This window comes from Streptomyces globisporus C-1027 (assembly GCF_000261345.2).
In the GTDB taxonomy this organism is placed as follows: Bacteria; Actinomycetota; Actinomycetes; order Streptomycetales; family Streptomycetaceae; genus Streptomyces; species Streptomyces pakalii.
The window spans coordinates 3,597,226-3,651,838 of sequence record NZ_CP013738.1; the positions used below are offsets into that span (position 1 = coordinate 3,597,226).

Annotated in this window: 61 protein-coding genes (1 of these 61 cut by a window edge); 22 read left to right on the plus strand and 39 right to left on the minus strand. The window is 71.9% G+C overall.

All coding sequences use genetic code 11. The features are described 5' to 3' along the window. The 4 genes from WQO_RS15515 to WQO_RS15530 form a co-directional block, all read left to right on the plus strand. On the plus strand, nt 1-874 hold the 3' portion of the coding sequence (locus WQO_RS15515; RefSeq protein ID WP_010063541.1) for an RNA-guided endonuclease InsQ/TnpB family protein. 533 nt of this gene lie to the left of the window's left edge; the window shows 874 of its 1,407 coding nt (coding positions 534-1,407); its start codon lies beyond the left edge, outside the window; it ends in the stop codon at nt 872-874. Nucleotides 875-1,208: 334 nt separating this feature from the next. Continuing rightward, nucleotides 1,209-2,345, plus strand: coding sequence for an ABC transporter ATP-binding protein (locus WQO_RS15520; RefSeq protein WP_010063542.1), 1,137 nt, complete (start codon nt 1,209-1,211; stop codon nt 2,343-2,345). Nucleotides 2,346-2,578: 233 nt separating this feature from the next. Further along, the gene (locus tag WQO_RS15525) at nt 2,579-2,992 is read left to right on the plus strand and encodes a hypothetical protein (RefSeq protein ID WP_010063544.1); all 414 of its coding nucleotides are present in this window, start codon (nt 2,579-2,581) and stop codon (nt 2,990-2,992) included. A 152-nt stretch (nt 2,993-3,144) separates the two neighbouring features. Beyond that, nucleotides 3,145-3,861, plus strand: a complete 717-nt coding sequence (locus WQO_RS15530) for a nucleotidyltransferase family protein (protein ID WP_010063545.1) — start codon at nt 3,145-3,147, stop codon at nt 3,859-3,861. 81 nt (nt 3,862-3,942) lie between these two features. On the opposite strand, the gene WQO_RS15535 is transcribed toward WQO_RS15530, so the two are convergent. The 7 genes from WQO_RS15535 to WQO_RS15565 all read right to left on the minus strand — a co-directional run bounded on the left by WQO_RS15535 (nt 3,943) and on the right by WQO_RS15565 (nt 11,059). Continuing rightward, the gene (locus tag WQO_RS15535; RefSeq protein WP_079055559.1) at nt 3,943-5,583 is read right to left on the minus strand and encodes a DoxX family membrane protein; all 1,641 of its coding nucleotides are present in this window, start codon (nt 5,581-5,583) and stop codon (nt 3,943-3,945) included. 161 nt (nt 5,584-5,744) lie between these two features. Next, entirely contained in the window at nt 5,745-6,701 is a 957-nt protein-coding gene (gene rlmB / locus WQO_RS15540) for a 23S rRNA (guanosine(2251)-2'-O)-methyltransferase RlmB (protein ID WP_010063548.1), read from the minus strand. Nucleotides 6,702-6,814: 113 nt separating this feature from the next. Further along, entirely contained in the window at nt 6,815-8,215 is a 1,401-nt protein-coding gene (gene cysS / locus WQO_RS15545) for a cysteine--tRNA ligase (RefSeq protein WP_010063549.1), read from the minus strand. A 137-nt stretch (nt 8,216-8,352) separates the two neighbouring features. Further along, nucleotides 8,353-8,757: a PPOX class F420-dependent oxidoreductase gene (locus WQO_RS15550; RefSeq protein WP_010063550.1), complete on the minus strand. Its 405-nt coding sequence runs from the start codon at nt 8,755-8,757 to the stop codon at nt 8,353-8,355. 184 nt (nt 8,758-8,941) lie between these two features. Next, nucleotides 8,942-9,457, minus strand: coding sequence for a 2-C-methyl-D-erythritol 2,4-cyclodiphosphate synthase (gene ispF, locus WQO_RS15555; protein ID WP_010063551.1), 516 nt, complete (start codon nt 9,455-9,457; stop codon nt 8,942-8,944). Continuing rightward, nucleotides 9,447-10,214, minus strand: coding sequence for a 2-C-methyl-D-erythritol 4-phosphate cytidylyltransferase (gene ispD, locus WQO_RS15560; RefSeq protein WP_032749163.1), 768 nt, complete (start codon nt 10,212-10,214; stop codon nt 9,447-9,449). Before ispD ends, ispF begins: the two co-directional genes overlap by 11 nt. 362 nt (nt 10,215-10,576) lie before the next feature. Beyond that, nucleotides 10,577-11,059 carry a CarD family transcriptional regulator gene (locus WQO_RS15565; protein WP_003953493.1) on the minus strand — a complete coding sequence of 161 codons (483 nt, stop codon included), beginning with the start codon at nt 11,057-11,059 and terminating at the stop codon, nt 10,577-10,579. Between the two features lie 687 nt (nt 11,060-11,746). Here WQO_RS15565 and WQO_RS15570 point away from each other — a divergent pair. After that, nucleotides 11,747-12,475, plus strand: a complete 729-nt coding sequence (locus tag WQO_RS15570; RefSeq protein ID WP_010063553.1) for a hypothetical protein — start codon at nt 11,747-11,749, stop codon at nt 12,473-12,475. Nucleotides 12,476-12,595: 120 nt separating this feature from the next. Here the strand turns inward: WQO_RS15570 and phoP are convergent, their stop codons facing one another. Next, nucleotides 12,596-13,267, minus strand: a complete 672-nt coding sequence (gene phoP, locus WQO_RS15575) for a two-component system response regulator PhoP (RefSeq protein ID WP_007446453.1) — start codon at nt 13,265-13,267, stop codon at nt 12,596-12,598. 5 nt (nt 13,268-13,272) lie between these two features. After that, nucleotides 13,273-14,535 carry a two-component system sensor histidine kinase PhoR gene (phoR, locus tag WQO_RS15580; RefSeq protein ID WP_010063555.1) on the minus strand — a complete coding sequence of 421 codons (1,263 nt, stop codon included), beginning with the start codon at nt 14,533-14,535 and terminating at the stop codon, nt 13,273-13,275. A gap of 198 nt (nt 14,536-14,733) precedes the next feature. On the opposite strand from phoR, the gene phoU reads away from it, so the two are divergent. Further along, a complete protein-coding gene (gene phoU / locus WQO_RS15585) occupies nt 14,734-15,411 on the plus strand; it encodes a phosphate signaling complex protein PhoU (protein ID WP_006125649.1) in 678 nt (225 codons plus the stop codon). A 530-nt stretch (nt 15,412-15,941) separates the two neighbouring features. On the opposite strand, the gene WQO_RS15590 is transcribed toward phoU, so the two are convergent. Further along, a complete protein-coding gene (locus WQO_RS15590) occupies nt 15,942-17,270 on the minus strand; it encodes an MDR family MFS transporter (protein WP_010063557.1) in 1,329 nt (442 codons plus the stop codon). A gap of 211 nt (nt 17,271-17,481) precedes the next feature. On the opposite strand from WQO_RS15590, the gene WQO_RS15595 reads away from it, so the two are divergent. After that, nucleotides 17,482-18,243, plus strand: coding sequence for a phosphoglyceromutase (locus WQO_RS15595; protein ID WP_010063558.1), 762 nt, complete (start codon nt 17,482-17,484; stop codon nt 18,241-18,243). A 165-nt stretch (nt 18,244-18,408) separates the two neighbouring features. On the opposite strand, the gene WQO_RS15600 is transcribed toward WQO_RS15595, so the two are convergent. Continuing rightward, nucleotides 18,409-18,906: a hypothetical protein gene (locus tag WQO_RS15600; RefSeq protein WP_029182618.1), complete on the minus strand. Its 498-nt coding sequence runs from the start codon at nt 18,904-18,906 to the stop codon at nt 18,409-18,411. A gap of 221 nt (nt 18,907-19,127) precedes the next feature. On the opposite strand from WQO_RS15600, the gene WQO_RS36790 reads away from it, so the two are divergent. Both WQO_RS36790 and WQO_RS36795 read left to right on the plus strand, forming a co-directional pair. Next, nucleotides 19,128-19,385 carry a hypothetical protein gene (locus WQO_RS36790; RefSeq protein ID WP_237274130.1) on the plus strand — a complete coding sequence of 86 codons (258 nt, stop codon included), beginning with the start codon at nt 19,128-19,130 and terminating at the stop codon, nt 19,383-19,385. Further along, a complete protein-coding gene (locus WQO_RS36795; protein ID WP_237274131.1) occupies nt 19,385-19,549 on the plus strand; it encodes a hypothetical protein in 165 nt (54 codons plus the stop codon). Before WQO_RS36790 ends, WQO_RS36795 begins: the two co-directional genes overlap by 1 nt. 21 nt (nt 19,550-19,570) lie before the next feature. On the opposite strand, the gene WQO_RS15610 is transcribed toward WQO_RS36795, so the two are convergent. Further along, nucleotides 19,571-20,314: a class I SAM-dependent DNA methyltransferase gene (locus WQO_RS15610; RefSeq protein WP_010063560.1), complete on the minus strand. Its 744-nt coding sequence runs from the start codon at nt 20,312-20,314 to the stop codon at nt 19,571-19,573. Nucleotides 20,315-20,412: 98 nt separating this feature from the next. Here WQO_RS15610 and WQO_RS15615 point away from each other — a divergent pair, with 98 nt between their 5' ends. From WQO_RS15615 to WQO_RS15625, 3 genes are all read left to right on the plus strand, one after another. Continuing rightward, nucleotides 20,413-20,799, plus strand: coding sequence for a YunG family protein (locus WQO_RS15615; RefSeq protein WP_010063562.1), 387 nt, complete (start codon nt 20,413-20,415; stop codon nt 20,797-20,799). A gap of 150 nt (nt 20,800-20,949) precedes the next feature. After that, nucleotides 20,950-21,198, plus strand: coding sequence for a hypothetical protein (locus tag WQO_RS15620; protein ID WP_010063563.1), 249 nt, complete (start codon nt 20,950-20,952; stop codon nt 21,196-21,198). After that, entirely contained in the window at nt 21,195-21,437 is a 243-nt protein-coding gene (locus WQO_RS15625) for a hypothetical protein (RefSeq protein ID WP_010063564.1), read from the plus strand. Before WQO_RS15620 ends, WQO_RS15625 begins: the two co-directional genes overlap by 4 nt. Before the next feature lie 63 nt (nt 21,438-21,500). Here the strand turns inward: WQO_RS15625 and WQO_RS15630 are convergent, their stop codons facing one another. After that, nucleotides 21,501-22,301, minus strand: coding sequence for a hypothetical protein (locus WQO_RS15630; RefSeq protein ID WP_010063565.1), 801 nt, complete (start codon nt 22,299-22,301; stop codon nt 21,501-21,503). A 218-nt stretch (nt 22,302-22,519) separates the two neighbouring features. On the opposite strand from WQO_RS15630, the gene WQO_RS15635 reads away from it, so the two are divergent. After that, nucleotides 22,520-23,533 (plus strand): phosphotransferase family protein, encoded by a 1,014-nt coding sequence (locus tag WQO_RS15635; protein WP_058953999.1) that lies wholly within the window; start codon nt 22,520-22,522, stop codon nt 23,531-23,533. Between the two features lie 16 nt (nt 23,534-23,549). On the opposite strand, the gene WQO_RS15640 is transcribed toward WQO_RS15635, so the two are convergent. From WQO_RS15640 to mshA, 3 genes are all read right to left on the minus strand, one after another. Next, nucleotides 23,550-25,301, minus strand: coding sequence for a glycosyl hydrolase family 28-related protein (locus tag WQO_RS15640; protein WP_010063568.1), 1,752 nt, complete (start codon nt 25,299-25,301; stop codon nt 23,550-23,552). Nucleotides 25,302-25,431: 130 nt separating this feature from the next. Then, entirely contained in the window at nt 25,432-25,944 is a 513-nt protein-coding gene (locus WQO_RS15645) for a type III secretion system chaperone family protein (RefSeq protein WP_010063570.1), read from the minus strand. 46 nt (nt 25,945-25,990) lie between these two features. Next, nucleotides 25,991-27,343, minus strand: coding sequence for a D-inositol-3-phosphate glycosyltransferase (gene mshA, locus WQO_RS15650; protein WP_010063571.1), 1,353 nt, complete (start codon nt 27,341-27,343; stop codon nt 25,991-25,993). 202 nt (nt 27,344-27,545) lie between these two features. Here mshA and WQO_RS15655 point away from each other — a divergent pair, with 202 nt between their 5' ends. From WQO_RS15655 to WQO_RS15665, 3 genes are all read left to right on the plus strand, one after another. Continuing rightward, a complete protein-coding gene (locus WQO_RS15655; protein WP_010063572.1) occupies nt 27,546-28,331 on the plus strand; it encodes a hypothetical protein in 786 nt (261 codons plus the stop codon). 217 nt (nt 28,332-28,548) lie between these two features. Then, nucleotides 28,549-29,634: a C40 family peptidase gene (locus tag WQO_RS15660; protein ID WP_029182619.1), complete on the plus strand. Its 1,086-nt coding sequence runs from the start codon at nt 28,549-28,551 to the stop codon at nt 29,632-29,634. A 320-nt stretch (nt 29,635-29,954) separates the two neighbouring features. Beyond that, nucleotides 29,955-31,304: a PP2C family protein-serine/threonine phosphatase gene (locus tag WQO_RS15665; RefSeq protein ID WP_010063574.1), complete on the plus strand. Its 1,350-nt coding sequence runs from the start codon at nt 29,955-29,957 to the stop codon at nt 31,302-31,304. On the opposite strand, the gene WQO_RS15670 is transcribed toward WQO_RS15665, so the two are convergent. The 4 genes from WQO_RS15670 to WQO_RS15685 form a co-directional block, all read right to left on the minus strand. Beyond that, nucleotides 31,286-31,621, minus strand: coding sequence for a DUF2516 family protein (locus tag WQO_RS15670; RefSeq protein WP_010063575.1), 336 nt, complete (start codon nt 31,619-31,621; stop codon nt 31,286-31,288). The two genes, WQO_RS15665 and WQO_RS15670, sit on opposite strands and share 19 nt — an antisense overlap. Nucleotides 31,622-31,760: 139 nt before the next feature. Then, nucleotides 31,761-32,462 carry a hypothetical protein gene (locus WQO_RS15675; RefSeq protein ID WP_010063576.1) on the minus strand — a complete coding sequence of 234 codons (702 nt, stop codon included), beginning with the start codon at nt 32,460-32,462 and terminating at the stop codon, nt 31,761-31,763. 35 nt (nt 32,463-32,497) lie between these two features. Then, the gene (locus WQO_RS15680) at nt 32,498-32,983 is read right to left on the minus strand and encodes a helix-turn-helix domain-containing protein (protein ID WP_010063578.1); all 486 of its coding nucleotides are present in this window, start codon (nt 32,981-32,983) and stop codon (nt 32,498-32,500) included. Between the two features lie 129 nt (nt 32,984-33,112). Next, complete coding sequence (locus tag WQO_RS15685; RefSeq protein WP_010063579.1) at nt 33,113-34,291, minus strand: alpha/beta fold hydrolase; 1,179 nt, start codon at nt 34,289-34,291, stop codon at nt 33,113-33,115. Between the two features lie 110 nt (nt 34,292-34,401). Between WQO_RS15685 and WQO_RS15690 the strand changes: the two genes are divergently transcribed. After that, nucleotides 34,402-35,256 (plus strand): alpha/beta hydrolase, encoded by an 855-nt coding sequence (locus WQO_RS15690; RefSeq protein ID WP_010063580.1) that lies wholly within the window; start codon nt 34,402-34,404, stop codon nt 35,254-35,256. Continuing rightward, nucleotides 35,253-35,930 (plus strand): HAD-IA family hydrolase, encoded by a 678-nt coding sequence (locus WQO_RS15695; RefSeq protein ID WP_010063581.1) that lies wholly within the window; start codon nt 35,253-35,255, stop codon nt 35,928-35,930. Before WQO_RS15690 ends, WQO_RS15695 begins: the two co-directional genes overlap by 4 nt. A 171-nt stretch (nt 35,931-36,101) precedes the next feature. Here the strand turns inward: WQO_RS15695 and WQO_RS15700 are convergent, their stop codons facing one another. Next, a complete protein-coding gene (locus WQO_RS15700; protein ID WP_010063582.1) occupies nt 36,102-36,845 on the minus strand; it encodes a TetR/AcrR family transcriptional regulator in 744 nt (247 codons plus the stop codon). Between the two features lie 19 nt (nt 36,846-36,864). After that, entirely contained in the window at nt 36,865-37,647 is a 783-nt protein-coding gene (locus WQO_RS15705) for a TetR/AcrR family transcriptional regulator (protein WP_010063583.1), read from the minus strand. 131 nt (nt 37,648-37,778) lie between these two features. Between WQO_RS15705 and WQO_RS15710 the strand changes: the two genes are divergently transcribed. Together WQO_RS15710 and WQO_RS15715 are read left to right on the plus strand one after the other, a co-directional pair. Then, nucleotides 37,779-38,810: an ATP-binding cassette domain-containing protein gene (locus tag WQO_RS15710; RefSeq protein WP_010063584.1), complete on the plus strand. Its 1,032-nt coding sequence runs from the start codon at nt 37,779-37,781 to the stop codon at nt 38,808-38,810. Further along, nucleotides 38,803-39,636 (plus strand): ABC transporter permease, encoded by an 834-nt coding sequence (locus WQO_RS15715; protein WP_010063585.1) that lies wholly within the window; start codon nt 38,803-38,805, stop codon nt 39,634-39,636. Before WQO_RS15710 ends, WQO_RS15715 begins: the two co-directional genes overlap by 8 nt. Before the next feature lie 31 nt (nt 39,637-39,667). On the opposite strand, the gene WQO_RS15720 is transcribed toward WQO_RS15715, so the two are convergent. The 3 genes from WQO_RS15720 to WQO_RS15730 are packed head-to-tail and all read right to left on the minus strand — an operon-like array spanning nt 39,668 to nt 42,640. Continuing rightward, entirely contained in the window at nt 39,668-40,924 is a 1,257-nt protein-coding gene (locus WQO_RS15720) for a GNAT family N-acetyltransferase (protein ID WP_010063587.1), read from the minus strand. Between the two features lie 24 nt (nt 40,925-40,948). Beyond that, nucleotides 40,949-41,935 (minus strand): asparaginase, encoded by a 987-nt coding sequence (locus WQO_RS15725; protein WP_058954000.1) that lies wholly within the window; start codon nt 41,933-41,935, stop codon nt 40,949-40,951. A 51-nt stretch (nt 41,936-41,986) separates the two neighbouring features. Continuing rightward, entirely contained in the window at nt 41,987-42,640 is a 654-nt protein-coding gene (locus WQO_RS15730) for an RsiG family protein (protein ID WP_237274133.1), read from the minus strand. A gap of 115 nt (nt 42,641-42,755) precedes the next feature. Between WQO_RS15730 and dtd the strand changes: the two genes are divergently transcribed. Beyond that, complete coding sequence (dtd, locus tag WQO_RS15735) at nt 42,756-43,205, plus strand: D-aminoacyl-tRNA deacylase (protein ID WP_032749166.1); 450 nt, start codon at nt 42,756-42,758, stop codon at nt 43,203-43,205. 12 nt (nt 43,206-43,217) lie between these two features. On the opposite strand, the gene ygfZ is transcribed toward dtd, so the two are convergent. The 6 genes from ygfZ to WQO_RS15765 all read right to left on the minus strand — a co-directional run bounded on the left by ygfZ (nt 43,218) and on the right by WQO_RS15765 (nt 48,104). Beyond that, nucleotides 43,218-44,183, minus strand: coding sequence for a CAF17-like 4Fe-4S cluster assembly/insertion protein YgfZ (gene ygfZ / locus WQO_RS15740; RefSeq protein ID WP_010063592.1), 966 nt, complete (start codon nt 44,181-44,183; stop codon nt 43,218-43,220). Between the two features lie 9 nt (nt 44,184-44,192). Beyond that, entirely contained in the window at nt 44,193-44,687 is a 495-nt protein-coding gene (locus tag WQO_RS15745) for a Fur family transcriptional regulator (protein WP_029182620.1), read from the minus strand. 56 nt (nt 44,688-44,743) lie between these two features. Beyond that, entirely contained in the window at nt 44,744-45,316 is a 573-nt protein-coding gene (locus WQO_RS15750) for a heme-binding beta-barrel domain-containing protein (RefSeq protein ID WP_010063594.1), read from the minus strand. A 279-nt stretch (nt 45,317-45,595) separates the two neighbouring features. After that, a complete protein-coding gene (locus tag WQO_RS15755) occupies nt 45,596-46,534 on the minus strand; it encodes a hypothetical protein (RefSeq protein ID WP_010063595.1) in 939 nt (312 codons plus the stop codon). Then, a complete protein-coding gene (locus WQO_RS15760) occupies nt 46,531-47,310 on the minus strand; it encodes a hypothetical protein (RefSeq protein ID WP_010063597.1) in 780 nt (259 codons plus the stop codon). Before WQO_RS15760 ends, WQO_RS15755 begins: the two co-directional genes overlap by 4 nt. Next, nucleotides 47,307-48,104, minus strand: coding sequence for a hypothetical protein (locus WQO_RS15765; RefSeq protein WP_107115885.1), 798 nt, complete (start codon nt 48,102-48,104; stop codon nt 47,307-47,309). Before WQO_RS15765 ends, WQO_RS15760 begins: the two co-directional genes overlap by 4 nt. A gap of 150 nt (nt 48,105-48,254) precedes the next feature. On the opposite strand from WQO_RS15765, the gene WQO_RS15770 reads away from it, so the two are divergent. Continuing rightward, nucleotides 48,255-48,617, plus strand: coding sequence for a DsrE family protein (locus tag WQO_RS15770; RefSeq protein ID WP_010063599.1), 363 nt, complete (start codon nt 48,255-48,257; stop codon nt 48,615-48,617). Nucleotides 48,618-48,636: 19 nt separating this feature from the next. On the opposite strand, the gene WQO_RS15775 is transcribed toward WQO_RS15770, so the two are convergent. The 8 genes from WQO_RS15775 to WQO_RS15805 all read right to left on the minus strand — a co-directional run bounded on the left by WQO_RS15775 (nt 48,637) and on the right by WQO_RS15805 (nt 54,352). After that, a complete protein-coding gene (locus WQO_RS15775; protein WP_029182621.1) occupies nt 48,637-48,894 on the minus strand; it encodes a DUF3099 domain-containing protein in 258 nt (85 codons plus the stop codon). A gap of 139 nt (nt 48,895-49,033) precedes the next feature. Continuing rightward, entirely contained in the window at nt 49,034-49,321 is a 288-nt protein-coding gene (locus tag WQO_RS15780; RefSeq protein ID WP_003968135.1) for a DUF1416 domain-containing protein, read from the minus strand. A gap of 39 nt (nt 49,322-49,360) precedes the next feature. Continuing rightward, nucleotides 49,361-50,200, minus strand: coding sequence for a sulfurtransferase (locus tag WQO_RS15785; RefSeq protein WP_010063601.1), 840 nt, complete (start codon nt 50,198-50,200; stop codon nt 49,361-49,363). A 184-nt stretch (nt 50,201-50,384) separates the two neighbouring features. Next, nucleotides 50,385-50,465, minus strand: coding sequence for a putative leader peptide (locus WQO_RS37405; protein WP_350310325.1), 81 nt, complete (start codon nt 50,463-50,465; stop codon nt 50,385-50,387). A 186-nt stretch (nt 50,466-50,651) separates the two neighbouring features. After that, nucleotides 50,652-51,341, minus strand: coding sequence for an LmeA family phospholipid-binding protein (locus WQO_RS15790; RefSeq protein WP_010063602.1), 690 nt, complete (start codon nt 51,339-51,341; stop codon nt 50,652-50,654). A 149-nt stretch (nt 51,342-51,490) separates the two neighbouring features. Next, complete coding sequence (locus WQO_RS15795; protein ID WP_058954001.1) at nt 51,491-53,074, minus strand: hypothetical protein; 1,584 nt, start codon at nt 53,072-53,074, stop codon at nt 51,491-51,493. Nucleotides 53,075-53,084: 10 nt separating this feature from the next. Beyond that, nucleotides 53,085-53,339 carry a MoaD/ThiS family protein gene (locus WQO_RS15800; RefSeq protein ID WP_010063605.1) on the minus strand — a complete coding sequence of 85 codons (255 nt, stop codon included), beginning with the start codon at nt 53,337-53,339 and terminating at the stop codon, nt 53,085-53,087. A gap of 62 nt (nt 53,340-53,401) precedes the next feature. Continuing rightward, a complete protein-coding gene (locus WQO_RS15805) occupies nt 53,402-54,352 on the minus strand; it encodes an alpha/beta hydrolase (protein ID WP_237274134.1) in 951 nt (316 codons plus the stop codon). Nucleotides 54,353-54,613 lie beyond the last annotated feature (261 nt).

Below are 54,613 nucleotides of genomic sequence, written 5' to 3' on the forward strand. Positions count from 1 at the left end.
GGGTACGGGGCTGATCGCGCTGGCCAAGCAGTCGGGGCCGCTGCGGATCCGGTGGTCCCGACCGCTGCCGGCAGGTGTGCGGCCGGTGAAGCTGACGGTGACCCGGGACCGGGCGGGCCGCTTCTTCCTCTCCGTGCTCGTGGAGGAGCGGATCGAGCCGTTGACGCCCGTGTTTCTGCGGGACGGCGGTGCGCCGAAGGCGGTCGGTCTGGACCTCGGGCTGGCGGCGCTGGTCGCGTTGGACGACGGAGAGAAGGTGGACCATCCCCGGTTACTCAAGAAATACGGGGCGAAGCTCGCGGATCTCCAGCGAAGCCTGCACCGCAAGAAGAGAGGATCGAGGAACAGGGATAAAGCGCGACAGGAGATCGCCCGGCTGTACGCCCTGATCAGTGACGTCCGTCGAGACGCGTTGGACCAGCTCACCACCCGCCTCGTGCGCGAGAACCAAGTGCTCGTGGTGGAAGACCTGTCCATCGCCTCTCTCGTACGGTCGCCGAAGGGCAAGGGGCATCGACGGAAGGCGGGGCTGAACCGGGCGATCCTGGATGCCTCGTGGGGCGAGTTGTTCCGGCAGTTGCAGTACAAGTGCGCGTGGTACGGGCGGACGCTGGTTGTCGTGGACCGGTTCTTTCCGTCGACGCGGCGGTGCTCGGCCTGCGGGGTGATCGGGCCGAAGCTGGATCTGGCCGTGCGTGGCTGGTCGTGCGGTGGGTGCGGCGCTGAGCACGACCGGGATGTGAACGCGGCGCGGAACCTGCGGGACGAGGGGATGCGCCTGTACGAGCTGGTGGCGTCGGCGCTGCCGCCTGGCCGGGCCATGCCCTCGATGATCAGGGCGTCAGAGATGCCTGATGTGGTGCTGACTGCGTAGCCGGCTCAGAGACGCTTGAGAACGTACGTACCGGACCGACGGGCCGTCGGCCGTGATGCCTGTGGAGTCCGTGTGAGACCGGCGGGGTGTCGCCCTCAGGGCGGTGTCCGGTCGGCGGTGGACGTTGAAGCAGGAAGCCCTTGCAGTCCAGCAAGGGCGGGTCAAAAGGCGGCTGCTCTGGCTTCTCAGGTCACCAAGAGACTTTCGTGCCCCAAGAGGTACTGACAGGACACATGAACGCCAGGTAACGTCACCGCAGGTTCACGCAGTGGACCAGACCACTCCCTACTCGGATCGTCCGGCACGTTCCTGCCGGTTGAGGAGAAGATCCATCATGGCCAGTGTCACGTTCGACAAGGCGTCCCGCGTCTACCCCGGCTCCACGAAGCCGGCTGTGGACCAGCTCGAGATCGACATCGCGGACGGTGAGTTCCTCGTCCTCGTCGGTCCCTCCGGTTGTGGCAAGTCGACCTCCCTGCGCATGCTCGCCGGTCTCGAGGACGTCAACGGCGGCGCGATCCGCATCGGTGACCGCGACGTCACGCACCTGCCGCCGAAGGACCGGGACATCGCCATGGTGTTCCAGAACTACGCGCTCTACCCGCACATGTCCGTCGCGGACAACATGGGCTTCGCGCTCAAGATCGCCGGTGTGAACAAGACCGAGATCCGGGCGAAGGTCGAAGAGGCCGCCAAGATGCTGGACCTCACCGAGTACCTCGACCGCAAGCCGAAGGCGCTCTCCGGTGGTCAGCGTCAGCGTGTGGCGATGGGCCGGGCCATCGTGCGGGAACCGCAGGTCTTCCTCATGGACGAGCCGCTGTCGAACCTCGACGCCAAGCTCCGTGTCTCCACCCGTACGCAGATCGCCTCGCTGCAGCGCCGCCTCGGCATCACCACCGTGTACGTCACCCACGACCAGGTCGAGGCTCTCACCATGGGTGACCGGGTCGCGGTGCTGAAGGACGGGCTGCTCCAGCAGGTCGACTCGCCGCGCAACATGTACGACCGCCCGGCCAACCTCTTCGTCGCCGGCTTCATCGGTTCGCCCGCGATGAACCTCGTCGAGGTCCCGATCACCGACGGTGGCGTGAAGTTCGGCAACAGCGTGGTGCCGGTGTCGCGTGAGGCGCTCTCCGCCGCCGCGGACCGCGGTGACACCACCGTCACGGTCGGCATCCGGCCCGAGCACTTCGACATCGTCGAGCACGGTGGCGCCGCCGCGAAGTCGCTGACCAAGGACGCCTCGGACGAGCCGGCCGGTCTCGCCGTCTCCGTCAACGTCGTCGAGGAGCTCGGCGCCGACGGGTTCGTCTACGGCTCCACGCAGGTCGGCGGCGAGCACAAGGACCTGGTCGTCCGTGTCGGCGGCCGTGCCGTCCCGGAGAAGGGCACCGAGCTGCACGTCGTCCCGCGCCCGGACGAGCTGCACGTCTTCGCGACCTCCACCGGCGAGCGGCTCACCAACTGACCCGCCTCCTGCCGTACGCACGGCCCCGCGTCCCCCGGCAACGCCCGGCGGCGCGGGGCCGTTTGCGTGGTCCCGGCGGGTTTGGGTTTCGGCGCGGGGTGGCGTCAAATACCCCGGCACACTGGGCATTTCACCCCGGGTCGTCAACCTCGCATTCGAAAGGACGCGTCGAACCATCCCCCGCAAGGGTGACGAATTGTCGCCAAGTCATCACCGGCCGCTACGCTCGCTGCGTGACCCACACCGCGCGCCGCATCGGCCGATCCCTCGCTCTCGTCCTGCCCGTCGTCATGGTTCTGTCCGGGACCCTCGCGGTCACCAGCGTTCCGTGGGCGGCGTCGGACAAGGACTCCCAGCTGCTGGCCGCCTCCTCGGAGACCGTGTCCAAGCCTGCGAAGCCGCACGCCCCGCAGGACGTCCTGCGCGAGAAGCTGCTCGTGGAACTCCAGGAGAAGGACCCGGGCACCGCGCTCACGGGCCTCCAGCGGGCCGTCGAGCAGCGTCCGTCGCTCGCCCGCCACTGCATGTCGATCGCCAGGGCCCTCGGCAAGGCGGCCGTCGAGCAGTACGGCCCGACCCGGGCGCACCGCTTCTCCCGGCCGGTCTGCGACACCTCGTTCGCCTCCGGCGTCGCCCAGTTCAGCTGAGTCGTTCAGCTGGTTCCCTCGGAGGCTGAGTCCCGGAGGCCGAGCCCTGGAGGCTCAGTCCCTCGGAGGCTCAGTCCCGGAGGCTGAGTCCGGCAGGCGGTCGCGTCGAGCGCGCCGCCTGCCGTCGGCGGGCACCGCATATCGTGCCTGCCATGCATACGTATCCGACGCAGGCCGTGATCCTTGCCGGGGGCCAGGGGTCGCGGCTGCGGCCGTACACCGACGACCGCCCCAAGCCGATGGTCGAGATCCCCGGGACCGGGACTCCGATCATCGGCCATCAGCTGTCCTGGCTGGCCGCCGAAGGGGTCACCGACGCCGTGGTCTCCTGCGGGCACCTGGCCGAGGTGCTCCAGGAGTGGCTGGAGGAGGCCGTCCTGCCGCTCCGGGTCACCACCGTCGTGGAGACCGAGCCGCTGGGGCGCGGCGGCGGGCTGCGGTACGCGGCCGAGCGGCTGCCCGACGCCGATCAGCCGTGGTACGCCACGAACGGTGACATCTGGACCCGTTTCTCCCTGCGGGAGATGGCGGCCTTCCACGCGGAGCGCGACGCCACCGCCACCCTGGCCCTCGCCCGGCCGCGTATCCCGTGGGGTGCGGTGGAGACGGACGCGTTCGGGCACATCACCGACTTCATCGAGTCGCCGCCGTCGCCGTATCTGATCAACGCCGGGGTGTACGTGTTCTCGCCCGCGTTCACGAAGCTGCTGCCGGACCGCGGTGACCATGAGCGGACCACGTTCCCCCGGCTCGCGCGCGAGCGCCGGCTGGCCGGGTATCCGCTGCCGAACGGGGCGTACTGGCGGGCCATCGACACCGCGAAGGATCTGACCGAGGCGGCCCGTGAGCTGGGGTCCCACGGCGTCTGACCGTCGCCTGTACGCACGAGGGGGCGGCGCCCACCCGGCAGGAGAGCCGGGTGGGCGCCGCCCTTGTCGCTGTCGTACGGGTCAGCCGAGGAGGCCGCCGATCGGGTTCCGGCCGCCGCCACCGCCCGAGGTGGATCCCTCGCCTCCGGAGGAGGTGGAGCCGCCGGTGGGGTCCGGTTCGCCGCCGCCGCCCGTGGAGGCGTCGCCGGTGGTGGAGCCGGACGAGGTGGGTCCGGCGCTGGTGGCGGCCGGGGGCTGCTGCGGGGTGGTCTGCTGCGGGGGTGCCTGGTTGGTGCCCTGGGTCTGGCTGGGCTGGGTGCCCTGGCCGGTGCTCTGGCCGCCGCCGGAGTCGCGGGTGGCGCCGGGGCTGGCCTGGCCGGTGGCGGGGGTGCCGGCCGCGCCGGAGGGGCTGGGGTCCGGCTGTCGCTGCTGCTCCGGGGTGCGGGAGGCCTCGCGTTCGCCGGTGGACTCCTGGGGCAGCGGCATGCCGGGGAGGCGGTTGGTGGGGTTGTCGTTGCGGCCGGGGACGGTGACGACCTCGGTGGAGCGGACCGCGCCGCCGAGGATGGAGCCGATGAGGAGGGTGAGGCCGACGACGACGGTCGCGACGACGGTGCCCCGGCGCAGGACCCGGCGGCGCAGGTCCCAGAGTTCCGAGCGGGGGCCGAGCTTGCGCCAGGCTTCCCCGGCGAGCCGGCCGTCGACGGAGTAGACGGGGGCGCCGGCGATGATCAGCGGGCTCCAGGCGGCCAGCAGGATGATGTCGGGGGCGTCGTACACGGGGACCGTGCGCCAGCTGACCGTGACCAGGAGCGCGGCGGAGAGCAGGGCGCCGAACGCGGCGGCGACCCGCTGCCAGAGGCCGAGGACGGTGAGGACGCCGACGACGACCTGGAGGAAGGCGACGGTGAGTCCGGCGCCGACCGGGTGGGAGAGCGCGAAGTCGCGCAGGGGTTCGGCGACCGCCCATGGGTGCAGGGAGGTCAGCCACTTGACCATCGAGCCGCGTTCGCCGCCGTCGAAGTAGACGGGGTCGCACAGCTTGCCCATGCCGGCGTAGATGGAGATGAAGCCGAGGAGGACCCGCATGGGGAGCAGGACGACGCCCAGGTTCATCCGGTGGCCCGGGTAGTAGGCGTGCCGTAGGGGGTCGCCCGTGCCGCGCCGGGCGCGGGAGTCGGCTTCGCCGGATTCCGGGGAGTCGGCGTCGTCGTAGTCGTCGCCGGGTCCTCCGGGGCCGTCGAGCGGGTCGTCGTACGCGCCGACGGCCTGCCGCATGGGCGGCAGCAGGGGGCTGGTGCGTCCCGGCTGGTGGGGGGCGGTCAGTACGGGGTTGGGCTGCGTCTCCTCCAGGAGCGGGATGACCTGGGTCGCGCCCGCTTCGTGGCCGTGCCCGCCGGGGGCCGCGCCGAGTCCGGCGTCGAGGTGTCCGGCGGTGGAGTTGCGCACGGCCTGGAGGAGGCCCGTCGCGCCGGGGTCGCCGGGGGCGGACTTGCCGCTCCAGACGACGGGTGCCCGTCTGCGGCCTCCGCCGGCGCCGCTCATGGCGGGGATGCGGGCCGTATCCGCGGGGGCACCGCGCAGCCGTGCGCGCTGGCCCGGGGCGAGCTGCACCCGGAAGCTGGCGTGGTTGACGATGACCTGCGCGGGGTCGCTGTCCACCTTGGTCATGCTCAGGGCGGGTTGCTCGTCGAACCGAGGCGTTCTGGTGTCCACACTCATCTAACCGAGTGATGTGTGTTTAGGACACTGCCTTGACCGCACCGGATGTGTCCGAGACCCGTCAAGATCAGGCCAAACTCGGGCATCCTGGATGGATGTTCGGCGTTCACCCGTCGGCTCGCCCGGCGAGCGGGCCTGTCGACGGGCGAACGCCTGACGTTCTAGGCCCTGCGGCGCGCCACCTCGTACAGCACGATGCCCGCGGCGACACCGGCGTTGAGCGACTCGGCGCCGCCCGGCATGGAGATTCGCACCCGGTAGTCGCAGGTCTCGCCGACGAGCCGGCCGAGGCCCTTGCCCTCGCTGCCGATGACGATGACGACCGGGCCGTCCAGCTCTTCCAGGTCCTCCACCGTGTGCTCGCCGTCGGCGGCCAGGCCGACGACCGTGAGGCCCGCCTTCTGGTAGCCCTCCAGGGCCCGGGTGAGGTTGGTGACCCGGGAGACGGGGGTGCGGGCCGCCGTGCCGGCGGAGGACTTCCAGGCTCCGGCGGTCATGCCGGCCGCGCGGCGCTCGGGGACGACGACGCCGTGGCCGCCGAACGCGGAGACGGAGCGGACGATGGCGCCGAGGTTGCGCGGGTCGGTCACGCCGTCCAGCGCGACGATCAGCGGGTCCTCGTGGTTGTCGGCGGCGGCGGCGAGCAGGTCCTCCGGGTGCGCGTACTCGTACGGCGGGACCTGGAGGACGAGGCCCTGGTGGTTCAGGCCGTTCGTCATCCGGTCCAGCTCGGGGCGGGGGGCCTCCATCAGGTTGATGGTGCCGCGGTCGCCGGCGAGCTTGAGGACGTCGCGGACGCGCTCGTCGTTGTCGATGTACTGCTGGACGTAGAGCGTCACGGCGGGGACGCCGTCGCGCAGGGCCTCGTAGACCGGGTTGCGGCCGACGACCATCTCCGAGGTGCCCTTGACGCCGCCGCGCCGGGGCGCGGGGCGGCGGGCCGCGGCCTGCTTGGCCTGGGCGTTGGCGACCCGGTTCTTCTTGTGTCCCTTGCGGGCGGACGCGGGCGGGGTCGGACCCTTGCCCTCCAGGCCACGGCGTCGCTTGCCACCGCTGCCGACCTGCGCGCCCTTCTTGTTGGACGTGCGGCGGTTCCTGCGCTGGCTGTTCCCGGCCATGACCTACCTGTTCCTGTAAATCCTCGATCCACACGCGGGGGTGGATCGTGTACGTCTCATCAGTGTGCCGCCCGGATCGCCGGGCGGCACCATTGCCCTGCTCAGAGGTTCGCTCAGCGCGGTCCCAGCGTCCACCGGGGGCCGGTGGGGCTGTCCTCAATGACGAGGCCGGACTGGTTGAGCTGGTCGCGGATGGCGTCGGCGGCGGCCCAGTCCTTGCGGGCGCGGGCCGACTGCCGCTGGTCGAGGACAAGGCGCACGAGGGTGTCGACGACGCCGTGCAGGTCCTCGCCGCGGTCGCCCTCGCCCGCCCACTGCGGGTCGAGGGGGTCCAGGCCGAGGACGCCGAGCATGGCCCGGACCTCGGCGAGGCGGGCCGCGGCGGCTTCCTTGTCGTCGGCGGCCAGTGCGCTGTTGCCCTGGCGGACGGTGGTGTGGATGATCGCCAGCGCCTGCGGGACGCCCAGGTCCTCGTCCATCGCCTCGGCGAAGGCGGGCGGCACCTCGGCGGCGGGGGCGACGGTCTCCCCCACCTTCTCGGTGACGCGCTGGACGAAGCCCTCGATGCGGGCGAACGCGGACTCCGCCTCGCGCAGGGCCTCCTCGCTGTACTCGATCATCGACCGGTAGTGCGGGGTGCCGAGGTAGTAGCGCAGGACGATGGGGCGCCAGTGCTTGACCATCTCGCTGACGAGGACGGAGTTGCCCAGCGACTTCGACATCTTCTCGCCGGCCAGGGTGACCCAGCCGTTGTGCACCCAGTAGTTGGCGAACGTGTCGCCGTAGGCCTTGGCCTGGGCGATCTCGTTCTCGTGGTGCGGGAAGATCAGGTCGATGCCGCCGCCGTGGATGTCGAAGGCGGAGCCCAGGTACTTGTGGGCCATCGCCGAGCACTCCAGGTGCCAGCCGGGCCGGCCGCGGCCCCACGGGGTCTCCCAGCTGGGCTCGCCCGGCTTGACGGCCTTCCACATGGCGAAGTCGCGCGGGTCGCGCTTGCCGGTCTCGCCCTCGCCGGAGGGCTGGCGCAGATCGTCCAGCTCCTGGTTGGAGAGCTCCAGGTAGCCGGGGAGCGAGCGCACGTCGAAGTAGACGTTGCCGTCGGCCTCGTAGGCGTGGCCGCGCTCGATCAGGCCGCGCATCATCTCGATCATCTCGGGGATGTGGCCGGTGGCGCGGGGCTCGTAGGTGGGCGGCAGGCAGCCGAGCACGTCGTAGCCGTCGTTGAACGCGCGCTCGTTCTCGTAGCCGATCGACCACCACGGGCGGCCTTGTTCGGCGGACTTCGCGATGATCTTGTCGTCGATGTCGGTGACGTTCCGGATGAACGTGACGTCGTAGCCGCGGTAGGTGAACCAGCGGCGCATGATGTCGAAGTTCAGACCCGAGCGGATGTGGCCGATGTGCGGTGCTGCCTGGACGGTGGCGCCACAGAGGTAGATCGAGACACAGCCCGCGGTGAGCGGGACGAAGTCACGGATCTGCCGGGCGCTGGTGTCGTGCAGGCGAATAGTCACGCCTCAAGGGTAGTAGGCCGACACCAGTGCCCCGCGACCCTTGGGGATCGCGGGGACAACTTTCTGGTACCGGGATGGTTCCGGACACCCCGGAGAGCGTTTTCCAGCCGTACGAGTAGGCGGGAGAGCCCCGGGTCTCAGATGCTGCCGACGACCTTGCGCGGCGAGATCCGGACGACGACGCGGGGGTCGTCGGCGCCGGAGTTCGGGTTGAACTCCGCGTACGGCTTGCCGGTGTACTTCACCGAGAGCTCGTCGATCAGCTCCTGCCCGCCGTCCGTCGTCAGGGTCGCCTCGCCGCGGATCTCGGCGTAGCTGTACGGGGCGTCGAAGGGCTGGACGACCACGGTGACGCGCGGGTCGCGGCGGAGGTTCTTCTCCTTGCGGCGGCCGACGGTGGTGGAGATGAGGACGTCGTCGCCGTCGCGCTTGACCCAGACCGGGGAGACCTGGGGGCTGCCGTCGGGCTGGATGGTGGCGATGTTGACGAACACGGGGGTGTCCAGCAGGTTCTTGAGCTCGGTGGAGAGTGCGGCGGTCATGCGTACGTCCTCCTGTGCGCTGCGGTTCGGTCGGAGCTGTCCGGTGTTCCGATGCTGCTCCTACCCGGCAACCGCGCGCGCTCCCGCTTCCTTCCCGCCGCGTCCGGCCGGAAGGGTGAAACCCCCCGGCCGGCGGGCTCCAGGACCTGTCGTCGAACTGCCGCCTGCCGCGCGAGGCCTGGTCCTAGCGGGTCCGGTAGACCAGGGCGGTGGCGATGCCGGCGACGCCTTCGCCGCGACCGGTGAAGCCGAGGCCGTCGGACGTGGCGGCGGAGAGCGAGACCGGGGCGCCCACGGCGGCGGACAGCACCTGCTGGGCCTCCTCGCGCCGCTTGCCGATCTTCGGGCGGAGGCCGACGACCTGGACGGCGACGTTCCCGATCTCGAAGCCCCCGGCGCGGACGATCCGGGCGGCCTCGGTGAGCAGGGTGATGCCCGCGGCCCCGGACCACTCGGGGCGGCCCGTGCCGAAGTGCTGACCGAGGTCGCCGAGGCCGGCGGCGGAGAACAGCGCGTTGCAGGCGGCGTGCGCGACGACGTCGGCGTCCGAGTGGCCGGCCAGGCCCGGGCCCTCGCCCTCCCACTTCAGGCCCGCGCACCACAGTTCGCGGCCCTCCTCGAAGGCGTGGATGTCGGTGCCGATGCCGACGAGCGGGATGACGGGGGCGGGCCCCGCCGCGGCAGAGGTGTCAGAAACCATCGTTGGCCCTCCTGCGGGCGAGTACTGCTTCGGCCAGCACCAGATCGAGCGGCCGGGTCACCTTGAACGCCTCTTCGTGGCCGGGGACGACGACCACGGGCCGGCCGAGGCGTTCCACCATGCCCGCGTCGTCCGTGGCGCCCTCGCCAACGACCGCGACCTCGGCGTGCGCCCGCTCCAGCGTCTCCCGGTCGAAACCCTGCGGCGTCTGCACCGCGCGGAGCCTGGCCCGTACGGGGGTGGCGAGCACCGGCTCCGGCTCCCCGGGCGTCGCGGCCGGCTCGACCTCCTTGACGGTGTCCGGGAGAGGCAGCGCGGGGACGACGGCGGGTGCCCCGTCCCGTACGGCGGCGGCGACCGCGTCGACCGTGTCGACCGGCACCAGCGGGCGGGCGGCGTCGTGGACCAGGACGACGGCGATGTCCTCGGGCAGCGCTTCGAGGCCGAGGCGGACGGACTCCTGGCGGGTCTCACCGCCCGGCACCACCAGGTAGTCGGTGCGCTCGGGCAGCGCGTGCTCGTCGAGGAGGTGCTTCACCTCGGGCGCGCCGTCCGGCGGGGCGACGACCACGACGAGGGAGACGGCGCGGGAGGCGGCCATGGCGCGAATGGCGTGGATCAGGATGGGCGTCCCCCCGAGCATCCGGAGGGCCTTGGGCGTGCCCGGACCGAGCCGCACGCCCCGCCCCGCCGCGGGGATCACCGCGGCGGTACGGGGAGGGCGCGGTCGGTCGCTCGGGGGTGGCGTCGATGACATCGGTTGCGCTCCGAAGGTCCGAGGGGTCCGAGGGTTCGGGAGCCCGGGAGAAAGGTCCGAAGGTTCGGCAGGTTTGTTTCCACGACCGACATGGGTAGGGGCCCAGCGAGCCGGGCGTGACACCCTGACTCGCACCGGGCCCCTTCCGTGATCACCCGCCCGGTCGAGTGCGGGTCTCGCCGGGCTCACACAGCAGCGGGGCCGCCTCTCTCCGACGGTCCCGTCCACACGGATTCGGGTTGTTCACGGATTCGGGATACGCGCATGCGGGTCCGAACATGCCGCAGCGCCCGACGACGCAGCGTGAAAACGGCTGGTCAGCGGGCACCGCGGCACATTCATACGACCGGTGTGATCCGGTTTCAGGACGCGAGGACCTCGTCGAGCAGGGCCTCGGCCTTGTCCTCGTTCGTGTTCTCCGCGAGGGCGAGCTCGCTCACCAGGATCTGGCGGGCCTTGGCGAGCATGCGCTTCTCTCCGGCGGAGAGACCGCGCTCGCGCTCCCGACGCCACAGGTCACGGACGACTTCCGCGACCTTGATGACATCGCCGGAGGCGAGCTTCTCGAGATTTGCCTTGTACCGCCGGGACCAGTTCGTCGGCTCTTCGGCGTACGGCGCACGCAGCACCTCGAAGACCCGGTCCAGTCCGTCCTGCCCGACCACGTCGCGCACGCCTACGAACTCCGCATTGTCCGCCGGCACACGGACCGTCAGGTCGCCCTGGGCGACCTTGAGCACCAAGTAGGTCTTGTCCACGCCTTTGATCTGGCGAGTTTCGATAGCCTCGATCAGCGCGGCCCCGTGATGGGGATAGACCACGGTGTCGCCAACCTTGAACGTCATGTGACAGGTACCCCTTCCGTGGCTATCCAGAGTAACACGAGAATCGACTCCCCTGAATGGCGTTTTCGCAGGTCAGGGCATATCTCGGGGCTTGACAACAGCGACACGAACGTGCTGTGGAAGGCATCCGGAGGACGGTATTCGCAGGTCGGAGCCACTGTGCGCCCGGAGTGAAACATCGACGTCACATGACCCGGAAGCCCTGCAGAAGAGGGCGAAAGTCCCGTTTTGTCGGTTTCGAGAAGGCGACCATTCCCTACTCCGTTCGGTGATCGCTCACCCGTACGGGCGTAACTGCCCGACCGCAATGAATTTGATCAAGCCAAGTGCCGTACGGCACTTTCCGCCCGGCAGGCGAAGACGAACGCGAAGGCGAAGTAGCCGCGCGGCGGAAAAGGGCGAAGAAGCGGCGGGGCGCCCGGAAGAATTGATCACGCGGATTATGTGAACGGCAGATGGCCTACCGGCCGGTAGAACACCCCTGCGGTGGTCCGGACCCACGCTTGACCGTCGATCGGACCCACCCCCGGCCGACGCGACACCTCCTAGAGGCGGGTCGGGTGCAGGGCGGGCGCGGCGGCTCGGTAGCCTAAGGCCGCTGACACACCCTTAGGGCGGCTTTACACCACCGCTCGACGCCCGACGTCCGAAGTCCGCAGTCCGAACGTTCAAGGAGTTGCCGCCGCCGTGAGCCGCAGCCTTCGACACGGCGCCCTCGCCGCCACCGCCACCGCGCTCTCGATCTTCTCGCTGTCCGCCTGTGCGGCGGGCAACAACGCCGAGACGCTCAAGATCCGGCCGGACAACCCGGCCACGACGGTGGGCGACATCAAGGTCCAGAACGTCAACGTGATCACGCAGCCCGGCGCCGGCGCGGACGGCCCCGCCGTCGTGGCCGCGACGCTGTTCAACGACGGCACCGAGCGCGAGGTGCTGGAGGCGATCACGCTGCCCGGCAGCGACGTCGAGGTGAAGCTCCAGGCGGCCGGCGGCAAGGGCCCCATCGTGGTCCCGGCCGGCGGTCAGGTCATCATCGGCGGCAAGGGCAACGCCGCCGCCGTGATCGAGAACAGCGGCGAGGCCGCCCGCAACGGCGACGTGCAGCAGGTCGTCTTCAAGCTCAGCCGGACCGGCGATGTCGGCCTCGGCGCGAGTGTCTTCCCGGCCGAGGGCTTCTTCAAGGACTTCGGGCCCAGCCCGAAGGCCGAGGCGCCCGCCCCGAAGCCGAGCCCGACGCCGTCCGGCAGCGCGACCGGCGACGCGGAGACCCCCGGCACGGCCGAGGGCGCGACCGGCGGTACGCCGGCGGACGGCGCGGCCGCCGAGGGCGCCACGGGCCAGGGCGAGACGGGCACCCAGGGCGACGCGGCCACGCAGGGCGCGGGCGACGGCGCCTCGGTGCCCGCGGCCGACTGACCGCCGCGGACCCCGCGTAAGCACGCAGTACGCCGAAGGGGCGCTTCCCGGCCGGGAAGCGCCCCTTCGGCGTACACGGGACCCTGCGGACCGCGCGGCTCGCGGCTTACGGCTTACGGCTTACGGCTCGAACTTGTACCCCAGGCCCCGCACGGTGACGAGGTAGCGCGGCGCGCCCGGGTCGGGCTCGATCTTGGCGCGCAGGCGCTTGACGTGGACGTCGAGGGTCTTGGTGTCGCCGACGTAGTCCGCGCCCCAGACCCGGTCGATGAGCTGCATACGGGTCAGCACGCGGCCCGCGTTGCGCAGGAGCATCTCCAGGAGGTCGAACTCCTTGAGCGGGAGGTCGACCTTGCCGCCGGAGACGGTGACGACGTGCCGGTCGACGTCCATCCGGACCGGGCCCGCCTCCAGGGCGGCCGGGGTGACCTCCTCCGGCTCGCCGCGGCGGCGCAGGACGGCCCGGATGCGGGCGACGAGCTCGCGGGAGGAGAAGGGCTTGGTGACGTAGTCGTCGGCTCCTATCTCCAGCCCCACGACCTTGTCGATCTCGCTGTCCTTGGCGGTGACCATGATCACCGGGACGTTGGAGCGGCTGCGGAGCTGGCGGCACACCTCGGTGCCGGGCAGGCCGGGCAGCATCAGGTCGAGGAGGACCAGGTCGGCGCCGTTGCGCTCGAACTCGTCCAGACCGTCGGGGCCGGTCGCCGCGATGGCGACCTCGAAACCTTCCTTGCGCAGCATGTAGGACAGGGCGTCGCTGAAGGATTCCTCATCCTCGACGACAAGCACTCGGGTCACGGAAGAGCCTCCGGGGCAGGGAAGGGGTCAAAGGTGTCGGTCTCGAACGGCCCCTCGTCGTCGCCGTTGACGATAAGCGGTCCGCCGGTGGTGCGCTCCCTCGTGGCGCCCGTTTCGGGCAGCCGGAGGGTGAAGGTGGAGCCCTGTCCCTCGGAGCTCCAGACGGTGACCTCCCCGCCGTGCGAGGCGGCCACGTGTTTGACGATGGCGAGGCCGAGACCGGTGCCACCGGTGGCCCGTGAGCGGGCCGGGTCGACGCGGTAGAAGCGCTCGAAGACCCGTTCGCGGTCCTTCTCGGAGATGCCGATGCCCTGGTCGGTGACGGCTATCTCGATGAGGTCCCCGCCGGGCGATGCGAGGCGGCGTGCGGCGATGCCGACGCGGGTGTGGGCGGGGCTGTAGTTGACGGCGTTCTCGACGAGGTTGCCGAGCGCGCCGACGAGCTGGCCGCGGTTGCCCCAGACCGTGAGGCCCTCGGCGCCCGCGGAGGCCATGGTGATCTGTTTGGAGCCGGCCTGCTGGCGGCAGCGGTCGATCGCCTCGGCGACCAGCGTCTCCACCTTGACCGGCTCGGCGTCCTCCAGCGGGTCGTCGTTCTGCACCCGGGAGAGGTCGATGAGTTCCTGGACGAGGTTGGTGAGCCGGGTCGCCTCGATCTGCATCCGCCCGGCGAACCGCTCCACGGCCTCCGGGTCGTCGGAGGCGTCCATGACCGCCTCGGAGAGCAGGGAGAGCGCCCCGGTCGGGGTCTTGAGCTCGTGGCTGACGTTGGCGACGAAGTCGCGCCGTACCGCTTCTATCCGGCGGGCCTCGGTGAGGTCCTCGACGAGCAGCAGCACCAGCCGTGAGCCCAGCGGGGCGACCCGGGCGGAGACGGCGAGGGTGTCTCCGCGGCCGGTGCCGCGCCGGGGAAGGTCCAGCTCGACCTGTCGTATCTCGCCGTCCCGCCGGGTGTCCCTGGCCATGTTGAGCATCGGCTCGACGGCCAGCCGGCCGCCGCGCACCAGGCCCAGGGCGTACGCCGCCGAGCTGGCCTTGACCACGCTGTCGCTCTCGTCGAGGACGACGGCGGAGGAGCTGAGGACGGAGAGGACGGTGTCCACTCCGGGGGGAAGAGCGGCGTTGCTGTCGGGCCGCAGCGAGGTGCGCGTGGGCCGTTTCAGGTCGCGCTCGCTCCAGCGGAACGCCAGCATGGCGATCACACCGGTCAGGAGACCGGCGATCGCCGCAGCTGCGGCGACCGCCGCGTTCACGTCCATGCTTCAAGGTTATGCGGGTGCGACGAGTCCCTCCCAGCCGTCCGAGTGCCATCTCGAACACTCGTCGCCCAGAGTTCACCGAGGGGTAGGAGCCGGTTCACTTAGGGGGCCGGATCCGGACGCGTTACGCCCCCACCGTGTAACCGTGGGGGTCGGTCCGAGACCCCGGCCTCAGTTTGGAACTGGAGAGGGACTTCCATGCGCGACGCTTACCACGAGGAACTCGATTCGATCGGAGAGGGCCTGGTCGAGATGGCCCGGCTGGTCGGCTCGGCGATCGGGCGGGCGACCACGTCCATGCTCGACGCCGACCTGACGCTGGCGGAGAACGTGATCGCCGGCGACCAGAAGGTCGACGACCTCCAGCACGACCTGGAGGCCCGCGCCATCGCGCTCCTGGCCCGCCAGCAGCCGGTGGCCACGGACCTGCGCATCGTGGTGACCTCGCTGCGGATGAGCGCCGACCTGGAGCGCTCGGGCGACCTCGCCCAGCACGTGGCGAAGCTGGCCCGGCTGCGCTTCCCGCAGTCGGCGGTCCCGCACGACCTGCACGCCACCATTCTGGAGATGGGCCAGCTAGCCCAGCGCCTGATGGCCAAGGCGGCCGAGGTGATCATCACCAAGGACGTCGATCTGGCGCTCCAGCTGGAGCAGGACGACGACGAGATGGACCTGCTGCACCGCACGCTGTTCCAGCATCTGATGGACGACCGCTGGAAGCACGGCATCGAGACGGCCGTCGACGTGACGCTGCTGGGCCGCTACTACGAGCGCTTCGCCGACCACGCGGTGTCGGTCGCCAAGCGCGTCGTCTACCTGGTCACGGGCGAGCACGCGGACGAGATCCAGGCGGCGGCCCCGGTCGAGGGCGCGTAGGCGAGAGCGCGCTGTCGGTAGGGCTCCCGGCACGGTCGAGGGCGCCCGGGCGACGACGCGCAGTCGAGGGCGCGCGAGGGACGGATCGGGGGCGCCTCCGGCGTACCACCGGCGCTTCGCCGGCGTACGCGAGTCGCACATCCGTTCCTGCGCGTGTGCGCCGTTGATGCGCCCGCCGGGATGGGCATGCAATGGGGCGTGGGGCGGCGCCATGGCCGTGAGCGGTGGGTCATGCCGTACGTCCCCGGCGGCGGCGCACCGGCGTCCGCCGCCCAGCCGTATGCCCCGAGGAGGGACCATGGCCGATTCCCCCACGACCGAACCCCAGCAGGAGACCCCGACCGAAGTGGTGCACCTGACCTTGCTCGGTGCCTGCGGATGCGGGTCGGGCTGCGGGTGCGGCTGCCAGTCCGGTGCCCCGTGCCAGTGCGGAGGCTGCTCCGGCTGACCCGTACCCGTACAGGTACATGGACGAGAAGCGCGCGGTGCCCGCCCGGACCCCCGTTCCGGATGGGCACCGCGCGCCGTTTTCAGCAGGCCCGCTCGACCGCCGCCGCGGGTGCGGCCTCCGGTTCGGCCTGGTCCGGGCGGGCCTCGGCCGGGACGGGCGCGGGCTCGGGCAGGGCGTCCGCCGCGGGGTGCTCCTCGCGCGGCAGGTTGCGCATCAGCAGCCAGTACCCGAGGCCGGCGACGGTGCCGATGACGGCGCAGGCGGCCCAGAGCCAGGCGGCGCCGTAGTGGTCGATCACGAAGCCGGACATCAGCGGTGCGACGAGCGCGGCCACCGACCAGGACATCGTGTACATGCCCTGGTAGCGGCCCCGGCCCTTCGCGGGCGAGAGCTGGACGACGATCCCGGTCTGGGTGGGCGCGTTCACGATCTCGGCCAGCGTCCAGACGCAGACGGTGAGGGCGTAGGCCGCGACCGATCCGGCGAAGGCGGTGAGTCCGAAACCGTACCCGGCGAGCAGCGAGGAGATGATCAGCAGCCGACGCGGGTCGCGGTCCTGGATGAAGCGGGTGACGGGGATCTGGAGGACCACGATCAGCACGCCGTTGACGGCGATGGCGGTGCCGAAGTCGGAGCTGGACAGCCCGTCCGTGCCCATCGCCACCGGCAGCCCCACGTACCCCTGCTGGAAGATCAGCGACACCAGGAACGACAGCCCCACGACGCCCATGAAGCGCCCGTCGCGCAGGACGGTGGTGAGCCGCACCTCGTCCCTCGGCCGCTTGCCGCCGACGCTCTTGACCACGGCTTCCTCGGGCCGTGACTCCGGCACCTTCAGGAAGACGAGGACGGCGCAGGCGAGGGTCATCAGGGCCTCGCCGAGGAAGCCGGCGAGGTAGCTGTACTCGGCGATGAACCCGGCCCCGGCGGAGGAGATCGCGAAGCCGAGGTTGATGGCCCAGTAGTTGAGCGAGAAGGCCCGGACGCGGTCCCTCGGGGGCACGATGTCCGCCATCATCGCCTGGACGGCGGGCCGGGAGGCGTTGCTCGCCATGCCGACGAAGAACGCCACGGCGGCGATGGCGAAGGGGTGCTGCATGAACCCGAGCACCGCCACGGACACGGCGGTGGACGTCTGGGCGACCAGCATGGTGGGCCGCCGCCCGAGCCGGTCGGTCATCACGCCGGCGCCGAGCGAGGAGATGACCCCGCCGAGCCCGTGGAGGGCGGCGACGAGCCCCGCGTACGAGGCGGAGTAGCCCCGGTCCAGGGTCAGGTAGAGGGCCATGAAGGTCGCGACGAACGCGCCGAGGCGGTTGACGAGGGTGCTGGTCCACAGCCACCAGAACTCGCGGGGCATCCCGGAGACGGTCTCGCGGGCGGCGGTGCGCAGACCGGCGACGGACATAAGGATTCCCCCCACGGGACGGACGGATATGGAGACGGGCCTCGGGTAACACCCCCGACCCCGTTCGAGACATTACGAAGCCCGGCTCCCCGACCGCCACTGGATTGACGCCCCCCGTCAATCGTCCGCGCGCCGGGCGCCCGGAGCCCGGCGTTGTCCGCGTTACGGGCGGGCGCGCGGGGGTCGCACGGGTTCGATTACGCTCGGGCTCATGGCCGACGCACCGTACAAGCTGATCCTCCTCCGCCACGGCGAGAGCGAATGGAACGCGAAGAACCTGTTCACCGGTTGGGTGGACGTCAACCTCACCGAAAAGGGCGAGAAGGAAGCAGTCCGCGGCGGTGAGCTGCTCAAGGACGCCGGTCTGCTCCCCGACGTCCTGCACACCTCCCTCCAGCGCCGCGCGATCCGCACCGCGCAGCTGGCCCTGGAGTCCGCCGACCGCCTGTGGATCCCGGTCCGCCGCTCCTGGCGCCTGAACGAGCGCCACTACGGTGCGCTCCAGGGCAAGGACAAGGCCCAGACGCTCGCCGAGTTCGGCGAGGAGCAGTTCATGCTGTGGCGCCGCTCGTACGACACCCCGCCGCCGCCGCTGGCCCGCGACGCCGAGTACAGCCAGTTCGACGACCCGCGCTACGGGACGCTCCCCCCGGAGCTGCGCCCGGACACGGAGTGCCTGAAGGACGTCGTCGTCCGCATGCTCCCGTACTGGTTCGACAGCATCGTCCCGGACCTCCTCACGGGCCGCACGGTCCTGGTCGCCGCGCACGGCAACAGCCTCCGCGCCCTGGTGAAGCACCTGGACGGCATCTCGGACGAGGACATCGCGGGCCTCAACATCCCGACCGGCATCCCGCTCTCCTACGAGCTCGACGCCGACTTCAAGCCGCTGAAGCCGGGCGGCACGTACCTGGACCCGGATGCGGCGAAGGCTGCGATCGAGGCCGTGAAGAACCAGGGCAAGAAGAAGTAGAGAAAGCCATCAGGCCCCTCACCTGCGTTTTTCGGTCAGGTGAGGGGCCATTGCGTTTCTCGGCCCGCCGGGGCGGCAGCTGGAGCAACTGGTCATTTGTGAAAGCACGGGACCAGAATGCTTCTCACGGAGACCGGCTGTTTCCCTGTTCCCCGGCAGCGGGGGTTACCCCGGGGGCGGTGGCACGCGGGGGTGGGCTGCCAGGCGGCGGGCCTCGGCCGTGACCTCGGCGTCGACCTGGTCCACGGTTCTGTCGCCGTATTCGAGAACGTCGTACTCGTCGTCGAGCTCGGCAAGCCATTCCGTCAGGGGCAGTTCGTGTCCGTAGCGCTGGTGGATCCGGAACGTGAGCTCCCGAGGCTTCAGATCGCCGGCGAGCATGCGTCGTGCGAGCGCTCGCACGACGGCTTCCTGGGCGGCCTCGCCGGCTGCCGGATGGAAGGTGAGGCCGAGTTCCTCAAGTGCTGGGGGAAGCAGGTCGTAGACGTCGTAGTCCGCCTCGGCGCGCGTGCGGGCGGCGAGGATCCGAAGGGCGGGAGTGTCGAGTCCCGCGACGAGAGCATCGCAGGCGGCATCGACGACCTCGCTCGCACTGATTTCCCCCGCACTCCAGAGAGCGGCGTTGTCCTGTAGTGCGATTGCTGCTGCTTCGGTCGACGTCACTCGCTCATCTTCGCCTTCGGGGTGCGTCACGGTCGAGCAGGTTCTGTGGCCGGAATACGGGTCGCCTCACCGTGCGCAGGCCGCCGGGTATGCAGGGCTGATGACCTCGGAGGTCATTGATGGCCTCCAGGGGGCCGCCTAACTTCAGCACTGTTCGGCGGCCCCGCGGAGATTCCTCTTCCGTATCGGGCAACTCCCTTGTGCACGAAAGGAAGACAACAATGGCTTCGACGCAGCACGACCGGGTTGCCTCAGACGCGAGGGCGACGGGAACCGACGGTTTCGCGCGGCTGGCGCTCAAGCTGGACGCGGTGGCCACCGGCCTCAACGGCATCGCGTACCTGGCGCTCGCCACGGTCCTCGACTCCTTCTTCGGCGTCCCGACGACGGCCCAGTATCCCGTCGGGGTGTTCCTGCTGCTCTACGCGGTGGGAGTGCTCGCCATCGGGACGCGGATGAGATCAGCCGCGCGGGACTGATGGCGGTCATCGTGGCGAACCTGCTGTGGTTCGTGCTCAGCCTGGTGGTCGTGGTCTCCGGTGCGCTCTCACCGACCGGCGTCGGTGCGGTCTGGATCGTGCTGCAGAGCCTGACCGTCGGCAGCTTCGCCGTCCTCCAGTGCATCGGGCTCAAGCGCATGTGAGCTCGTCCGGGGCGGCGGACCTCAGGCCACCGGCTTGCGCCACACCGAGATGTGCTGGCCGGAGTCCGGGCCGAACGGCGTTCCGTCCCAGTCCTCGGCCCGGCTCTCCAGCTCCAGCCCCGCGATACGGGCCATCAGGTCCAGTTCGGCCGGCCAGGCGTAGCGCTGGCGGCAGGTGCCTCGGCGGTAGCGGCCTCCGTCGCCGTCGCGGGTGAAGTGGTGCGAGACGAGGGTCTGTTCGACCAGGTCGAAGGTGTCGAAGCCGAGATGCCGCTCGGACACGTCGAACGGCACCGCGGTCTGGCCGGGCGGCAGGAACCGCAGCGGCGGCACGGTCAGTTCGATGACGAACCGGCCGCCGGGGGCCAGATGGCGGGCCGCGTTCTCGAAGCATGCGACCTGTTCGTCCTGGGTGAGCAGGTTCCCGATGGTGTTGTAGACGAGGTAGACCAGGGTGAATTCGCCGGGGACGACCGTGGTGGCCATGTCCCCGATCACCACCGGGAGCGTCTCCTCGTCGGCCTTGCGGCGGAGCACCGCCGCCATCGGCTCGGACAGTTCGATGCCCGTCACCGGTACGCCCCGTCGCCGCAGCGGCACGCCCACGCGGCCGGTACCGATGGCGAACTCCAGGGCCCGGCCGTTCCCGGCGAGTTCGGCGAGGAAGTCGAGGGTCGGTTCGAGGGCGGCGGGCGAGGAGTTCTCGGCCTCCTCGGCGTCGTAGCGGTCGGCGGTCTCTCGGGTCCACAGTTCGCTGCTGGTCACGGGCGACCACTCTGCCGGGCGCCCGGGATGTCTGTCGACGCAATTCCCGGAGCCACGGAGCGGCGGCGCTGTCAGTGCCCCCTGCCACGATGGCCACCATGACGATCCACCTCCTCACCGACATCGAGCAGGCCCTGCGCAGCAGTTGGAGCGCCGAGACCTGCACCCCGGAGTACCGCGACCGCTGGACTCCGGACAATCCGGCGCGCGATCAGTGCGGGGTCACCGCCATGGTGCTCAACGACCTGCTCGGCGGGGAGCTGGTCCGGGGTGAGGTGCAGGTCGACGGGGTGCGCACCGACTTCCACTGGTGGAACCGGCTGGGCCTGGGCGTAGAAGTCGATCTGACCCGGGAGCAGTTCGGGCCCGAGGAGGTCGTCGTGGGCGGTGAGGTCGTCGTGCGGCCGCCCGGTGAGCTGCCGCGGCTCCAGGAGGAGTACGCGCTCCTGCGCGACCGGGTGGCGGCGAAGCTCGGGCGGAGCTGAGCCCGAAGTGCCGTGTGGCAGCAGATCCGTGGCCGATCCGTGCCTTGCCGGGTCGGCCGGAATTGCCCTCGTACGCACTACGGTGAGCCCATGCCGTCACGCCATCCGTGACGGCGACCTTCCAGGGCAAGGAGATCGGGGAGAGCGATCATGGGTGAGTCTCTGAAGACCTTCGTCGGCGGTACCGAGGTCGAGGTGCCCAACAGCATCCCGGACATCCGGGCGACGCTCCCCGAGGAGAGACGCGAGGAGTTCGACCTCGCAATCAACGAGGCGGGGGTGCACGAGATCCAGGCCGTCATGCGGCACTGGATGCTGGAGGCCGTCCCCGATCCCGAGGCCGAGAAGATCCTGGACCGGCTGGCGCGGGACGAGGCCGAGAGGCGGAGCGTCGCTTGAGCTTCCGCATCTCCTACGCACCGCCCGCCGACGACACCCTGGCCAAGATGCACGGCGGCGAGTCCTTCCGGGACGCGATGGTCCGCACCCTCGGCGACGAGCCGTACGGGCACGCCTCCTCCGCCGTCAAGAGCGAACGGGACCGGCGTGAGGCGACCGTCGCCGGGGCCATCGTCCTCTACTACGTCTCCCGGTCCGTCCTGACCGTGACCGTCGTCCGGCTCGTGCCTCTGCCCTGATCCCCCACGGCCGCGGCGCCCCTGCCCCGTGGTGGATCAGGGCAGAGCCGCCAGGGCCTGTCGTCAGGCGAGCTTCTTGTCCTGCGCCGCCACGACCGCGGCCGGCAGCTCGAACGTGACCTTCTCGCCGCCCGCCGCCGCCAGGTTGAAGGCGAAGAACGTCGCCACGGAGCTTCCCTTGCGCAGCGCCACCAGCTTGACCGGCGTGGTGGCGCCGTCGGACTCGGAGGTGACCGTCCAGGCCAGGGCCTCGTCGCCGCCGGTGATCTTCTCCTCGGTCATCGAGACGACCTTCGTCGGCGTCCCCGCGACCGTGGCGGTGAAGCCGCCCGCGCAGTCCGCCGCGGCCTTCTTCAGCGCGGCGAAGGCGTCCGGTCCTGCCGTCCCCTCGTACGAGCTCAGCGCGACGAACGTGGACGTCAGGTTGAAGGCGTCCTTGAACGCGTCGGCACCCTCGCCCTTCGCCGCGTCCTCCAGCGACTTCTCGCCATCGGCCTTCGGCTCGTCGATGACCTTGCGCTTCGTGGTGGCCACCGCGCCCTCCTGCGCCACGCCGGACAGGGCGTGGGCGACCGGCAGGCAGGCCTCCTTGTCGACCTTGACGCCGTCCGCCGGGACCTCGTCGGCCGGGCCGGCCTTGGTGATCTTGGTGTCCTTCACGTCACCCTGGGCGAGGGTGGCCTTCTCCAGCTCGGCGGCGGTGAGCGCCTTGGCGGGGGTCTTCGGGGCCGAGCTGCTCCCGTTCGCGGCGCCCTTCTCGTCCTTGCCGTCGGCGTCCGACGAGCCGCTGCAGGCGGTGGCCAGCAGGGCGAGGGCGGCCGCGGAGGCGGCGAGGGCGGTACGTCGTACGGCAGTGGCGCGCATGGTTCTTCTCTCCGGTTCGGTGAGCAACCGCCCCTCTTCCGTACGGCACTTCGACGCCGTCTGGGACGGGCCGTCGCAGTGATGCACACCTTACGATCGAACCCGTGAGCGAAGACCGGTCCGACGACGCCCCTCCGCGATCGTGATTCCGTTGTGATCATCCTGTGAATGCACTGTGCGGAAGGGCTGTACAACCCTCCCGAAAGGACGTCATCCGCGTGTCCTACCAGGCCCCCGCCACCCCTCCGCTCCCCCGCGTTCTCGACGCCCTCGGGGTCGGCGAGCGCGACATCGCGGCGACCGTCCCGCTCACCGGCGGCACGTACAACACCGTCACCCGCGTCACGCTCGCCGACGGCCGCGACTGGGTGGTCAAGACGCCCCCGCCGCACACCGCCGCCCTGCGCTACGAACGCGACCTGCTGGTCAACGAGGTCGCGTTCTACACCGCCGCCGCGCGGGCCGGCGGTCCCGCGATCCCCCGGGTCGTCCGCAGCGAGACCGATCCGGCCGCGCCGACCGGCGCGTACCTGGTCATGACCGCCTGCCCCGGCCGGCCCTGGCACGAGGTGGCTCCCACGGCGGACGACGGGGACGAGCCCCGGCTACGCGCCGAACTCGGCCGGATCGTCGGGCAGTTGCACGGAGCGACCGGCGCCGCCACGTCCGGGTTCGGCTATCCCGCCGAGCCGTTCGGGCCCCTCGCCCCCACTTGGCGTACCGCGTTCACGGCGATGACCGAGGCGGTGCTCGCCGACGCCGAGACCTACCGGGCCCGGCTGCCGTACCCCGTCGGCGACATCCGTGCGGTGCTGGCGGGCGCGGCCCCCGTCCTGGAAGAGGTGACCCGGCCCGCCCTCGTGCACTTCGACCTGTGGCCGGGGAACCTGCTGGTCACGGGCGAGCCGGGCGCGCGCACGATCGGCGGGGTCGTCGACGGGGAGCGGATGTTCTGGGGTGACCCGGTGGCCGACTTCGTCTCGCTCGCGCTCTTCGGGGACATCGAGCGGGACCGGGGGTTCCTCGCCGGGTACGCCGAAGCCCGGGGCCGCGAGGTGGAGTTCACGGATGCGCTCCGGACCCGCTATGCGCTGTACCGGAGTTACCTCTACCTCATCATGCTCGTCGAGACCGTTCCTCGTGCCGTCGGGTCCGAAGCCGCCGATGAGACGTGGGAGTTGGTCGCTCCTCATCTTGCCGACGCCCTGGACGCGGCCGGGAAGGGCTGCTGAGGGCCCCGGAAGCGCGTCAGCGCAAGCGCACACCCCGCTGCGCCTCGTACAGGTTGGCCGGGCGGACCGTCGCCGGACTCCCGTACGCCTCCAGGCGGGCGTGCAGGTCGCCGGGGAAGTCGGGGACGTCGATCTGGCCGAACTCCCGTACCTCGTTGATGCCCACGGTCGCGCTGTACGGGGCGAGGCCGTCGATCTTCATCAGCCCGGCCCGCTCGTTGGTGACCCGGATGTTCCAGTGGGTGAAGCGCGCCCCGAACAGCGGGCCCGCGCTCGCGTCGCCGCCGTGCACGCCGTCGTTGTTCACGGTGATGTCGGTGCGGACGTTGGCGAACGGCATGCCCCGGTGCGAGTCGAACGTGCCCGTCTCCATCCGGCCGCGCGACCAGACGTTGTAGCTGGACAGGCCCTCGACGTTGATGCCGTGGAGCTGGGTGCCGGCGGGCGCGGGGGTCGTGCGGGCGGCGATGGTGAAGTCCTCGACCAGGTTGTCGTGCGAGCCCTCGCGGCAGTAGTACGGGTGGTGCGCGCCGCGCCCCTCGACCTTCGTCCGGCGCAGGGTGCAGGCGGACGCGCCGATCAGGCCGAAGCCGTTGTCGACGTGCCGGACGGTGACGTCGTCGGCCCAGCAGTCGTACGCGCACTGGAACGCGAGCCCGTTGAACCCCTGGTCCAGCAGGTGCGGGGCCTGCGGCTTCTCGGCCGCCTCCAGGGTGAGGCCCTCGACGCCGGACCCGGTGAGCGGGGTGACGAGCGTGGTCAGCCGAGGGTCCCACTCGGGGCGCAGGTCGAGCGGGAGCGGGCGTTCCAGGGTGATCCGGCGGCCCCGGACGCCCGTGACGCGGACCGGCCATTCGTAGGGGACGTACGAGGTCAGCTTGGTCTTGTCGGCCCAGGCGTACGCCCGCGCGCCCGCGCCGTCGCCCGCCATGTGCTGGAGCAGCGTGTGGCCGGTGTGGTCGGCGAGGCGGAGGAGGACGAGCCGGCCGGGGCGCAGATTCCGGGCGTCGGCGACGGTGACCGTACGGTCGCCCCGGCGGGCGGGGGCCGGGACGGCGAGGGTGCGCCACGCGTCGCGGCGGTTGCCGGTCCAGCCCTCGAAGGGCCACTCCCGGGCGCGGATCGCGTCGGTCAGCGAGGCCCAACGGTCTTTCGGGCAGAGCCAGATGAGACCGCCGGCCCAGGACCAGCTGGACTTGTCGCCGCCGTAGCGGCTGCCGTAGACGCCGATGAGTTCGGTGAGGCTGCGGGTCGCGTACAGCGTCGTCGCCCCGCTGCCCGCGCCGCGCACCACGACGTCGCTGTGGCCGATGCGGATGACGTCGTCGATGCGGTACGTGCCGGCCGGGATGGTCACCGTGCCGCCGCCGCGCTCTCCGGCGGCGGCGATGGCACGGTTGATCGCGGCCGCGGCGTCGGCCGAGCCGTCGGGGCGGGCTCCGTGGTCGCGTACGACGTCGATGACGAGGTCGCGCCCGCCACGGCGCGGGAGGCCGGAGCCCGCGCGGTAGCCGGCGCGGCCGACGAAGGGGATCTGGGGGTGGGTGAGGGGGGAGGCGGTGAACTCCCGCCACAGGGTGGCGTCCTGGATCGGGCGGGCCGGGCGGACCGCCGAGGCGTGGGCCGTCCCGGTCGTGGCGGCTCCGGTCGCGACGGACGCCACGACGGCCACGGCGCCGCCGAGGACCGTACGCCTGGCGACAACCTCCCGGTCGCCCCCGCCACCCCCGCCGCGCCTGCCGCTGCCCGCCCCCCGGTGCGTCGCCATACCCGAGCCGCCTTTCATGTACCTGAATGACGTTCATGTCTGCGTTGGCGGCGAGCATGGCACGACTCGGCGGCGCGGGGAAAGACCCGTGCGCCGCCCGAAGAAGCGAGAATTGAGAAGGGAGCGGGCGTCAGCTCTCGGACGCATCCCGGGTCAGATGACTGAACGCGTCCAGATTCCGGGTCGACTCGCCGCGCGCCACCCGCCACGCGTACTCCTTGCGGATCGAGCTCGCGAAACCCAGCTCCAGCAGGGTGTTGAACGCCCCGTCGGCCGCTTCGAGGATCACGCCGAACAGCCGGTCCAGCTCCTCGGCGGTGACCACCGAGAGGGGGAGCTTGCCGACCAGGTAGACGTCGCCGAGCGAGTCGATCGCGTAACTCACCCCAAACAGGCGGAGGTTGCGCTCCAGCAGCCAGCGGTGCACCTCGGCGTCGTTCTCGTCCGGGTGCCGGACGACGAACGCGTTGAGGGAGAGGGAGTGCTTGCCGACGATCAGGGAACAGGTCGTCGACAGCTTGCGGGTGCCCGGCAGGGTCACGACGTAGTTGCCGCGCTCCGGGCTCTCCCATGCGAGCCCGGCATCGTTCAGCGTCGCCTCGATGACCTGGGCCGCTGCGGTTTCGTCCGGTACGTCAGCCATGCTGCGAGCCTACGACAGGGCCGTACGCCGCACGCGCCCGGCAGCCTCAGCCGTGGTGCGCCCGGGCCCGGCGGCGGTGGTCGCAGAGCGCGGCCGTGTACACGTCGGCGGTCGCCGATGCCGCCGTGTCCCAGCCGAAGGACTGGGCGTGCGCCGCGGCGGCCGCCCCCATCCGGTCGACCAGCTCCGGCGCGTCCGCGAACCGCCCGAGCGCGCGGGCGTACGCCTCCGGTTCGTGCCCGGGTATCAGGAAGCCGCTGACCTCGTCGCGCACCGCGACCGGCAGTCCGCCCACGGCCGCCGCGACCACCGGCGTCCCGGTCGCCTGGGCCTCGATGGCGACCAGGCCGAAGGACTCGCTGTACGACGGCATGACCAGCACCGACGCGGCCCGGAACCAGTCCGCCAGCAGGTCCTGGCCCACCGGCGGGCAGAACCGTACGACGTCGGCGATGCCGAGGCGCGCGGCCAGCTTCTGGAGCCCCTCGGGCTTGGCGAGCCCGCTGCCGCTCGGTCCGCCGACCACCGGCACCACGATGCGCGAGCGCAGCGACGGATCCCTCTCCAGCAGCACGGCCACCGCGCGCAGCAGCACGTCCGGGGCCTTCAGCGGCTGGATGCGGCCCGCGAAGAGCGGGATCAGCGCGTCCTGCGGCAGGCCGAGCCGGGCGCGCGCGGCGGCGCGGCCGTCGGCCCGCCGGAAGCGGTCGAGGTTGACGCCGGGGTGGACGACGGCGACGGCGGCCGGATCGGCGCCGTAGAAGCGGACGAGTTCGTCGGCCTCCTCGGCGGTGTTGGCGATCAGCCGGTCGGAGGCGTTCACGATCTGGCTCTCGCCGATGACCCGGGCGGGCGGCTCGGGGGTGTCGCCCTCGGCGAGCGCGGCGTTCTTGACCTTGGCCATGGTGTGCATGGCGTGCACGAGCGGGACGCCCCAGCGCTGCGCGGCGAGCCAGCCGACCTGGCCGGAGAGCCAGTAGTGGGAGTGCACGAGGTCGTAGTAGCCGGGGCGCTGACCGGCCCAGGCCTGCATCACGCCGTGGGTGAAGGCGCAGAGCTGGGCGGGCAGGTCCTCCTTGGCGAGGCCTTCGTACGGTCCGGCGTCGACGTGCCGGACCAGGACGCCGGGGGCCAGTTCGACCGCGGGGGCCAGGGAGCCGGTGGTCGCCCGGGTGAAGATCTCGACCTCGATGTCGATCGCGGCGAGGCGCTTGGCCAGTTCGACAATGTAGACGTTCATCCCGCCCGCGTCGCCGGTACCGGGCTGGTGGAGGGGGGAGGTGTGCACGGAGAGCATCGCGATGCGGCGCGGCCTGCGGGAGGCACCGGAGAAGCCTCCGGGGAACCTGAGCCGCGCGGCCGTCCGGGTGGAGCCGAGCCGGGAGACGTACTGGCTCACCTCGTCGGTCCTCCTCATCAGGGGCATGCTTCGAGGAGGGGCGTGGGGTCCCTCCGACGGTCGAAACAGTGGAATGCCGCCTTTCATTTCCGCTTTGCCAAATCATTACGCGGCCCACGGCGCGTCACCCCGCGCGCCCGCCCGGCCCGGGCGGGACCAGGCGGAACCGAGTACCCCGCACCGCGTCGCCTACGCTCGACCCATGCGCCAGCGCCCCATCGGCACCGCCACCCGCGGGACCACCAACCCGAACCGGCTGCGCCGCATGGACCGCTGGATCGCCGACGCGCACGGCCCCGCCCTGCGCCGCGCCGGGACGCCGGTGGCCGTCGATCTCGGGTACGGGGCGGCCCCCTGGACCGCGGTCGAACTGCTGGCCCGACTCCGTACCGCCGAGCCCCGCACCGCCGTGGCGGGCATCGAGATCGACCCGGACCGGGTCGCGGCGGCGAAGCCGTACGAGCGGGAGGGGCTCACCTTCGTGCACGGGGGCTTCGAGGTGCCCCTGGCGGTGCGGCCCCTGCTCATCCGCGCGGCCAACGTGCTGCGCCAGTACGACGAGGACCAGGTCGCCGAGGTCTGGGCGCGGCTGTGTTCCCGCCTCGACGCGGACGGGCTCCTGGTGGAGGGCACCTGCGACGAGATCGGCCGCCGGCATGTCTGGGTGGCGCTGGGGCCCGAGGGGCCGCGCACGGTCACCTTCGCGACCCGGCTCGGCTCGCTGGAGCGCCCCTCGGACCTCGCGGAACGGCTGCCGAAGGCGCTGATCCACCGCAATGTGCCGGGCGAGCCGGTCCACGCGTTCCTGCGGGACTTCGACCGGGCGTGGGCGGCGGCCTCCCCGTACGCCTCGCTGGGCGCGCGGCAGCGCTGGATCGCGGCGGTGCGGGCGGTGGCGGCCGACTGGCCGGTGACGGACGGCGTACGGCGGTGGCGGCAGGGCGAGATCACCGTGGAGTGGGACGCGTTGCGGCCCGCCGGGCACTGAAGTCCTCCCCCATCGGGCAGAGACCGCCCGCTCCGGGAACGCCGCGGGGGCATCGCTCGTCCCTGTGGGTGGGGATGACGAAGTGGCCCTGTGCGGGCGCTGTGTGACGTGCCAGGTGCCGTCGGCCTCTGTTGCTTTGGAGGACGACATGGCACGATCGCGACGTTGCCGAAAAGTTACTGACGGTAAGTCAGGTATGCGCCCGGAGGGGGAGCTCGTGAACCGACGCCACTGCGCCACGGCCGCCATCACGCTGGTCTGTGCCCTGGCCCTGCTGACGTCCACGGGCCAGGCCTCGGCCGCCCCGGTTCCGGAGCCCTCGCCCTCCTCGTCCTCCGCCCCTGCCGGTTCGCCGCAGCGCTACTCCAACGCGGACCTGGAGAAGGTCCGCGAGCGGATCGAGACGCTGTACCGGAAGGCGGGCGCGGCGACCGACGCGTACAACCTCGCCGAGGAGCAGACGAAGAAGCAGTCCGGCGAGATCGTGAAGCTGGCCAAGGCGATCGTCGACGGCCAGGCGCGTATCGCCGCGCTGAAGGACCGGGCCGGCGCCCAGGCCCGCGAGCAGTACCGCAACGGCGGTCTGCCGCCCGGCGCGCAGCTGGCCCTGAGCAACGACCCGAAGCTCTTCCTGGACGGGATCAACAAGGTCCGCCAGGGCCAGCAGGCCTCCAAGTCGCTGCTGACCGAGCTGAACCAGACGCAGCAGGACCTGGAGACGTACACCCAGGACGCCAGCGCCAACTGGGAGAAGCTGGAAGCGAACCGGGTCAAGCAGGCCAAGGCCAAGAAGAAGATCAACGCGCAGATCAAGGCGGCGGAGAAGCTCGAATCGCAGCTGGAGAAGAAGGAGCGCGACCGGCTGCGCCAGCTGGAGCAGGACGCGGCGAACGAGGCGCAGACCGCCTGGCTCTCCTCCGGCGCGATCAAGGACGTCAGCGGCGAGGCGAGCGAGGCCGGAGCGGCGGCGGTGGCCTTCGCGACGGCGCAGATCGGCAAGCCGTACGTCTGGGGGGCCGAGGGCCCCGGTTCGTACGACTGCTCCGGCCTGACCTCCCAGGCCTGGCTGGCGGCGAAGCGGCCGATCCCGCGCACCTCGCAGGAGCAGTGGCGGCTGCTGCCGCGCATCGACGTCCAGGACATGCGCCCCGGCGACCTGATCATCTACCACGCCGACGCCAGCCACGTCGGGATGTACGTCGGAGACGGCGCGATCGTCCACTCCCCGCGCCCCGGCCGCAACGTCACGCTGGCGGGCGCGGGCTCGATGAAGATCCTCGGCGTGGTCCGCCCGGACAAGTAGGGGACCCACCGGACCGGCAGGGACCCACCGGGGTGACCGGGCCCACCGGGGTGACCGGGGCCACGCGAGCGGGGCCACGTGAGCGGGGCCACGCCGCCGTCCACGGCCGCGTGATGTTTGTCATGGGCGCTTCCGCCCCCGTACGGCCGCCCATCGCGCCGGATCCGTGCCGGGACGCGGCTTATGACGGCGCATATGACAGGGGCCGATCCCCGCGCGCCATTCCGTTCCACCGCCGCGGACCGCTATCGTCCCCGACTGGCGGATCGTCGATCGTCGACCCGCCGCGCCCTCGGGGGGAGGGAAGGAAACCCGAACCGATGCCCGTACCCGTACCGCAGCAGCGCTCCGTGCCCGCTGCGGAGACCTCCCACGGCGACCTCACCCTGCTGGTGATCGAGGACGACCCGGCGGGCACCACCATCACCGTTCCCGAGCTCTCGGCAGCGGCCGGGACCCGGGTCCGTATCCGTACCGCCCGCAACCTCACCGAGGCGGCGCGGCTGCTCACCGACGACGTCGACTGCATCCTGCTGGACCTGGCCCTGCCGGTGGCGGGCTCCGACAGCGGCACCGGCGACGACCCCGTCTCCGGCCGGGCCGACGAGCTGGCGGCCCTCACCCACATCCTCCGCATCGCCCCGCTGCACGCGGTCCTTGCGCTGACCGCCGAGGACGACGCGGAGCTGGCGGCCGAGGCGGTACGCGTCGGGGCGCAGGACTATCTCTTCCGGGGCGAGCTGGACGCGCGCGTCCTGAGCCGCGCCATCCGGTACGCCGTGGAGCGCAAGCGCGCCGACCTGGCCCAGCACCAGCTGACCGAGTCCCGGATGCGCGCCCAGGAGAACGCCCGTCTGGAACGCGGCCTGCTCCCCACCCCGCTGCTGGACGGCTCCGGCCTGAGCTTCGCCGCCCGCTACCGCCCCGGCCGCAGCCGCGCGCTCCTCGGCGGCGACTTCTACGACGTCGTCCGCACCCCGGACGGCACGGTGCACGCGATGATCGGCGATGTCTGCGGCCACGGCCCGGACGAGGCGGCGCTCGGCGTCGAGCTGCGGATCGCCTGGCGGGCGCTGACCCTGGCCGGGCTGTGCGGGGACGAGCTGCTCTCCACGCTCCAGCAGGTGCTGGAGCACGAGCGGCAGAGCGAGGAGATCTTCGCGACGCTGTGCACCGTCGACATCGCGCCCGACGGGCGGCGGGCCGGACTCTGCCTGGCCGGACACCCCGCGCCGCTGCTCGCCCGCCACGGCCGGCCGGCCCGGCTGCTCCCGTACGAGGACGGCGGCCCGGCACTGGGGCTGCTGCCGCGCGCCCGGTGGCCGCGCCGCCAGGTCGAGCTGGGCGCCGCCTGGAGCCTGATGATGTACACGGACGGGCTCATCGAGGGACGGGTGGGGACCGGCGGCAGCGAGCGGCTCGGCCAGGACGGCATGGTCGCGATGGTCAACGGCCGGCTGGACGAGGGCCTGGCGGGCGAGGAACTGCTGGAGGCTGCGGTCGCCGAGGTGCGGGAGCTGAACGGCGGTGAGCTGACCGACGACGTGGCGGTGCTGCTGCTGGGCCGCGATCCGGAGCGGATACGACGAGGGGGCGGCAGCGCACCGCGCTCCCGCCCCGCTTCACCCGTCGTCGCACGCCCCCTGGGCGTTCAGCGACCGCCGTTGTAGGGACCGTACGGACCGTCGCTGCTGGAGCCGCCGCGGTGACCGCCGCCGCCCGAGACCGCCTTGAGCGCGGGGCGCACGTCGACCATGAACACGATCGACGCGACGACGCCCGCGAGCTGCAGGAACAGCATCGGGATGAGCAGGTTCACGGCGACCGCGATGCCGAGAATGATCAGCCAGAACGACTTCTTCTTCTTGTCGGCGGCACGGTAGGCGTCCTCACGGGCGGTCGCCGCGAAGACGAACGCGACCACGGCCAGCACCAGCATCGCCAGGTAGAGCAGCTGGAGGAGTGAGCCGAATGCTGAGAGCAACATGCTGTGTACCGCCTAGTGAGTGGATGAGCGCCCTGCGGCCGAGAGGGCCAAGGTACCGGGACAACGAACCGGCCACCCCTAAAGGTGCCCGCCCCGCGTCCCGGTCACGCGTACCGCGTCGGGCAAGGACCCGTGCGGGTCACTTGCCGTCGGCCGGCGGGGTCTTCTTCGCCGCGGGCTTGCGGGGCGCGGGCGTCTTCTTGGCGGGCGCGGCCTTGGCCTCGGCGGACTTCACCGAAGCGGCGGGCGCGGCCTTCGTCGCGGCGGGCTTGGCCGGGGCTGCCTTCACGGAGCCCCCGGCGGCCGGGGTGCTCTTCGCCGCGCTCCTCGGGGCGGGCTTGGGAGCGGCAGCCTTGGAGGGGGCGGGCTTGGGAGCGGCCTTCGGCTCGGCCTCGACGACGGCGGCGATCTCGACGATCTCGTCGGCCGTCTCCCCGCGCCAGGTCCGTACGGTCTGCTCGCCGTGCTCGGCGACCTTCTCGTACGCCTCACGGGCCTTGATCGCGTACTCGGCGGCCACGCCCACGCTGCGGAGCGCCAGGTCCTGAGCGTTCTCGCCGAGCTTCTTCAGGTCGGCGGCGTCGAACGAGCCGAAGACCTCGGTGACCTTCGCCTGCACGGTGGCCTGGGCCTCCTTGGCCTGCGTGGTCACCTTCTCCTGCACGGCCTTGGGGTCGGTGTTGCGCACGGCGTCGATCCGCTCGGGCGCCTCGGCCCGCAGCTGCTCGATCAGCGCCGGCACCTTGCGCGCCTGCTGGACGGCCAGGTCGGCCGTACCGGCGGCGAAGTAGAGGGGGGTGGGGTCGGTGAGGGTCTTGCGCAGGTCATCGGTGATGGCCATGACTGTGGTCCTCCCGGATCACTCGGAACCAGCTGCTAGCTGTGAGGGTCTTGGTCTTCGGTGGTGCCCGTACCGGCGCCGTCGCCGTTACGGGTCCCGGCATCGCCGTCCACGCCGGTGCCGGTGTCCGCTTTCACGCCATCGGCGGAGCCGACGTCCGCGTCGGGCCCGGGCGCGAATCCGTTCTCTCGGCGGAAGGAGTCGTAGATCTGCAGCAGAACGTTCTTCTGCCGCTCGTTGATCGACGGATCGGCCAGAATGACCGCCCGCGTCTCCAGCTCCTCCCGCTCCCGCTCGTCGAGGATCCCCGCACGGACGTACAGGGTCTCGGCCGAGATCCGCAGCGCCTTGGCGACCTGCTGGAGCACGTCCGCGCTGGGCTTGCGCAGACCGCGCTCGATCTGGCTGAGATACGGGTTCGACACCCCGGTGGCATCGGCGAGCTGCCGCAGCGAGAGCTGCGCTGCACGGCGCTGCTCCCGCAGGTACTCACCGAGATTGCCGACGTTGAGTGATGCCATGACTCGATGGTGCAACACTCTTGCTAACTTTTGCAAGCAGGCGCTTGCAAAAGTGTCGCGTGGCGTGAGGCGAGACCTGGCGCTCGGAAAGACCGCTTCGAGAGGCTCACCGGTCGCATGAGGACGAGCTCAGGGTTCGAGCAGGAGCCCGAGGGCCTGCGCGAACTCCGCCGGCTCGGCGCTCGCGCCCAGGTGGTTGCCGGGCATGTCGATCAGAGGCAGCTCCAGAAGGCCGGCGAGCGCCTGGGTCGCCCGGCGCGCCAGCTGGTGATGGCTCAGCGAGCCGGCGCACAGCGTCACCGGCACGCGACGGACCGCCTCGACGTCGGGGGCGTAGAAGACCGTGGGGCCGGCCATCCGCCCCAGGAAGTAGCGGTTCTTGTCCAGTTCCTCGGCCGGCAGCGCGGGGAGCGGCATGGGCGCCGGAGGCGTCTGATCCGGTGCTGTGCGGTGAGCAGCGCCGCTGAGGTCGAAGAACTCCTGCACGGCCCGCTGAGGGTCGGCCTCCGCCACGCCGAACGCTGCCGCGGCCCGGGCGGCCAGGTCCGCGTCGTCCAGGAGGGACACCAGGGGCGGCTCGTGCAGAACGGCCCGGCCGACCATGTCGGGATGCCGTCTGCCCAGCTCAAGCAGGGTCACGGCACCACCGCTGGTACCGGCGAAGAGGGCGGGTCCTCCGGTGAACCTGTCGACCAGTGCGGCGAGGTCCTCGGCCAGGACCTCGGGCGTGGGCGCGGTCATCCCCGGGACCGCGCGGCTGTCACCGATACCGCGCGGATCGTGGGTGACGACGGTGAACCTGCCCGCCAGTTCGTGCGCCAGCGCCGCGAAACCGGCCCGCCCGACGGGCGCGCCGACGAGGAACAGCAGCGGCCCGTCACCCTGGACGCCGAAGGCGATCGTGCAGTCGGGTCGTTCGAGGAGGTTCACCGGGCTCGTGATCCGGTCGCTGAAGTCCGCGATCTTCCGGGTGATGACGTCGAGCGCACGGTCCAGTTCCTCGCGCCGGTCGTGGATGCGACGGCGATGAGCCGTCAGCAGCTCCACCCGGAGCCCGGCCGGATCAGCCGCCTTGCCGTCGGCGCCGGTGAACTGCGCGATATCGGCCAGGGGCATCCCCGTCTCGCGGAGATGGACCAGCATGCGGATCAGCTCGACGTCGGCCGTCGTGTACTGGCGGCGTCCCGCACCGTCGCGCCGGGGAGACGGTACGACCCCCTGACGTTCGAAGTACCGCAACGTATCGGGCTCCAGACCGATCGCGGCCGAGACCTCCGCGATACCGAACAGCTCATCTGCCTCACTCATGCCGCAAGCCTCGCCCCTGGACCTCGGTCCAGGTCAAGCGGGGCGGAAGCCCGCGGCCCCTTCCTGTTCCTGACTTTTGTTCCGAAGGTCGTTCTGTTGGAGGCTGAAGCATGCAGAATCCACCGACCTTCGTCCTCGTCCACGGAGCCTTCGCCAACTCGTTCTCCTTCGCGCCGCTCCAGGCCGAACTCGCCCTGCTCGGGCACCGGTCGGCCGCGGTCGACCTTCCGGGGCACGGCTTCGGGGCCACGTACCCCGCCGCCTACCAGACACCCCAGGATCTCGGAGCGCTGGCCGCGGAGCCGGGGGCCATCAAGGGCGTCACCCTCGCGGACAACGTGGCCCACGTCATCGGGGTCCTCGAACGGGCCAGGCGGAACGGGCCCACCATCCTCGTCTCCCACAGCCGGGGCGGCGTCACGGCCACCGCCGTCGCCAACGCCCGGCCGGACCTGATCGACCGGATCGTCTACGTCTCCGCCTGGTGCCCCGTCGCTCTGGACGTGGGCGACTACCACGCCGAGCCGGAGATGGCCGACGTCGACCTGGGAGCGCTCGCCCTCGCGCTGGTCAGGAACTCTGCCGAACTCGGGCTGCTGCGGGTCAACTTCCGTACGGCCGACCCGGCGGCGCTCGCCGCGTTCCGGCAGGCGTTCGCCGCCGACGTCACCGATGACGAGTTCCGGACCTTCCTCAACACCTTCCAGCCCGACGAGAACCTCGACGTCGGTACGTCGGCGGACCGGGCGCAGGCCGCGACCTGGGGCCGGATCCCCCGGACCTATGTGCGCCTGGCCGCCGACACCAGCCTTCCGCCCGCCCTGCAGGACCGCTTGATCCGCGAGGCCGACGCGCTCACGCCCGACAACCCCTTCGACGTCCGGACCCTCGCAGGCAGCCATCTGCGCTGGCTCGTCCGCCCGAAGCCGGCCGCCGAGCTGCTCGCCGGACTCGCCGGACTGTGACACCCGCCCCCGCCGGCCGTGCCTTCGACGCCGTGCTCTGCGACCTCGACAACGTCATCCGCTTCTACGACACCGCCCCGCTCGCCGCCCTGGAGCGGGCCGCCGGACTGCCGGAAGGCACCACGGCGGACCTCGGCTACGCGCCCGAGACCGACCTCCCGCTGCTCCTCGGCCGGATCACCCCGGCCGCCTGGGTGGAGTCCATCGCCGCCGGGCTCACGGAGCGGGTGGGCGCGGAGCGGGCCCGTGAGCTGGGCCGGGCGCTCGCGGACGCGCCGTTCCGGGCCGACGAGGAGGTGGTGTCGCTGCTGCGCCGGGCCAGGACCCACGTACCGCTGGTCCTCGTCACCAACGCGACCCTCCAACTGGACGCGGACCTGGCGCTGTTGGGCCTGAACGACCTCGCCGACGCGGTCGTGAGCAGCGCGGTGGAGCAGGTGGCCAAGCCCGACCCGGCCATCTACCGCATCGCGGCCGAGCGGGCCGGCGTACCGGTGGAGCGTTGTCTGTTCGTGGACGACCGCCAGGAGAACATCGACGCGGCCGCCGCCCTCGGCATGACCACCGTCCTCTACCGCGAACCGGAGGATCTGCGGCGGGCGTTGGGGCCCTGCGCGGAGGAGGCGGCGGGGGATGTCGCGGTGGCGGTGCGGCGCGCCGGGCGGGAGCCGTGAGCCCCGTGGGCCGTGAGCCGGAAACGGACCGTGAAGCGGAAGCGGGCCGGGAACCAGAAGTGGCTGACGGAACACCGCCCCGCCCTCACCGCCGCCCTGCTCGCCGGCTGAGCACGGCCTCACGCGCTCGCCGGCGTCCCGCTCACCGCGCGCTGACCGCCGCCCGCCCCCTCAGCCGCGCGGCCGCGACGGAGGCTCCAAGCCCGTCCGCAGCTGGACGAACGCCTCCTCGGCCGCCTGGACCGCCCCCGCGTAGACCCGGTCCGCGCTCTCCCCCGCGTCGGTCCGCCGCCAGTTCTCCATGGCCAGGATGCGCAGGACCGCGATGATCTGCCCGGCCGCGAGCCGGTCGGATAGCCCGCCGCCGAGCGCGCGGGCCAGGGCCGCCTCGGAGCGGCCCTGGTAGGCGTGGAGGCGGGCGACCAGGGACGGTGTTCCGTACAACAGGCGGAGGAACGCCAGCACTTGGGGTACGTCGCAGAGGCCGGTCACCGGGTCGCGACGGTCGAGGCCGTCGAGGAAGTGGCGGCGCAGGGCGTCCAGCGGGGTCTCGTCCGGGGCGCGGCCCGTGACCACCCGGGCCGCCTCGTCCTCGTGGTCGGCGAACCGGTGCAGGACCAGGTCCTCCTTGGCGGGGAAGTACCGGAACAGCGTCGGCTTGGAGATGTCCGCCGCGGCTGCCACCTCCGCCACCGACACCTTGTCGAAGCCCCGCTCCAGGAACATCGTGATCGCCGCGTCGGAGACCGCCTGGTAGGTCAGCCGCTTCTTGCGCTCCCGCAGACCGATCGGCGCCGACCCGTCGCCGGAAGCGGAATCGGAACCGGAACCGGAACCGGAAGTGGAACCGGGGCGGGGACCGGAAGCGGGGCCGGAACGGTCGCCGTTCGCGGGGTTCTCTCCGTTCATGACCATGAAGCGTACGCGCCCGGCCTCAAGCGGACTCGGCGCCGCCGTCCGTCTTCCGGATCAGCGCCTCCACCCCGTCCAGCAGCCGCTCCAGCCCGAAGGTGAACTCGTAGTCCGGGTCGTCCGGCTCGCTCATCGCCCCCGACTCCAGCAGCCGGGAGATCCCGGGGTGCCGGTCGGGGTCGACGAGGCGCCTGAGGGTGCGTTCGTAGGACGCCGCCACCTCGTCGGGCGACACCCCGCGCGCGACCACGGCGGCGGCCAGGTCGGCCATCAGGGCCGCCTCGCTGCGGACGAAGTTGGAGACCAGGAGGACCACCGAGGTCTTGTCGCCCTCGGCGAGCCCGCTGCTCTCCAGCGCCTGGATCCCCTGCTCCCACCAGGCCAGCGAGTTCGGGGTCGCGGGCGGGCCCCCGACGGGGATCCGGAGCAGCCAGAGGTGGGCGTGGAGCCGGTCCCGCTGCGCGGACGCCCACTCGGCGAGCGCCTCCCGCCAGCCCGCACCGGACTCCAGGGCGGACAGCGGTTCCGGGGGGCCGAAGGCGGCCTCCTGCATGAGGACGTACAGCTCGTCCTTGGCGGAGACGTACCGGTACAGCGACATCGTGGAGGCGCCGACCTCCTGGGCGACCCGGCCCATCGACACGGCCGCGAGCCCGTCGGCCGACGCGACGTCCACCGCCGCGGCCACGATCCGCTCCAGGCTCAGGCCGGGCTTCGGGCCCTTCGACGGGCGGTCCCGCAGCCCCCAGGCCGCCTCCAGGCTGGCCGGCAGATCGCCGCCGCCCGAGCTGCTCTTCTCCGCCACCGCATCCCCTTCGCCCGGCTCCCGGCCTTGCCGGCGCCTCACCCCGCGCCCGCGTACGCCTTGACCCCATCCTAGAGATGCGTAAGGCTTACGCAATAAAGCGTATGTCATACGCAGAAGGGGGTCCGGACATGACCGACCCGATCCGGCCGAGCGGAGACTCCGCCGCCACCATCGAGGCGCACGGCCTCACCAAGTCCTACGGAAAGCCCGCCGTCCGGGTTCTCGACGGCATCGATCTCCAGGTCGGACGCGGCACCGTCTTCGCCCTGCTCGGGCCGAACGGCGCGGGTAAGACCACCACCGTGCGGATCCTCGCGACGCTGACCGAGGCCGACTCCGGCACCGCCCGGGTCGCGGGGTACGACGTCGTCGCCGACCGGAGCGCGGTACGCCGCTCCATCAGCCTCACCGGCCAGTTCGCCGCCGTCGACGAGACCCAGACCGGCGAGGAGAACCTGCGGATGATGGCCCGGCTCACCGGGCAGTCCCGGGCCGCCGCCCGGCGCCGGGCGGCGGAGCTGCTGGAGCGCTTCGGCCTCACGGCAGCCGCCCGTCGCCCGGTCCGGACGTACTCCGGGGGGATGCGCCGCCGGCTCGATCTGGCCGCCGGACTCGTCGGATCGCCGGAGCCCGGGGTGTTCTTCCTGGACGAGCCGACCACCGGCCTCGACCCGCGCAGCCGCCAGGAGCTCTGGGAGGCCGTCCGCGAGCTGGCCGCACGCGGGGCGACCGTCCTGCTCACCACCCAGTATCTGGAGGAGGCGGACCGCCTCGCCGGCCGGATCGCCCTCCTCGACCGGGGCCGGATCGCCGCCGAGGGCACCGCGGCCGACCTCAAGTCCCGCGTCGGCGGGCACCGCCTCGACCTGGTCCTCACCAGCCAGGATGCCTATCTGAGGCTCGTCGGCCGGGCCGTCCACCACTCCCCCGAAACCCTGACGCTCGGCATCCCCACCGACGGCTCGGCGGCCCAGGTGCGCGCCCTGCTCGACGAGATCGACCCGGCCGGCCGGGAGATCGAACGCTTCAGCCTGCACAGCGTGACCCTCGACGACGTCTTCCTCGCCCTGACGTCGAACGCGCCTGCGACGGACGCGACCTCGCCGAACGCGCCCACGCCCGACGCGCCCACCACCCCGGAGGCATCGGCCCATGTCTGACACCGCCGTTCAGCACAGAAGCCCGGACCGGCACTCCGAGCAGGCCCACGCCCCCGGACGCGGGCCCGGCCCCTTCACCCACACCGCCGTCTTGGCCGCCCGCGCCCTGCGCATCAGCAGCCGCAACATCGACGCGCTGATCACGTCCCTGGCCCTGCCGATCATGATGATGCTGATCTTCGTCTACTTCTTCGGCGGCGCGATCGACACCGGGACGGACTACGACTCGTACGTCATGTACGTCGTCCCGGGCGTCCTGCTCCTGTCCGCGGGGTTCGGCGCCGCGACCACCGCCACCGCCGTCAGCGAGGACATGAAGGGCGGCATCATCGACCGGTTCCGCTCCCTGGACGTGGGCGGTACGCCGGTGCTGGCCGGGCACGTGGCAGCCAGCACCGTCCGCAACCTCTGCTCCACCGCCCTGGTCTTCGGCGTCGCGCTGCTGATCGGCTTCCGGCCCGCCGCCGCCTGGAGCGGCTGGCTCGTGGTCGGCGCCGTGCTGGTCGCCTACACCGTGGCCCTGTCCTGGATCTCGGCGGCGATCGGCCTGCTGGCCCGGACCCCCGAGGCGGCCAGCGGCTTCACGTTCTTCATGTCGTTCCTGCCCTACCCGAGCAGCGCGTTCGTCCCGACCGGGAACATGCCGGACTGGCTGCACGGCTTCGCCGACCACCAGCCGGTCACCCCGGCCATCGAGTCGCTGCGCGGGCTGCTGCTCGGCCAGGAGGTGGGCAACACCCCCTGGACCGCGCTCGCCTGGGCGGCGGGGATGGTCGCGGTCGCGGTCGGCGCCTCGGGGACGCTGTTCCGGATCCGGACGCGCTGACCCCGGGGCGCGGGCAGGCGATCCGGACCGCTCAGAACACGTCCGGGCACCACGGCCGACGGCCCGTACGGAACACCGCGTCCGCCGTCGTCGCCGCACCCGCCCGCAGCTCCTCCACCCGGCCCAGGTCCACCAGCCGCCGCACGGACTCGTCGCCCAGGTACAGCGTGGACAGCTCCGCCACGTCCAGGGCGAGATCGGCGCTCCGGGTGGTCGGGGTGCAGCGCGCGCCGGAGTCCGAGACGTCCAGCAGGAAGCGGCCCCCGGCCAGGCCCGCCGGGTCCCGGACGTCCAGGACGAGCGACGCCTCGACGGCGTACGTCCGGGCCTCCAGGGCGCGCGGCACGTCCAGCATCCGCAGCCACAGCCAGTCCGCGTGGGTGACCATGCGGGCCGCACGCGGGTCGGGGAGCAGCAGCGGGAGCAGGTCGTCGGGGGCGCGGTGGCCCGAGCGGACCGTGGTGATCCAGTCGACCGAGCAGAGGTAGTGCCACAGGGCCCGCTCCGCCGCCGGGTTCAGCGCGATCATGTCCCGTACGGATGCGGTGTTCAGCGGCTGCTTGGAGTCGCCCCACTTGTCGTCCACGCCGTAGACCAGCAGGCCGTCGGCCTCGCCGTTCGCGGCGCGGTGCACGACGTAGAACGGCTCGGTCCACGTCTCGTGCTCCGCGCGGGGCGCGACGCCCGTACGCATCCGCCACCAGCGCTCGCCGCGGCCGACGATGCCGGGCTGCCGGGCCGCCAGCGCCGCGTGCACCTCGGGGCCGGTCTTGCGGACGTCGGCGCCGTCCACCAGCTCGATCCGGCCGCCGTCCGCCGGCTGCCCGGAGCGGCGCGGGTCGAGCCCGGCGCGGTGCACCGAGATCTCCCACTCGGCGCTCCAGGCGGCGGGGCCGAAGCCGTACCGCCCGTAGATCGGGTACTCGGCGGCGATCAGCGACGCGACCACCTCGCCGCGCTCCTTGGCCGCCGCCAGGTCCGTGGCCATCATCCGGCTGAGCAGTCCGCGGCGGCGGTGCGTGGGCGTCACGGTCACGCCGGTGACCGCGTCGGCCGTCACGGTGGCCCCGCCGACCACGGTCAGCTGCTGGGCGAACGAGCGGAACGTCGCCACGCACCGCCCGTCGTCGAAGACGCCCTGCATACGGGAGAGGTCGGCGTCCCCGAACCGGTCGGCGACCAGCTCCTCGCCCGGCTTCTCCGCGGTGGGGGTCAGGAAGCCGGTGCCCACCGCCTTCATCCAGTCGGCGATCTCGGAGCGGGTGACGGTACGGACATCGAGGCTCATCCCTCCACGCTAAGCAGGCACGGTTCAGAATGTCGCGCGAATTTCCCCGACCTCGGCCGCCCCGCCGAGCAGCGGCGACCGCCCGATCCTCGTGACCACCGGGGCGTCGACGCCCAGCAGCTCCAGGGCGCGGGCGAGCACCGGGCCGAGCGCCCGGGCCGACCCGTCGTCGATCTTGAAGGCGAGGGCCCGCCCGTCGGCGAGGGCGACCGCCTGGACCGCCTCGGCGCCCATCTTGGAGAGCGTCCCGGGCACCTCACGCATCAGCCAGGTGTCGGGGCGCCGGGTGCCCGCGACGTACTCCGGGTGGGCGCGCATCGCGTCGGCGACCCGGCGCTCGGCGCTCCCGGGCTCCGCGAGCACGAAGGAGCGGAAGGCGCGGGCCAGGCCGGTCAGCCCGATCGCCATCAGCGGGGCCCCGCAGCCGTCCGTGCCGACCGCGGCGACGGGCTCGCCCGCGGCCTCGGCGACGACCTGGCCGACGAGCTGCTGGAGCGGGTGCGCGGGGTCGAGGTAGGTGGCGGTGTCCCAGCCGTTGCGGACGCAGACGGCGAGCATCGCCGCGTGCTTGCCGGAGCAGTTCATCGTGATCCGCTCGCGTACGTTCCCGGCGGCGAGGTACGCCTCCGCCTCCACCGGGTCCAGCGGCAGGTCGGGCGGGGTCTGGAGGTCGGCGGGGCTCAGTCCGTGCTCGGCGAGCATCTTCCGCGCGAGGTCGAGGTGGAAGGGCTCCCCGGAGTGGCTCGCGCCGGCCAGCGCCAGCCGTTCGCCCGACAGGTCGAGGCCGGCCCGCAGGATCGCGGCGGCCTGCATCGGCTTGTTGGAGGACCGGGGGAAGACCGGGGCCGCCGGATCGCCGATCGCCCGCTCCACGCTGCCGTCGGCGGCCAGCAGGACCAGCGACCCCCGGTGGTGGCCCTCGGTGAACCCGGAGCGCACGACCTCGGCCAGGACGGGCGGGGCGGCTGCCGGGGCGGAGGATATGGCGGACGGGGCGTCGCTCGACGTCATGGGTGACCTTCCGGGGACGGGGGTGCGGGACCCGCGCCCGGAAGGGTCGCTTCAGGCGAGCAGGTCGTCCACTTGTGCTTCCCCGTCACGGTACCTGCGGGCGATCTCCGCGCCGCAATCGTCGGCCGTGCGCTGGAGCTCGTGACGGCGCCGGGAGACCTGCTGTTCGAAGCGGACGAGCCGGCCCATCGCCGTGTGCAGTTCCTCGTCCGTCCGGGCGTCCAGGTCGGACAGCTCGACCTCGGCGAGGTTCTCCGCGGCGAGCTGCCGGAACTCGTCGCCGCGCGGGGTCGTCAGCGTGACGTGCCGGGCCGAGGTGCGGTGCCGGGACGGGGTGTCGGCCAGGATCTCCGAGAGCCGGTCGACCACCGCCGCGTCCTCCACCGGCGCCTCCGGGTCCCGGCGGCGGGCCAGTTCGGCCCGGAGGATGTCGATCCGGCCCTGCACGAGTCGGCGTACGTAACTGAGATCGGCCTCGTCGCGCTGGGCGTCCCGGCGCAGCGTCCGCAGCTCCGGCAGCCGCAGCCCGACGAACCCCGCGTCGCCGCCGGCCTGCTCCGGCACGGTGGCGGTGCCGGGCGTGGCGGGTGGCAGTACGGGACCCTGCCCCGGCAGACTGCGCTGTACGGGTGACCGCAGGGTTCCGGCGCGGTGACGTGCGCCCGGTACGGCACCGGGAGATTGTCCGGTTCCATATGTACTCATGCTGTTCCGTCCCCTCGACCGGTGCGTCGGCACACCGACATCGTGCATCGTGCCACCCCGCGAGGGGCCGACGCAGGTGCTCTGTACCCGTTCAGCCCAAGATAGGTTGGTCTGTATGCGTGCAGTGGTACAGAGAGTGGATGGCGCGAGCGTCTCGGTCGCCGGGGCGACGGACGACCCGTCGGCGCCGGGCGTCGTCGGGGAGATCGTCGGCGAGGGCCTGTGTGTGCTGGTCGGGGTCACCCATGACGACACCCCCGAGAAGGCGGCGCAGCTGGCCCGCAAGCTCTGGTCGGTGCGCATCCTGGAGGGCGAGAAGTCCTGTTCCGATGTGAATGCGCCCCTCCTGGTGATTTCTCAGTTCACTCTCTACGGGGACGCCCGCAAGGGGCGCCGCCCCACCTGGAACGCCGCCGCGCCGGGCGAGGTGGCGGAGCCGCTGGTGGACGAGGTGGTGGCGCAGCTGCGGGCGATGGGAGCGCACGTGGAGACGGGCCGGTTCGGAGCGGACATGCGCGTCTCGCTCACGAACCACGGCCCGTTCACGGTGATCGTCGAGGTGTAGTACGGAGCATGTCTACGGTTCGACGACCGTCTCCTGGGCGGCCGCCGTGTCCCCGGCGATCAGCTCCGCGTCGACGGCCACGTTCCGCTTGACCAGGGCGAGGGCGATCGGGCCCAGTTCGTGGTGGCGGGCCGAGGTGGTGATGAAGCCGAGCTGGCGGCCCTCCTGGCCGTCGGCGGCCAGTCGTACCGGGGTGCCGTGGCCGGGCAGGTGCACCTCGCTGCCGTCCAGGTGCAGGAAGACGAGCCGGCGCGGCGGCTTCCCCAGGTTGTGGACGCGGGCGACGGTCTCCTGGCCCCGGTAGCAGCCCTTCTGGAGGTGGACGGCGGTGCCGATCCAGCCCAGCTCGTGCGGGATGGTGCGGTGGTCGGTCTCGAAGCCGACGCGCGGCCGGTGCCCCTCGACGCGCAGCGCCTCGTACGCCAGGATCCCGGCGGCGGGCCCGTGGGCGGCGGCGAACGCCTCCAGGTCCTCGCGCGGCAGGAACAGGTCCCGGCCCTGCGGGGTCTCCCGTACGGTCACCCCGTCCGGGGCCTCCACGATGGAACCGGCCGGGAGGTGGACGACGGCGATGTCCGCGGTGCGGTCGGCGACCTCGACCCGGTAGAAGAACTTCATCGACTCCAGATAGGCGATCAGCTCGGCCTGGGTGTCGGGTTCGACGTGCATCCACACCGTCGTGCCGTCGTCCACCAGGTACATCGCGTGCTCGATGTGCCCGTTGGCGGAGAGGATGAGGGCCTCGGTGGCCTGGTGCGGGGCGAGATCGCTGACGTGCTGGGTGAGCAGCAGGTGCAGCCAGCTCAGCCGGTCGTCGCCGGTGACGGCGACGACGCCCCGGTGGGAGAGGTCGACGAAGCCGTTGCCGTCGGCGAGGGCGCGTTGCTCGCGGAACAGGTCGCCGTAGTGCGCGGCGACACCTTCGTCGCGGCCTTCGGCGGGGACGGCGCCGGGCAGGGACAGCAGGGGGCTCTTCATGCGCCCAGCCTACGACTCGGCGGCGGAGTCCTTCGCGGCGTCCCGCGCCCTCTCCGTCTCCTTGCCCGCCGCCTTGCCCGCCGTCCTCGCCGCCGTGCAGTCCGCGCAGCGGCCGAAGATCGCGAAGTGCTTCATGTCGGTGTCGAAGCCGAAGTCGGCGCGCAGCTTCTGCGTGAACTCGGTGACGACGGAGAGGTCCGCCTCGATGACGTCCTTGCAGTCCCGGCAGACCAGGTGGATGTGGTGGTGCCGGTCGGCCAGGTGGTACGACGGGGCGCCGTGGCCGAGATGCGTATGGCTGACGAGCCCGAGCTCCTCCAGGAGCTCCAGGGTCCGGTACACGGTGGAGATGTTCACGCCGGACGCCGTCCTGCGCACCTCGCACAGGATGTCGTCCGGAGTGCCGTGCTCCAGGGCGTCGACCGCCTCCAGGACGAGCTGCCGCTGGGGCGTCAGCCGGTAGCCGCGCTGCCGGAGGTCGGTCTTCCAGTCGGTGGTCACCACACGCCCAGTCTAGGGCGTGTGGTCAAACCCCGGCCGGTCCCGCGTCACTGCCAGGTTCACTTGAAGAAGGCGATGCCGTCGTCCGGCATGTCCTCGAGGTTCCGCGCCATCTCGGCGACCTCCTCGGGGGTGACGACCTTCTTCAGGTGCGCCGACATGTAGGGGCGCAGCTCGACCTCGGGGGTGGCCTTCTCGCCGACCCACATCAGGTCGCTGTTGACGTACCCGTAGAGCCGCTTGCCACCGCTGTACGGGCCGGAGGCCGCCGTGCGGGCGACCGCGTCGGTGACCAGGTCGATCTGCGGCTTCTGGTCGGCCAGCTCGCCGTACCAGATCTCGATGACGCCCTGGTCGCGGGACATGACGACCTCGACCTTGCGGTCCTTGTCGATGCGCCAGTAGCCGCTCTCGGTCTCCAGCGGCCGGACCTGCTTGCCCTCTCCGTCCAGGACCCACGTGTGGGAGACGTACTCCAGGAAGTCCCGGCCGTCGTGGCTGAAGGTGACTTCCTGGCCGAAGTTGCACTTCTCGGCGCCGGGGAAGTCGGACACGCCCGCGCCCGCCCAGTTGCCGAGGAGGAAGGCCAGCGGGACGAGGTCCGGGTGGAGGTCGGACGGAATCTCGATCATGAGCGGCTCAGACGATCTGTGAGGGTGCGGGGTGGGCGGGGAACCGTTGCGCGACGAGGGTCAGCGCTGGCCCTGGTACAGCTTCTTCACGGTGATCGCGGCGAAGGCGGTGACGCCCACGCAGACCAGGACGAGCAGGGCGGTGAAGAATGCCTCAAGCACAGGGGGCTCCTCGTGACGAGCGGTTGGCGGCGGCGGCATGGCCGGGCCCCCAGCCTAATGGGTGGGGGCCCGGTCTTCTCGTTCAGGTGCCGGTCGCGGGCCGCGCCCGCGAGCGCCTCAGGCGAGCAGCTGGTTCTGCAGGACCAGCGTCTGCTGGAAGGGGATGCGGGCCGCCTCCCGCTTTCCGGGACGCTCGTGCACGACGAGCGCCATCGTGTCTCCCGCCAGGGTGTACGCCTGCCGGACGTGCTCGGCCCCGAAGGGCGCCTGCTCGGTGAAGACGAACGAGGACAGGTTCTCGATGTCGGCGGCCGAGCCCCAGGCGGGGTCGAGGTCGGTGGAGTCCGTACGGGCCAGGGGCGTACCGGCCGACGAGCCCACGTTCAGGTCGTCGATCATGCGGCTCGCGAACGCCGTCGAGTTGAACCGCACCAGGTAGATCCGGGACGTCGTCCCGTCCGGCATGGTCCAGCCGCGCGCCGCGATGTGCCGTGGAGCGGCGTCCTTCAGGAGCTGGGCCACCGACCGCCGGTCCTGCTCCCGGTAGGCGTCGAGGAAGGTCTCCGTGGAGATCCAGCCACCGGTCAGCTTCTTGTCGGGCTGCGCTCCGGCGGGGGCCGGAAGGAGCAGTTCGCGCAGGTCGGCGTGGTGGATCTCGGCCGGGTTGCCGGGCGAGAACGGCCGGGGCGAGCCGGCCGGGAGCGCGGGCAGGGACAGGTCCGGATAGTCCCAGCGGCCGTCGCCCTCGGTGGCGAGCCCGGGGACGTCGGTGCGCTCCAGCGAGGCGATCCCGAAGGCCGTACCCGTGCCGAGCACGCCGAACGCCAGCGCGGCCGCCGTCCACCGCGCCACGGCCCGCAGGACCCGCCGGGGCGGCCTGGGCTCCGCGTCGGCGGCGACGGGCACCACGGGCGGGGCGTCGGGCAGCGGGGGCGCGCCCTCGGGCACCGGGTGCGGGGCGGGCGCAGCAGTCGCCACGGCCTTCTCGGGCGCGGAGGGCGCCTCGGGCGCGACGACCGCCCGGTCCTCCTCGGGGGTCATCGTCTGCTCGCTCATATGTACTCCCCCGGGGATGCGATGTGGTCGAGCTGGTCCTTCACCAGGTCCCTGACGGCGGACGGGCTGAACGGCTTGCTGCCGTTGGCCTCGACGCTCACCGAGACCTCGCCGTCGTAGGCGATGCAGCTCACGCCGTCGAGGGTTTCCTTGTCACCCTTGGGCAGGCGGTAGCAGGTCACCTTCTTGTGGCCGTCGATCGACGGCCCCTTGCGGAAGTCGTCGAAGGAGTCCAGCAGTTCCTTGCGGTCCAGGTACGTCTGGCGCACGGCCCGCTTGTCCCGCATCTTCACGATCTGGACGTTCACGACGAGGTCGTTCGCGTCCGAGGTGTACGAGCGCTGCGCCACGCCCCGGATACGGAGCCGCTCGACCAGCTTGTTCAGCTCCCGGCGGTCCTTGCCCGCCAGCCCGCGCCCCATCTCCTTCATCGCGGCGGTGGCCTTCGCACCACTCGTCTCGCTGTCGTTGCCGATCTCGCCGATGTCCGGGCCGAGCCGGTAGCCCTTCGGCACCGGCAGCAGAAGCCTGGTCAACTCGGTGTCGTGGCGGCCCCGGGGCGGTTCGCCCACCGGATCCTTGCCGGTGGGCGCATGGTCCTCGTCCCAGACGGTCGTGGTGACCGTCCGGTCGGCACTGTCCACGGTGGTGCCGGTGTACACGGCCGCGCCGCCGATCGCCGCCACCACCAGTCCGACCGGCAGGGCGGTGCGCAGCACCCGACGCACCCGGCGACCGGGGGCGGGGGCAGGGGCGGGGTTCGTCTCGTCGTTCACAGCCGCTCCAGCTGTCGCTCGGCCAGCGTCCGGATGTACTTCTTGCTGATCGGGACGGTGTCGAAGATGTTGATGTCGAGCATGATGTCGCCGCGCCGGGCCATGGCCCTGGCCCGGTAGGACGGGAGGTAGCCCGCCTCCCGCTCGACCGGGTAGAGGAAGTAACGGCCCTCGCGGCTGCCCTTGATCGCTTCGCCCGTGTTGCCCGCGCCGTCCTTGTCCCACGGCATGTACATGATCTGGTCGTCGAAGTGATCCGCCGCGCCGTGCATGTCGCCGGACCGGAACTGGATCAGCTGAACCGTGGTGTCCCGGTGCTTCCCCTGCACCCACGAGACCGAGGCCACCCGGCGCAGTCCCGCCTCGGCGAGCGTCTCGAACATGTACTGCGGGTCGTCGTAGTAGTCCTCCACGTACTGGTTGAGCGGCTCCCAGCCGTCGTCGAGGCCCAGTGGGCCCGAGAACGCCTTCCTCGCGCCCTTGGGCCGGTCGACGAGCAGCTTGCGCAGGTCTCCGTCGGTCTTGACCCGCCGGTCCTGGGCGGCCGGCAGCGGTGCCGGGGCCCGGTCGGCGGCCGCCGGCTTCGCCGGGTAGCCGAGGCCGGGCTGCGACAGGGCGGCCAGCGGCGTCGGCTCCCGCTCCGCCTGGACGCCGTAGCCCACGGCGACCCCGCCCACGATCCCGAGCAGGGCCGCCGCGCCGATGATCAACGTCGTCCGGCCGCGCGGCCGACGGCGTACGGGCGGGGCCGACGGCTCGGCGGATCCACCGGTGACGGGCGGCTCAGCAGGCACGTCGGCGCCCGGCGGTGCGGCAGGAATGGTGTCGTTCGGTTCCAAAAGGGTCCCCCCAAGAGACCTGAAGCGCGGGTTCCCTTACCTGCGCGCACAGGTGACCCTCAGGAGGGCGAGGAGGTTGCCTCCCGCACGATTACAGTTCGGCATATGCCGAAGAAGCTTGTGATCAAGGTGACCGCCGGGCCCGAGGCCGCCGAGCGCTGCTCGCAGGCCTTCACCGTGGCGGCCGTGGGCGTCGCCAGCGGGGTGGAGGTCTCGCTCTGGCTGACCGGGGAGTCCTCGTGGTTCGCGCTGCCGGGCCGGGCCGCCGAGTTCGAACTGCCGCACGCCGCCCCGCTGCCCGACCTGCTGGACTCGATCCTGGCGGGCGGCCGGATCACCCTGTGCACCCAGTGCGCGGCGCGGCGCGACATCACGGAGAAGGACGTGCTGGAGGGCGTACGCATCGCGGGTGCGCAGGTGTTCGTGCAGGAGGCCCTGGCGGACGACACGCAGGCGCTCGTCTACTGATCCCCGCCCGGGGGCGGTCTCAGTGGCGCTTCTTGCCGTCCAGCTCGTCCCACCACTCGTCGGACGTGGGGTCGCCGGAGGGGTCGTCCCACCAACGGTCCTCCGGGCCCCGCCGGTTGGCGGCCATCGCGGCGATCGGCGGGATCACCATGGCGACGACGCACATGGCGATGGCGGCGGGCATGGACCACAGGCGCACCACGGCCCAGGCGGACACGAAGAGCACGACGCATCCGCCCATCATCAGGAAGTAGTTCCTCCTGCGTCGGGCGTACATGCTTCCAGCGTAGGACTCCCGCCGCCGGACGGCACGAAGGGCCGCACCCCGCGTCAGGTGGCGTCCAACCCCCTGGGGTGCGGCCCTTCGGCCGTTCGGTGTGCCGTGGAAGACGGCGTGCCGGGGATCCCGCGAAGGATCAGACGGCGATGGCGACCTCGGAGAGTCCGCCGGTCTGCGCGACGACCGTGCGGTCGGCGCTGCCGCCCGGAACCAGGGCGCGGAGCGTCCAGGTGCCCTCGGCGGCGTAGAACCGGAACTGGCCGGTCGCCGAGGTCGGGACCTCTGCGGTGAACTCACCGGTCGAGTCCAGGAGGCGCACGTAGCCGGTGACGGGCTCGCCGTCGCGGGTCACGCTGCCCTGGATGGTGGTCTCACCGGGCTTGATCGTCGAAGCGTCGGGGCCACCGGCCTGTGCTCCACACATGGTTCTGTCCTTCGGGTCGTCGTGGTGCTGGTCGGTGGGTTACTTGTTGGCGCCGAGCTCGATCGGCACGCCGACGAGGGAGCCGTACTCGGTCCAGGAACCGTCGTAGTTCTTGACGTTCTCCTGGCCGAGCAGCTCGTGGAGCACGAACCAGGTGAGCGCGGAGCGCTCACCGATGCGGCAGTAGGCGATGGTGTCCTTCGCCAGGTCGACCTGCTCGTCCTCGTAGAGGGCCTTGAGCTCGTCGTCCGACTTGAAGGTGCCGTCGTCGTTGGCGTTCTTCGACCACGGGATGTTGCGGGCGCTCGGCACGTGGCCGGGGCGCTGCGACTGCTCCTGCGGGAGGTGGGCCGGGGCGAGCAGCTTGCCGCTGAACTCGTCGGGCGAGCGCACGTCGACCAGGTTCTGGCTGCCGATGGCCTTGACGACGTCGTCGCGGTAGGCGCGGATCGACTCGTCCTGCGGCTTGGCCGTGTACTGGGTGGCCGGGCGCGTGGGGACGACGTCGGTCAGGTCGCGGGAGTCGAGCTCCCACTTCTTGCGGCCGCCGTCGAGCAGCTTGACGTTCTCGTGGCCGTACAGCTTGAAGTACCAGTAGGCGTACGACGCGAACCAGTTGTTGTTGCCGCCGTAGAGGACGACCAGCGTGTCGTTGCCGATGCCCTTCTCGCTGAGCAGCTTCTCGAAGCCGGCCTGGTCGACGAAGTCACGGCGGACCGGGTCCTGGAGGTCCTTGGTCCAGTCGATCCGGATCGCGTTCTTGATGTGGTTCTTCTCGTACGCCGAGGTGTCCTCGTCCACCTCGACGATCGCGACCTGCGGGTCGTCGATGTGGGCCTCGACCCAGTCGGCGTCTACCAGGACGTCGCTGCGGCTCATGTTGTTCTCCTCCGGGGCAGTCTGCGGCGGGGTGGTGCGAGATGCGGAGTTGCTGGGTGCGGGTGTACGCGCGGAGGCACGGAACGCGGCGCGTACGGGGCACGGGGTCGGCCCTGGTGGACGGTCGGGGGACGACGGTCGGAGGGCCGGGAAGCGGGGCGGCTGGGTGGTGCGAGCGTCCCGCTCAGAAGGTGCGACAGAGCATGGCGGCGACGCGGCACAGGTCTACTGCCCGCCGCTTCGTGAGATCCGCCTGTCGCTTCATGCGTCCGATCGTAGGGAGGTACGGACGGAGATGTCACCGTCGTGTCGCATGGTGAGACACGATCATCCGCGATGCGAGACGGAAGAGCGGTGATCCGGCCCGCGATCCGCCGCCGGGTCCCCCCGAGCCTTCCCCGCATCTACGGACCGGACGCGGGTGTCTCACCATCCGGATCGGAGGGGCGGATCAGCCGGTCAGGGCGACGTCCGAGCCGGTCACCGAGATCTCCAGACCCTTCTCGGTCACCTTGACCTCCTGGAGCTCCAGGCCCTCGGGCAGGCCGTCTATGTCGCCCTCGAAGTCGGTCCTGCTGCGGACCAGGTCCTCGACACCGGGGATACCCGAGCCCGGCACCTCGTCCGCGCGCACCTTGATCGTGTGGCCGTCGACGCGGGTCACGGTGGACAGGACGCTCCGCGAGATCGGCCGGCCGAGGATCTCGACCGTGCCGGTGACCTTCGCCTTGCCCTTGCCGCCGTACTCCACGACGACGCCGTCGCTGGCCGCCGCCGTCAGGTCCTTGTACGTGACGAGCGCGGTGCCGGTGGCGCGGGTGGCGGTCGCGCTGCGGTAGCCGGAGCCGAGCTTCACGTCGTGCAGCCGGGCCCGGACCTCGCTGACCCGGATCGTGCGGCCCGCGGCGCTGGTCTCCATGCCGGTGAGGTTGACGTCGACCCGGTCCAGCTGCGATCCGGCGAGCTGGGTGAGGAAGGGGAAGCCCTTGATCGAGATCTCCGTCGTGGCGGGCCCGTCCCCGCTGATCGTGACCCGGTCCTCGGCCTCGGACTCGGCGTACCAGAGGGCCGCGCGGTCGACGGCGAGGAAGAGGCCGCCGAGCACCACCACCAGGACCAGCAGTATTCGCAGTGCGCGCATGTCTCGATTCCCCACCCTGAGCCGATCGGTCCCCCTGACGCCCGTGAGCCTACTGCGGCAGGAGTGGACGCCCTGGATGATCGACGACCGACGGCCCCCCGGTGGTTCCCGAGGGGCCGTCAGCAGCCATACGCAACAGGGGGCGGCGGTCAGAGCAGGACGCGGCCGACCAGGTAGACGGCCGGAGCGGCCAGGGTCAGCGGCAGCGCCACCCCGGCGGTCATGTGCACGAACCGGGACGGGTAGTCGTAGCTCGCCACGCGCAGCCCGATGAGCGCGCAGCCGGCCGCCGCGAGACCGAGCAGCGTGCCCTGCTGCCCGATGCCGGTCGTATTGCCGAAGACGAGGCCCGCGCCCACGCCCGTGACCAGCGCCATCACGAGGGAGGCCGCGCCGGGCAGCGGAAGGGCGCGGACGAGTGTGGCCGCCGCGACGGCCGCCCCGCCGACGACCACCGCGTCCGGGGCCGCCGCGAGCATTCCGCCCGCGAGCACCGCGAGGGACGCGGAGACGACGGTGGCCATCAGGCCGTACATCCGCTCGTCCGCCCCCGCGTGGCTGCGGAGCTGGAGGACCACGGTGAGCAGCACCCAGACGCCGAGGGTGCCCAGCAGCGCGGCGGGGCCGTGCTCCCGGCCCGCCACGAGCAGGGCGACATCGGCGACCAGACCCCCGGCGAAGGCGAGCGCGATGCCCTGGCGGGCGGGCCACATGCCGTTGAGCCGGAACCAGCCGGCGGCCGTCACCGCCTGGAGGAGCACCACCGGGACGAGCAGGGCGTACGTCCCGATCGCCGCGCCGCCCGCGAGCAGCAGGCCGAGCGCGGCGGTGAGCGCCGCGGGCTGGATCCCCGGGGCGATGATCGGCGAGCGCCCCTCGGCGCGGGCCCGCTGGGCGTCGGTGATCCGGGTGTTGCCCAGCGTCGTGGGCGCGCTGTAGCCGGTGTCGCCGGGCCCCGACGGCGCGGTGGCGGGCGCGGGTGCGGTCACCGGCTCGGGTACGGGAGCGGGGGCGGCCGGTGCGGCGGGTGTGGCCGGGACCTCGGGCGGCAGCGGGTAGGAGCCCGAGGCGCCCTGGGGCGGCAGCGGGTAGGAGCCCGAGGCGCCCTGGGGCGGCAGGTAGGCGGTGTCGGCGGCCGAGGAGGGGTACGCCTGCTGCGGCTGCTGTCCCTGGTGGTGCGGGGGCTGCGGCTGCTGTTGCGCGTACGGTCCGGGCTGCGGCTGCCCGGACGGCTGGGGCTGCCCGGACGGCTGGGGCTGCTGGGGCTGCTGGGGCTGCTGGGGCTGCTGGGGCTGCTGTCGTGCGTACGGCTCCGGCTGCTGCGGCTGCCCGTACGACGGGGACTGCTGGGACTGCCCGTACGACGGGGGCTGCTGGGACTGGTCGTACTGCTGGGGCTGCTGCGCCTGCCCGGGACCGTGGCCCTGCCCGCGACCCTGCGCGTATCCCTGGCCCTGCCCGTAGCCGTCGCCCTGCCCGTAACCGTGCGCCTGCCCCTGTCCGTACCCCTGGCCCTGAGCCTGCCCCGGGTCCCCCTCCGGGCGGATCGTCGGCTGGTACTGCGTGTCCCAGGTCGGCGCCTGCCACGTCTGCGTGCCGCCCTGGTCGAACGCGGCCGGCTCCTGGGGCCCGGTGTGCTGCCCGGCCGTGCCGTCGGGCCACCGCGGCGGCGCGGGCCGCTGCGGGTGCTCGGGGTCGTACGGATACGGGTACTGCTGATCGCTGCTGCTCATGGCCTGCGGTTCACCCTCCTGCGAACGGCGGGAGCACCTCGACCGTGCCGCCCTCGGCAAGGCGTACGGTCTCATGCTCGCGGGTCCCCACGGGGTCCCCGTCGACGAGGAACGAGCACCGCCGGAGCACCTGGCCCAGTTCGCCGGGGTGCCTCTCGCGCACGGCGTCGAGCGCCTCGGCGAGGGTCGCCGCCGCGTACGGCTCCTCCGCGGTGCCCGCGGCGGCCTTCGCCGCGGCCCAGTAGCGGATCGTCCCCGCTGCCATGGCGCCACTCCTTCGGTCGGTCGGTTCGTCGGACGCCTCGTGCGTCAGCTCTCCATGATGGGTCACGCGGGCGGTGCGCCCGTCGCCCAGTCGGCGATACGGGCAAGGAGGGCGTCGTCCGCCGCGTTCTCCGCGTGGCCCATCCCCCGCTCCACCCACAGCTCCGCGCCGCCGGGACCGGCCGCCTCGGCCAGCATCCTCGGATGGTCCAGCGGGAAGTACGGGTCGCGGTCGCCGTGCACGAGCAGCAGCGGGGCCGGGGCGATGAGCGGGACCGAGGCGACCGGGGAGAGCGGGACGGGGTCCCAGTCCTCGGTGGCGATACGGGTACGGAATCCGTAGCGGCCGACGAGCCGGCCCGAGGGACGGGTGACCACCCAGTGCAGCCGGCGCATCGGGGCCGTCCCCCGGTAGTACCAACGGGCGGGCGCACTGACGGAGACCACCGCGTCCGAGTGCGCCCCTGTGCGCCGCATGCGCCCCTCGCGCTCCGGCACGCGAACGGGTGTAACCCCGGCCGCGGATTCCGCGCCCCCGGCGACGGGCTCCGCCGTATACAGAGCCCCGTGCCGCAGCACCACCGAGCCGCCCATAGAGAACCCGACCGTCACCACCCGGGTGTGCCCGAGCTGCCGCGCCCAGGCCACCGCCGCCGCCAGGTCCAGCACCTCGCGGTCGCCCACCGTGGAGCGCCCGCCGGACCGTCCGTGGCCCCGGAACGAGAACGTGATCACGGCCGCACGCTGGGCGAACACCCGCGCGGCACGGCGTACGGCGGGACGGTCGGCCGACCCGGTGAACCCGTGCGCGACGACGATCGCGGGGGTCGCCGCCGGGGTCACGGCAGGGACCCCGGCCGCCCGGTCGCCGGGTGCTCCGAAGCCCGCCGTACACGGCTCGTACACCGCTTCGACCGGCACGCCGTCATCCGTCAGCAATGTGGCGAATCGTGGGGGTGGCGTGAGCAAGGGAACAGAGGAACCCCGGAATCGACCCTCGGACACGGAACTCATGTGGGCTATTCTGCTGCGAAGAGGATCCGGGCAATGCAGCCCCCGGGTCCTTTTGTGCTTTACGGGCGTTGTTACGACGACGTTTCCACAAGCTCAGCGGTCCCCGGGGCGCGGGACCGCACGCAATAACCGCTTGACGTACGAAGCAGTGCCGCATACTCCCCCGGGTCCGACCCGGGAGTGCCCCTCTCGCAGGGAACGAGGAGGACCGACGTAATGGGCGAGCGAACCGTGCAACACGATCGACCGAACCAGGCAGGT

Coding starts and splice junctions, on each gene's coding strand:
- WQO_RS15520 (WP_010063542.1), top strand. CDS start 1,209: ATGGCCAGTGTCACGTTCGACAAGGCGTCCCGCGTCTACCCCGGCTCC.
- WQO_RS15530 (WP_010063545.1), top strand. CDS start 3,145: ATGCATACGTATCCGACGCAGGCCGTGATCCTTGCCGGGGGCCAGGGG.
- WQO_RS15535 (WP_079055559.1), bottom strand. CDS start 5,583: ATGAGTGTGGACACCAGAACGCCTCGGTTCGACGAGCAACCCGCCCTG.
- rlmB (WP_010063548.1), bottom strand. CDS start 6,701: ATGGCCGGGAACAGCCAGCGCAGGAACCGCCGCACGTCCAACAAGAAG.
- WQO_RS15550 (WP_010063550.1), bottom strand. CDS start 8,757: ATGACCGCCGCACTCTCCACCGAGCTCAAGAACCTGCTGGACACCCCC.
- ispF (WP_010063551.1), bottom strand. CDS start 9,457: ATGGTTTCTGACACCTCTGCCGCGGCGGGGCCCGCCCCCGTCATCCCG.
- ispD (WP_032749163.1), bottom strand. CDS start 10,214: ATGTCATCGACGCCACCCCCGAGCGACCGACCGCGCCCTCCCCGTACC.
- WQO_RS15565 (WP_003953493.1), bottom strand. CDS start 11,059: ATGACGTTCAAGGTTGGCGACACCGTGGTCTATCCCCATCACGGGGCC.
- phoR (WP_010063555.1), bottom strand. CDS start 14,535: ATGGACGTGAACGCGGCGGTCGCCGCAGCTGCGGCGATCGCCGGTCTC.
- phoU (WP_006125649.1), top strand. CDS start 14,734: ATGCGCGACGCTTACCACGAGGAACTCGATTCGATCGGAGAGGGCCTG.
- WQO_RS15590 (WP_010063557.1), bottom strand. CDS start 17,270: ATGTCCGTCGCCGGTCTGCGCACCGCCGCCCGCGAGACCGTCTCCGGG.
- WQO_RS15595 (WP_010063558.1), top strand. CDS start 17,482: ATGGCCGACGCACCGTACAAGCTGATCCTCCTCCGCCACGGCGAGAGC.
- WQO_RS36790 (WP_237274130.1), top strand. CDS start 19,128: ATGGCTTCGACGCAGCACGACCGGGTTGCCTCAGACGCGAGGGCGACG.
- WQO_RS36795 (WP_237274131.1), top strand. CDS start 19,385: ATGGCGGTCATCGTGGCGAACCTGCTGTGGTTCGTGCTCAGCCTGGTG.
- WQO_RS15615 (WP_010063562.1), top strand. CDS start 20,413: ATGACGATCCACCTCCTCACCGACATCGAGCAGGCCCTGCGCAGCAGT.
- WQO_RS15620 (WP_010063563.1), top strand. CDS start 20,950: ATGGGTGAGTCTCTGAAGACCTTCGTCGGCGGTACCGAGGTCGAGGTG.
- WQO_RS15630 (WP_010063565.1), bottom strand. CDS start 22,301: ATGCGCGCCACTGCCGTACGACGTACCGCCCTCGCCGCCTCCGCGGCC.
- WQO_RS15640 (WP_010063568.1), bottom strand. CDS start 25,301: ATGGCGACGCACCGGGGGGCGGGCAGCGGCAGGCGCGGCGGGGGTGGC.
- WQO_RS15645 (WP_010063570.1), bottom strand. CDS start 25,944: ATGGCTGACGTACCGGACGAAACCGCAGCGGCCCAGGTCATCGAGGCG.
- WQO_RS15655 (WP_010063572.1), top strand. CDS start 27,546: ATGCGCCAGCGCCCCATCGGCACCGCCACCCGCGGGACCACCAACCCG.
- WQO_RS15665 (WP_010063574.1), top strand. CDS start 29,955: ATGCCCGTACCCGTACCGCAGCAGCGCTCCGTGCCCGCTGCGGAGACC.
- WQO_RS15670 (WP_010063575.1), bottom strand. CDS start 31,621: ATGTTGCTCTCAGCATTCGGCTCACTCCTCCAGCTGCTCTACCTGGCG.
- WQO_RS15675 (WP_010063576.1), bottom strand. CDS start 32,462: ATGGCCATCACCGATGACCTGCGCAAGACCCTCACCGACCCCACCCCC.
- WQO_RS15680 (WP_010063578.1), bottom strand. CDS start 32,983: ATGGCATCACTCAACGTCGGCAATCTCGGTGAGTACCTGCGGGAGCAG.
- WQO_RS15685 (WP_010063579.1), bottom strand. CDS start 34,291: ATGAGTGAGGCAGATGAGCTGTTCGGTATCGCGGAGGTCTCGGCCGCG.
- WQO_RS15690 (WP_010063580.1), top strand. CDS start 34,402: ATGCAGAATCCACCGACCTTCGTCCTCGTCCACGGAGCCTTCGCCAAC.
- WQO_RS15700 (WP_010063582.1), bottom strand. CDS start 36,845: ATGGTCATGAACGGAGAGAACCCCGCGAACGGCGACCGTTCCGGCCCC.
- WQO_RS15710 (WP_010063584.1), top strand. CDS start 37,779: ATGACCGACCCGATCCGGCCGAGCGGAGACTCCGCCGCCACCATCGAG.
- WQO_RS15715 (WP_010063585.1), top strand. CDS start 38,803: ATGTCTGACACCGCCGTTCAGCACAGAAGCCCGGACCGGCACTCCGAG.
- WQO_RS15720 (WP_010063587.1), bottom strand. CDS start 40,924: ATGAGCCTCGATGTCCGTACCGTCACCCGCTCCGAGATCGCCGACTGG.
- WQO_RS15725 (WP_058954000.1), bottom strand. CDS start 41,935: ATGACGTCGAGCGACGCCCCGTCCGCCATATCCTCCGCCCCGGCAGCC.
- WQO_RS15730 (WP_237274133.1), bottom strand. CDS start 42,640: ATGAGTACATATGGAACCGGACAATCTCCCGGTGCCGTACCGGGCGCA.
- dtd (WP_032749166.1), top strand. CDS start 42,756: ATGCGTGCAGTGGTACAGAGAGTGGATGGCGCGAGCGTCTCGGTCGCC.
- ygfZ (WP_010063592.1), bottom strand. CDS start 44,183: ATGAAGAGCCCCCTGCTGTCCCTGCCCGGCGCCGTCCCCGCCGAAGGC.
- WQO_RS15750 (WP_010063594.1), bottom strand. CDS start 45,316: ATGATCGAGATTCCGTCCGACCTCCACCCGGACCTCGTCCCGCTGGCC.
- WQO_RS15755 (WP_010063595.1), bottom strand. CDS start 46,534: ATGAGCGAGCAGACGATGACCCCCGAGGAGGACCGGGCGGTCGTCGCG.
- WQO_RS15770 (WP_010063599.1), top strand. CDS start 48,255: ATGCCGAAGAAGCTTGTGATCAAGGTGACCGCCGGGCCCGAGGCCGCC.
- WQO_RS15775 (WP_029182621.1), bottom strand. CDS start 48,894: ATGTACGCCCGACGCAGGAGGAACTACTTCCTGATGATGGGCGGATGC.
- WQO_RS15780 (WP_003968135.1), bottom strand. CDS start 49,321: ATGTGTGGAGCACAGGCCGGTGGCCCCGACGCTTCGACGATCAAGCCC.
- WQO_RS15785 (WP_010063601.1), bottom strand. CDS start 50,200: ATGAGCCGCAGCGACGTCCTGGTAGACGCCGACTGGGTCGAGGCCCAC.
- WQO_RS37405 (WP_350310325.1), bottom strand. CDS start 50,465: ATGAAGCGACAGGCGGATCTCACGAAGCGGCGGGCAGTAGACCTGTGC.
- WQO_RS15790 (WP_010063602.1), bottom strand. CDS start 51,341: ATGCGCGCACTGCGAATACTGCTGGTCCTGGTGGTGGTGCTCGGCGGC.
- WQO_RS15795 (WP_058954001.1), bottom strand. CDS start 53,074: ATGAGCAGCAGCGATCAGCAGTACCCGTATCCGTACGACCCCGAGCAC.
- WQO_RS15800 (WP_010063605.1), bottom strand. CDS start 53,339: ATGGCAGCGGGGACGATCCGCTACTGGGCCGCGGCGAAGGCCGCCGCG.
- WQO_RS15805 (WP_237274134.1), bottom strand. CDS start 54,352: ATGAGTTCCGTGTCCGAGGGTCGATTCCGGGGTTCCTCTGTTCCCTTG.